Below are 57,671 nucleotides of genomic sequence, written 5' to 3'. Positions count from 1 at the left end.
TCCATATGAGAGGCAGGCAAAAACAGCTGGCGCTTGCTGTATTAAAATCAGCATTGAACAGCCGTATTGGCGAACCGTGGGATACCATCAAAAAAATGACGGAGTTTTATCCTGACGACAATGGCCTGTTTACCCCACTTTTACTCAATGTCATTAAACTTGAACCCCACCAGGCGATGTTTTTATGCGCCCGTACACCTCACGCTTATCTGGAAGGTGTTGCCCTTGAGGTTATGGCAAATTCAGATAATGTCCTGCGCGCGGGTTTGACCAATAAACATATGGATATTCCTGAGTTAATGGCAAACCTTGATTTTGTATCAAAACCAATAAACACATTATTAACCCTACCAAAACAGCAAAAAACAGTGCAAAACTTCCCGGTTCCTATCGATGATTTCGCATTTTCTATTTATTCTTTATCGGAACAGCCAATTATTCTTGAAAATGATTCAGCATCGATTGTTTTTTGTATTGAAGGTCAAACAGTTATACAATCTGGAAAACAACAATTAAACATTTTCCCAGGTGAGTCAGTATTTATCTCTGCGGCAGAAAAAACGGTGATTATTCACGGTGATGGTTTTACCGCCCGAGTTTTTAATCAATAATGCAGCTCTGGGTTTAAAGCTTAATTCATAGGCGGTTAAACGCGACGTAAATTCCAAGCGGTGTTAACGGCCATTTTTATACGAAGAAAGTGCATATTTACCTGCTAAATATGTACTAAGAGGATAGATTTACATTATGAAAAAATCGTTAGTGGCAGTAGGCGTTATTGTTGCCTTGGGTGCAGCCTGGACTGGGGCTTCATGGTATACAGGTAAACAAATCGAACAACGTATCGGCCAATCCGTTTCCCAAGCAAATGCTGAATTAGAAAAAGCATTCCCTAAAACGGGTCTGGTACTACAGAGTAAAGATTTCCATCGTGGAATGTTCAGTTCTGATGTGCAGCTTGTCCTGACGGTTAAAGATGGCGTTAAAAACGCAGAAATCAAGCCGGGTGAAGGGATTGCAATTAAGTCTGTGATTGATCACGGCCCTTTCCCGCTGGCACAAGTGAAGAAATTCACACTTATTCCTAGCCTGGCTTCCGTTCATTCCGAACTGGAAAATAACAAAGCGCTAAAACCACTATTCGAAGTGACTAAGGGAAAATCCCTGTTCACTGCTGACTCCCGTGTTAGTTATAGCGGTTCTGTTATTTCCGATATGGATATCATCCCCGTCGATTTTGAACAAAATGGTGCTAAATTCAATTTTTCTGGCGCCAAACTGACCTCAGATCTCAGCCGTGATCTGAAAGAGGTATCACTGGCAATAAAGAGTGACCAGCTGACCATCAATAAAAACAACGAAAATTTCGTTGTTAAAGGGATTGATTTAGACCTGTCCAACAAAAAAGGCAAATTTGATATCTATGTTGGTGATCAAAACATCAACATTCAGGAAATCAGCCTGAAAGGGATCGGCAATGAAGATATGGTTCTTTCCGGTGTTAAGATAAATTCAAACATCGGTGAAGACGAAACTAATCTGAAAGGGAAAGTCACTTATAGCTTAGATAGCCTCAAACTGAAAAATACCGATTTTGGTTCAGGGAAATTTGCTATTACCGCGGATCGTCTGGATGGTGAATCTGTCCGTAAGTTTACCCAAGCATACAATGATGCCACAGCTAAATCCCTCGCATCTGGCGATCTCTCTCCCGATGCGGCAAACGCGGCCATTATTGACGCCGTCTTTTCTAACTTTCCTATTCTGCTGAAAAACAACCCGCAATTTGGTATCGAACCACTGACCTGGAAAAATACCAAAGGTGAAAGCAGCATCAATTACAAAGTAAGCCTGAAAAACTTACCAAAAGATAAAAGCAATCTGTCTGCAATGAAAACCGAAGACGCTATCCGTACTTTAATTCAGGATATGTCTTTGAATGTCACCTTACCAAAACCCATGATGACTGAGTTCGCAACCCAGGCAAAGATGATGAATGGTATGGATAAAGCGAAAGCTGAGGGTGATGCGGCAAAACAGATAGAACAGTTTGAACAATTCGGCCAACTGTTTAAAATCACCACTGTTGATAAAGATGCCATCAGCATTAAGTTTAACTATGCAGACGGTAATGTCGAAATGAACGGTAAGAAAATGCCCTTACATCAGTTCATGTCTGAATACAATTTAGCCGATCCTTCTGATGATGAGGCAACGCCAGAGCAAATAATGCCAGAAAGCGACACACACAACAGTAAAAAGGTACAAGTAGAAGGTACTGTGAAGCCTGCGCAATAAAACGGCTATAAACGCTTTTGTTAAATTGCCAGTCAACCAATTTGACTGGCTTTTTTATATAAAAAAGGACCTGGAATATGATTGACATACAGCTCCCGCTGACAGATTTACACCGCCATCTTGATGGAAATATCCGGCCAGCGACCATTTTAGATCTCGCCCGCCAGCATAATATCCAACTTCCGGCTAATAACCTAGAATCACTGCTTCCCCACGTGCAAATTATTGGCCATGAACCCGATCTCGTCAGCTTTTTGCAAAAATTGGATTGGGGAGTGGCGGTGCTGGCTGATTTGGATGCCTGTCGTCGTGTTGCCATCGAGAATGTTGAAGATGCTGTCAATGCCGGGTTGGATTATGCCGAGTTACGTTTCTCCCCCTACTACATGGCAATGAAGCATCAATTGCCGGTTGAAGGCGTTGTTGAAGCCGTTATCGATGGTATCCATTCTGCCTGTCAAAATAACGATATTGATATTCGTCTTATCGGTATTCTGAGCAGAACGTTTGGTGAACAAGCCTGTACTCAGGAACTGGCTGGTCTGCTGGCTCACCACCAGCATATTACCGCATTGGATCTGGCGGGTGATGAATTAGGTTTCCCCGGCCATCTTTTCCAGTCTCATTTTACCAAAGCTCGTGATGTCGGCTGGCAAATAACCGTCCATGCCGGCGAAGCGGCTGGCGCTGAAAGTATTTGGCACGCTATTCGTGAATTAGGTGCAACTCGTATTGGTCATGGTGTAAAAGCGATTACCGATCCGGCACTAATGGATTATTTGGCTGAAAACCGTATCGGTATTGAATCCTGTTTAACATCCAACCTTCAGACCAGCACCGTTAATTCTTTATTGAACCATCCCCTGAAACAATTCCTGGAAAAAGGTATTCTTGCTTCCATTAATACAGATGATCCAGCCGTTGAAGATATCGAAATTCGCCATGAATATGAGGTTGCCGCCCCCGCCGCAGGTTTATCTGCCGCTCAAATCCGCCAAGCTCAAATTAATGGGCTGGAAATGGCTTTTATCAGTGATGCAGAAAAACAAGCATTACGAATGAAAGCAGCAAATCGTTAAATATAAACTTCTTTCTCAGGAATGGGAAACCCATTCCTGATTATAGTTTTCACTTGAAATATAATCGTTCTAATAGAGTCTATTCTGATTTTTTGGATAATTTCTTGCATTAATTACCATTCATCACTCACAGCTGAGAATTTTCATTCACAATTATTTTATTTAAAAACAATTCATAATAATGGATCGCTTCGCACAACACCTTATGTAGCAAGGCTTTTTAGTAGAATCATGAACTAATGCGACCTCTAAGCATTAAATTTGACTTGTACGTTTATCAATCAAAATGTCAGGCTGTATCACTATTATGAAAGCTTATTTAGAACTATTATTTTCCTATCAACATAACTGATTTTTTACGTTTGTTTAAGGAGATGAATATGCCAGCAGCACAAGCTTACGCTCCACCTGGTTTTTGGGGACCTTGGGTTGATTTACAAGGATGGGCGGGTACTACTTATAATATTAGATATACTTTTGTAACAGAATCACAGATGCCATCCCCTTTTTCTGTTGAGATACAATATGTAGATCAGTCGGGGCTAAAAACTACACACGCTACAGGCCCAGGTGATTGCATGATCCATGGAGGAGGAGCGGGAATAGACAAAATAAGATGTAAAAGCTTTTCTACAGGACAAAATGTTATTGTTACTTGGGATTAGTAAGAATATACTATTAATAGCCCTACTTAATTTTTAAGTGGGGCTATATATGGTTTTTAAATATGACAGGTTCGAAATTATGAAAAATCTATTTGTTATTATGATGTTCCTCTCCGCAATAGCCGGATGTTCCGATAAAAACAATCGAAATAGGCTAATTCAAACGAAAGAAGGGTTAAAATTTGAATTTTTATCCGGTGACAAATTTATCTTAACTCAAGCGTGTACAGATCAAATTGATTATTTAGGATCACATGATGGAATGAATGATGAGTTATCAGTCGTAGTGAAAAAAGATAAACCATGTTTTCCTCAATTTAATGCTCTAATCAATAAAAACATTGGAACCCAAATGACAGTATCATTCAACGGTATTCCTATGTTCACAACAACTATTCAAACCTCTTTATCTCCTTCATTTAGAATGGGGGCAAATGATAAAAAGCAAGCCATTAGTATTGTGAACACATTAAAAAATTAGATAGGTTGCCCTAAGTAGTTTTCAAAATAGCCCTGTCATATCAACACAGATTTGTCTAGGTTTAACTCAGCAATACTCTCTAATCACACCCTGCCAGCGTTCTCTTCACCGGGTGATGGTGAATCTCATTTACTATCGTGTTGCATTTGTGTCCTTACGGTCTTATTCTTACTTTAGAGGTAATCAATCGACTGTCTTATGTTTTAGAGGATGAAATAATGACTTCACTTGCAATGAATACACTTACAGCAGTTAAAGCACTCAAAGCATCGGGTTTTAACGACGAGCAGTCTGAAAAAATCGTTGAAGTTATTGCAGAACGGCAAAACACAAGCGCCGCCACCAAAGCAGATCTGACAGCTGCTAGCGAAAGCATTAAAACCGATATTAACACTATAAAAACAGATTTAGATTGGATGAAAAAACTGATATTAGCCGTTGGTATTGCTGTTGTCATCGCGGCATTGAAATATATCTTTATCGGTTAAAGATGGCAAGAGTATGCGAATAGTGTAGTAATAGAAAAATTTCAGCACAACGACTATTTTAGTGCTCATTATGTAGAATCAGTCGGGGCTAAAAACTACATTTCTAGCTCTGCCTACTACGCCAATCGATTCTCCATTTTTTATCAAAGGCGTGACATTCGCCATAAATGGTTGAATAATTTTTTCCCTACCACCATACATAAATGTAATCAAAATAGGAATGACTTTTTTTCCTCCATCACTCTACGGTCATTAGATTGAATGATATTAGCAACCTCAGACCAATAAACCGGACACTCACTATCCAGTTTACCTTCAACATTAAACCCTTTGGGTAGTCCGCTATGATGAAGTCCATAATCATTCATATAGATAAATCTCGACTCCTTATCTTTTATATACCAAAATTCATTACAGTTCTCCATGTATGATATAAAGGCATCAAAACTTTTTGAATGAACATCCAGATCTTTATTTACCGAGAAACTCATATTTTTATCTTTCATAATTTCACCCATCATAATTAAACCGTAAAACTGGAATAACTTCCATGCAAGGCTATCACTTTTACGACACAATAAGTAATTATGTTTATGGCACAGATCCTGTAAACATCATCAATATTCATATATTTTACATGGTGTAAAATTTTTCTTATTAATTATATTTTTAATAAAATATTACAATCGGGTAGTTATTTATTCTCTTACCTTTGGAAATGTACCGATATGAAGAACCGATTTCTTCTTCATTTGTTGAATCCACGATCAATGAAGTCTGAGCATTGGTATCCGGGGATAAAATTAAGTAAAGAAATGGGTAACTATTTTACAAAAGCTGTTGCTGCATAAGTGCCCCACGCTTTTTTATGCTCTCCACACCAAAAATAATCAAGTTTTTTAAGTTAATTCAAGCTGATATGTCACCCTTATAGGTTTGCTCCCAAGATATATGGAGCAAACCTACGCAACAAAGCTTAAAGACCGAATTTTTCTTTAAGTTTATCAAGCTGCTGTTGTTGAAATAGCTCAAACTCAGCTCTTGGCTGCTGCAAGCGTATAAAATCTAACATTGGATCTTTGACTTCAGTACGAATGCCACTCATCTGTTCAAGTACAGCCAATCCACAGAATGGTACATAAGACTCCGCATATCCACCTTCATGAACAACGACTAGTTTCCCGTCGCATAAACTATCTGCTGTCTGTTGCACTAGCTGGGTCATCTCCCGAAAACTTTCACTATGGAGCTGCATCCTTGCCAAAGGATCCACCGCATTCGCATCATAGCCACAGGCAACAATAATCAGTTCCGGTTTAAAACGTTCAAGCGCAGGAAGTACTATCTGTGTCATTGCATAGATATAGCTATTATGTCCAGCTCCAGCAAGTAATGGGATATTCAGGTTATAACCTGTCCCTTCACCTTCCCCGATATCATCTTCACCGCTGTATCCTGGAGGGAAACAACCATCCTGATGTATCGAGATGGTCAAAACATCAGAACGATCCCAATAAATATGCTGAGTACCATTGCCGTGATGAACATCCCAATCAATGACCGCAACTCGTTTTAAATCAAAACGTGCTTTTGCCTGTTCAATTGCCAATGGGATATTTGCTAGAAAACAAAATCCCATGGACTTATCAGGCAAACAGTGATGACCTGGTGGTCGAGAAAGGCTGTAAGCATTATCAAGCTCACTGTTAAGCACTGCTTCCACCGCAGCACAAGCAAGACTGGCTGAAAGCTTAGCAATTTCATAGCTTCCCGGTCCCAGAGAGGCTTCTATACCAAGCATTCCTCCACCATTATCACTGACTTGCTTAAACCGCTTCAGATACTCTTCCGAATGAATTTTACATAATGTTTGCTCATCAATAGGCGATGCCGAAGAAAGATGCAAAAAGTGGCTCAAGCCTGATACATCCATCAAATTTTTTAACCGCCTTTTTGTTTCCGGCGATTCAGCATGTGCAGTTCCAGAAGCAGGCTGAACCCAACCACCGACAGGCAGAGTTGTTATATGCATGCCAGTACTATGCCAAAAACAATGTTCATCAAAGAAAAATCCCGTTTTTCGTCTCATCACCCCTTCCTTACTGTATTAAATTAATTTATATATTATTAACACAATCAACACGCAAAAACAGATTAATAACGGGTTATGCCGAAGATCCCCCAAAATTGACGATGCTAAAAAAGGCTATCACCTTCTTCGATTTTCATGCACAGTAAATTCAGTCCGTCACGGTTTGCATGACTTCCAGATTCTTTATCAGTAAATATTCGGTTCGCTCTGACTCCCGCTTCCTTCATAGCTTTTATCTGGACGCCAAGTGATTGTTGGCTGGTCGATACCCGAACACAACCAAAAAGCCACATTAAATCGATTGCCGGACAGCTTGTGCCTATTATGTCAAAAATTCGATTTAATTTTCAAAGAGAACCGATTTTTCGTCAGTGACAGAACAAGAAATAAGATTCGTCATAAATACACTGAATAACCGTCCACGTAAGACATTGGGATAAGAAATACTTAATGAGTCATTTTAAAATAAAAAAATTTATTTTATAGTACAGATAAAGTCATTTTCATTGATTATTCGAACAATCATATATATCATACAATCATCTTTAACTGTGAAATATATCACATAACCTCAAGCAATACATTATATATTTAAAAAAATAGCTATACTTACTACAACATTTCTCCTCATTAACACTGGGTTTAGGAGATTTATATGGGACAAACTAACTCAATTGACGACTGTACTGTTCAAATCCTCATTTATATAGACGAAAATATTGCTCGTGTTGATCAACAATTAAATACAAAAGGTATTTACCTTATCGATAATCAGCTGGGTACAAAAAATGCCCATCCTGCACTTCCTATAACTCCTGGTTATGTAACGACCGTAGCAAGGAACGATAAAATTTATTGGCGAATATTCTTGGTAGACCCAAATTCAAAAGGATCTGTAGAAATTACGTCAATAGGTAATTGTAAAGCATGGGGATTTAACGGACAACCAGAAAAAGCTTATGATAGTTTAACTGCATACAGTGGGAGGGCCGAGGAACCAGGGAATCATACCTATAATATATCAATTAACCTTATCACCAATGATGGAAATGGGATGACTCTAGACTTTAATCACTCATTGCATGTTCTTAATTCATGATAAGTGCAACTATAAATGAACGAGAAAAAGACAATGAATAATAAAAACACACAAGAAGATATAGAAAAGAATATAAAACCGGAGTTAATCCAGCTCGAAAATCAGAATGCGAATAAACCACAAACTATCATACGAATTTTTGTAGATACTGCCAGTGTATCCGCTTATGCAAGGAATGGTATTATAAATAAAGGAGTGTATATCATAGATAACAGGGCAAACATTGGTAGCACCTCACAGGGTACTATGACAGCAAATACTTTTGTACGTCTACGAGACTATATTGGTTTTTATATCATGCCAATAGATCCAACATTAAACGATACTGTTTCTATTGAAGGGTTTCAAATAATAACAGGTAATGTATTTGGCACTGACGGGTATCCAGAATTTATTAGCAATACAAAAGAATATCCAGAAGGGTCATTCTGGATTGGTCGAGCGGAGAGTGCTCCCACCCCAAATATAGCAACAACATATAAGATAAAATGCAAGTTAAAAACCGGCGGTCTAAAAGCTCGTACCATTTATTTCGAATGGGACCAGAACACAAGCATCACTGTAGCTGGGTAAAAGAATTAGAATAACACTGTATTTATCTGTTAATTATTAAGAAGAGTAAAAATCATCACCAATAATAAAGGAGTAGATATAACATGACCACAAATCATCTTGCTTTTCCCCAGAGTTATCCAAGAACCTATGAAATTCCTGGGTTCCGGGAATCCTTTCAAAAACAGCAGAAAAGCAACTGGTGTTGGATAGCAACTACAGCCGCTGTAACTAACTATTACACGACCACTATGGGACTAAAGGATAAAATCTATTGGAAGCAGTGCGAGCTGTACGATCAATGTGTTAGCAACAGCTATAATAATAGTTCTTGCTATTCTCTTGAGGATAACTCAATCCATAATCGTACAGGGAATCCAGCAGTAGCAATGAGCCATACCTTTATATTTAGGGAAAAATTCCGATATATTGCAACTGGTCCTGTATTAGATGCGGTGGATAGAAACACTCCGCCAATTGTTGGCTTTAATTTTTACCCAACAGATTCTACGAGAGTAATTGGTAAGCATGTAGTAACAATCTTTGGATATCAAGAGGATGGCAAATGGCTTATAGCCGACCCTAATCTAGATGAGGTTCAGTTCTTCACTCCTGAGCAATTACAAAAAATGGGGATTTTTCTTGCAGAAGTTTTCTACTCAATGCCTCCACCCTTTCAATAAGGGAAAAAACCATCTAAATCAGCAGCTGATACAAAGCTGCTGATCTGCAACAGATGAAACAACTGTTCGTTTCAGCCCATTGAGGGCGGCGGTTGAGTGCCATATAAATTTTTAGTGACAATAAAAGATGGCGGGAGTATGCGAAGGGCCAATATTACATTATTGTAAATATATTAATTGCAATTAATATATTTACATATCTACTTCTGCCTTAACCTACGAGCATAACGTTGCGCTAATACCGCACACACCATCAACTGAATCTGATGAAAAATCATCAATGGCAGCAACATCACACCAACCGTAGCAGCCGGGAACAAAACATTTGCCATTGGCACACCATTAGCCAAGCTCTTTTTCGAACCACAAAAGACAATGGTAATTTCGTCTTCTTTATTAAAACCTAACCAACGGGCAGTATAAGTATTAATAACCAACACAACCGCCAGCACAATACAACAAACAACCCCAATCATTAGGAGTGAATAACCATCAATCTTATGCCAGATGCCTTCTACCACAGCTTCACTAAAAGCCACATAAACCACCAGAAGAATTGATGACCGGTCTGTTATATTAACCAGTTTTTTATGTCTCTCCACCCAACGTGCAATCAATGGCCGTGACAAATGCCCGATAATAAAGGGAACCATCAATTGAAGCACAATGGATTTTATTGCTTCTAGCGTATTAGGGCTGCCTTCACCTTGTGTGTGGATCATCAACCCAACTAATATTGGCGATAAGAACACGCCCAATATACTGGATGCCGAAGCGCTGCAAATAGCAGCGGCAACATTACCACCCGCAACAGAAGTAAAAGCAATGGCTGATTGAACCGTGGCTGGTAATGCACAAAGGTAAAGAAATCCCCAATAAACTGCCGATGTCATGATCTCAGGGACCAGCAGATTCAATCCCAATCCTATAATCGGGAATAAGACAAAGGTACTGAGAAAGACCACTAAATGAAGCCGCCAATGCCCCATGCCGGCAATAATGGCTTGGCGGGATAATTTAGCGCCATGCATAAAGAACAGCAAAGTAATAGCCGCCGTCGTTAGCCGTTGAAACCAGACTTTTATTTCCCCCTCACAAGGCAAGAATGTCGCAATAACAACTACCGTCACTAATATCATCAAAAAAGGATCTATTCTTAACTTTTGCCACCAAGTCATCAGTTATTTTCCTTGCTTTGCAAATAGTTAGCCCGGCAAGCCGGACTAATCAATAAAAGTCACAATTAAACTGCCACCGTTCGTTGTTGTTTTGCAGACTCGATACCGGCTTCAATTAATTTCATGATTTGAATGGCTTCACTTGCCGTTACCGGATTAGGTTTGCCTATCGTAATCGCATCACGGATAGCAGCATAATAAGCAGAATAATTACCGGGTAACGTCGGGATATATTCAGTCACCAATTCATCTTCACGTGACAACGTCATAATTCCATCACGGATATCATATCCCCAATCGGCATGTGGCGGCCTTTCCCCAACTTTCAATCGTTCTTCCTGAGGATCAAGCCCATATTTCACATAGCTGCCTTCCATTCCATGCAGCGTATAAACCGCAGACTCAGCTGCCGCCAGTGTTGTTGCGTGAAGAACCACTTTGATACCCGGGTAATTCAACAATACATGAAAATAATCCACCGCTTCGGCCTGTGGACGGATCATCCCTAAATCAGCGGTAATGGATTGCGGTTTACCAAACAGTTGAACTGCCTGATCAAGTAAATGGGGACCTAAATCATACCAAATGCCGCTTCCCTCTCCTGCCGCCTCACGCCATCTTTGACGAATAACCGGACGATAGCGATCAAAATGGGATTCGAAATATCTCAATCTGCCCAATCGATTTTCTTTAATCACAGATTTTATCGTCAGAAAACCAGAATCCCAACGGCGGTTATGGAATACGGAAAGTAATAATCCCGCCTGTTCTGCTTGTTGCTTTAAAGATTCGGCCTGTTCAACCGTGATGGTAAAAGGTTTATCCACTACAACATGTTTACCGGCTGCCAGCGCCTTCTGCGCCAAAGGATAATGGGTGTCATTAGGAGTAGGAATAACGATCAAATCAATTTCAGGATCATTGAAAAGATCCTCAGGCTGGGATACGACCGCAATATTTGGCCAGTCTGATCTCACTTTTTCAGCGTTACTACTGGAAATGGCAACCAATCTAGCACCGGCCGTCCCAGCAATTAATGGTGCATGGAAAGTTTTGCTGGCATAACCATAACCCACCAACCCAACCTTTAACAGATCACTCATAATAGGCCCTCAAATTTATTATTAATACTCAGTAAAAAATATCATCGGTGATTACCGTTTCGCAAATTATCTCTGAACTAATCTATTCACTAACCAGACAGAATCGCCTACTATTTCTTTTTCACATAGCTTGAGTGAGAATAGCTTATGTATAAAACTAATGATTACCACAGAATTAATGGCTGGGTTCTGGCGCCGGCCGCTTATCTGATCATGACCTTTCTCAGTGCCAGTGTCATGCTCGCTTTATATATTATGACTTTTTTCAGTCAAAACCTTTCGTTAAGTAGCGGGAATAATCACTTTACTTTAATGTGGTTTCTTTCTGTTGCCATTACGGCAATAATGTGGTGTTTCACCCTGTGGGTATTGAAACTGCTTTTCAACCGGTCAAAAAGATTCCCTCGAATTTTTATTATCTGGCTTATTGTTACCGTATTAATCGCATTGAAAACGTTCACCTTCTCCCCCATTCCTGATCAAATTGCTTTACGGGCATTGGCATGGCCACTATTAGCCGCCGCTATTTTTGTTCCCTACATTAAGCGTTCTCACCGGGTCAAAATGACTTTCACACAAGATCGATAACCGCAATTTTCTTCGGTTGTTATCATAACAATAGATGGCCCCACAGTAAGGTGCGGGCATTTTTATAATCTTATAAAAAGTAAACGACTTTATTTCAGGCACAGCAATGACTGACTACTTTCTTTTATTTGTCGGAACCGTATTGGTTAACAATTTCGTCCTGGTGAAATTTCTTGGCTTATGCCCTTTTATGGGCGTCTCTAAAAAGCTGGAAACCGCCATCGGGATGGGATTTGCGACCACATTCGTTATGACATTGGCTTCGGTATGTTCATGGCTGGTGAATACCTTTATTTTGCTACCCCTGGATTTAATCTATCTGCGTACCCTGAGTTTCATTCTTGTCATTGCCGTTGTGGTGCAATTCACAGAACTTGTTGTACGTAAAACCAGCCCGACACTATACCGGCTACTGGGTATTTTCCTGCCGTTGATTACCACTAACTGTGCCGTACTGGGTGTGGCGCTGCTGAACATTAATCAATCACACGATTTTCTGCAATCCGCTATTTATGGTTTCGGGGCCGCTGCCGGTTTCTCTCTGGTGATGGTCCTGTTTGCCGCTATTCGTGAACGCCTGGCTGTTGCCGATGTACCCGCCCCTTTCAAAGGTTCATCTATCGGTCTGATTACCGCAGGATTAATGTCCCTGGCTTTTATGGGTTTTAGTGGTTTGGTGAAGTTCTGATGATATCGTTATGGATTGCTATTGGTGCGCTAAGTGCACTAGGGTTAATTTTTGGGTTAATCCTGGGTTTTGCTGCCCGTCGTTTTCAGGTGGAAGAAGATCCTATCGTTGAAAACATTGATGATATTTTGCCTCAAAGCCAGTGTGGACAATGTGGTTATCCTGGCTGCCGTCCTTATGCCGAAGCAGTGGCGAATAATGGTGAAATGATTAACAAATGCGCACCTGGTGGTGAACAAGTCATGTTGAAAATCTCAGAACTGCTTGGTGTCGATCCACAACCACTGGATGGTGATGAAAGCATAAAAAATCCGATCCGCAAAGTCGCATTTGTTGATGAAGAGAATTGCATTGGCTGCACTAAATGTATTCAGGCATGTCCTGTAGACGCTATCGTCGGAGCAACCCGCGCCATGCATACCGTTGTTGAAGATTTATGTACCGGATGCGACCTGTGCGTTGCTCCTTGCCCGACAGACTGTATTACGATGATCCCTGTGGCAACGACCACAGCAAACTGGAAGTGGGATTTAAAAACCATTCCGGTTAAAAATATTGAGGTTGAACACCATGCTTAATTTGTTCAATTTACTCAACAAAAACAAAATCTGGGATTTTAAAGGTGGTATTCACCCACCTGAAATGAAGCTGCAATCCAGCCAGACACCATTGCGCATTGCGCCACTGCCGGAAGAGCTAATCATCCCGTTGCAACAACATTTGGGTACCGAAGGCGAATTGCTGGTTAAAGCCGGTGATAAAGTGCTTAAAGGCCAGCCTCTGACGTTTGGCACTGGCCGTACCGTCCCGGTTCACGCATCAACTTCCGGCACTATCATTGCCATCGAACCGTGCATAACAGCGCATCCATCCGGGTTGAAAGAGTTGTGTGTCCGTTTGCTCCCTGATGGTACAGATCAATGGTGTGAACGCGTTCAGGCACCTGATTATCAATCACTTGATACAGACACGATCCTCAACCGCATCCATCAGGCAGGTATCGCCGGTTTAGGTGGCGCTGGCTTTCCTACCGCCTCCAAACTGCAAAGTGGTCGGCATGGTATTAAGACGTTGATCATCAATGCCGCAGAATGCGAGCCTTATATTACCGCTGATGACCGCCTGATGCAGGAACATGCGGACGAACTCATTGAAGGAATTCGTATTCTGGAACATCTGCTTAAACCGGAGCAGATCCTGATTGGTATCGAAGATAATAAACCAGAAGCAATAAAAGCACTGAAAACCGCTTTAAACGGCGATAAATCTATTATCGTCCGGGTTATTCCGACCAAATACCCTTCCGGTGGCGCGAAACAGCTGACCAAGATTTTGACCGGTAAAGAAGTGCCTTCCGGCGGCCGTTCCTCTGCTATTGGTGTTCTGATGCAAAACGTCGGGACTGTGGTTGCGATCAAACGTGCCATTATTGATGACGAACCTTTGATTGAACGTGTCGTCACCCTTACTGGCGAAGCAGTGGCCTCACCGGGGAACTTCTGGACGCGACTCGGTACGCCGGTACAATTTCTTCTCCAATTAGCCGGTTTTGAACCACAATCAGAACAGATGGTGATTATGGGTGGCCCTCTCATGGGATTCACTCTGCCTGACTTAAATGTCCCTGTGGTTAAAATCAGTAACTGCATTCTGGCACCATCACATCAGGAAATGGATTCAAATACAGCGGAAGAGGCTTGTATCCGTTGTGGATTATGTGTGGAAGCCTGCCCTGCCAATTTATTGCCGCAACAGCTCTATTGGTTCAGCCGTGGACAAGAGCATGAGAAAGCCAGAGATCACAACCTGTTCGATTGTATTGAATGTGGCGCCTGTGCTTATGTCTGCCCGAGTAATATTCCTCTGGTGCAATATTACCGCCAGGAGAAAGCTGAAATTCAGGCTTTGGATCAGGAAAACCTCCGTTCAGCGGAAGCTAAAATTCGTTTCGAAGCTAAACAAGCTCGTATGGAACGGGAGAAACTGGCTCGCGAGGAACGACATAAAAAAGCCGCTGTCCAGATCGATAATACAGATAAAAATGCTGTGCAAGCCGCGCTCTCCCGTGTGAAGGAAAAACAGGCTGACGCTGGCAAAGTTGTTTCTATAGAACCGGGACAAGCACCAGACAATTCAGCAGTCATCGCCGCCCGGCAGGCAAGAAAAGAGCAGCTTCGTACTCGTCAGGCAGAAAAACAGGCTACTGAAAATATCAATACTGTTACACCTGAACCAACAGGTTCAGAAGATCCTCGCAAAGCCGCATTGGCAGCCGCAATTGCCAGGGCTAAAGCGAAGAAAACCGCCCAAAGTCATGAAGTGACACCGTCACTGGAAACAATAGAACCAGAATCTACCGCTGATGAAAAGCAAGATCCGCGTAAAGATGCAGTCGCGGCTGCCATTGCCCGAGTTAAAGCTAAAAAGGCTCAGATACAGCAAGTAGCTGAAACTCAGGCAGAAGCACCACCAGCAGAAGAATCAGATCCACGCAAAGCTGCCGTTGCCGCCGCTATTGCTCGTGCCAAAGCCAAGAAAGCTCAGACACAGCAAGTAACTGAAACTCAGGCAGAAACACCGCCAGCAGAAGATACTGATCCGCGCAAAGCTGCCGTTGCTGCCGCTATTGCTCGTGCCAAAGCCAAGAAAGCTCAAACACAGCAAGCAACCGACATTCAGGCAGAAACACCGCCAGCAGAAGAAACTGATCCGCGCAAAGCTGCCGTCGCTGCCGCTATTGCCAGAGTTAAGGCAAAAAAAGCCGCTCAGGAACAACAGAAAATTTCAACAGAATAGTGATTGTTATCAATGAAATTCAGGCCCGTTCAAACTGACAATAAAAAGCTAAAAGTCGCAAGTTCGCCTTTTACACACAATCAACAAAGCACCAGCCGCATTATGCTGTGGGTTGTGCTGGCAGCGATACCCGGTATTGCGGTACAAACTTACTTTTTTAGCTACGGTACATTGTTCCAAATCCTGCTTGCAGTTATTACTGCCCTGCTGGCGGAATCATTTGCTCTGTCTCTGCGTAAACAGACGATTATGACTCGTTTGCAGGATAATTCCGCGTTGTTGACAGGCTTACTTTTAGGGATCAGTCTTCCACCACTGGCTCCCTGGTGGCTGATTGTACTAGGAACCGCTTTTGCCGTGATCATTGCCAAACACCTGTATGGTGGTCTTGGTCAAAACCCGTTCAACCCGGCAATGGTTGGTTATGTCGTGTTGCTAATATCATTCCCGGTGCAAATGACCAGTTGGTTGCCGCCTATGGATTTGATGGTAGCACAAATCACACCGCTGGACAGTCTGATGGTGATCTTCACCGGACGTACTCCCGATGGAGCAACATTACAACAGTTGCAGCAAAGTTTCGACGGAATAAGTCAGGCAACACCACTGGATAGTTTTAAAACTGGTTTACTGACTCACAATATTGATGATGTTCTGCGTCAGCCAATATTACAGGGATCTCTGGCAGGCATTGGCTGGCAATGGGTCAATATTGCCTATCTTGTTGGCGGGCTTATTATGCTCAACAGAAAGGTTATAAGCTGGCAAATTCCTGTGGCATTCATCATGGTTTTAGGTCTGTGTGCACTGGCAAGCTGGCTGATTGATCCAAACCGTTATTCCCCACCATTATTACAACTATTTTCTGGTGCAACCATGCTGGGCGCATTTTTTATTGCAACCGATCCAGTCAGTGCATCCACAACCCCCAAAGGCCGTTTAGCTTTTGGCGCAATAATTGGCTTGCTAGTCTGGGTCATCCGTGTTTATGGTGGTTATCCTGATGCGATAGCATTTGCCGTCTTATTGGCGAACATCACCGTGCCTCTGATTGACCATTACACTCAACCCCGCGCTTACGGGCACAAATAAGGAGCCGTTATGTTAGAAACAATGCGACGTCACGGCATCACACTGGCTATTTTCGCTGCAATCACCACCGGACTGACGGCTGTCGTGAATTCACTGACTAAAAGCACCATTGCAGAACAGGCCGCGTTACAGCACAAATCATTACTTGATCAGGTTGTTCCACCCGCTTTGTATGACAACGATATGCAAAACGAATGTTACCTGGTCAGTGCTGATGCTTTGGGAAACAAACAGCCTCATCGTCTCTATCTGGCCCGTAAAAATGGTCAGCCGGTGGCGGCAGCGTTGGAAAGTACAGCACCAGATGGCTATTCAGGCGCTATTCAGTTACTGGTCGGTGCCGATTTTTCAGGAAAAGTATTCGGTGTGCGAGTGACAGAACATCATGAAACCCCTGGCTTGGGCGATAAAATCGAAACCCGGATTTCAGACTGGATCAATGTATTCTCAGGGAAAACCGTAAAATCAGATAATAACCGGCACTGGGCGGTGAAAAAAGATGGTGGTGAGTTTGATCAATTTACCGGCGCCACGATTACCCCACGCGCTGTGGTAAACTCGGTCAAATGGACCACTCTCTATTTACAAACCGTACCTGAACGTCTCTCTTCTCTGGAACCCTGTGGAGAAAAATCATGAGTGAAACCAAAAACTTATTTACCCAAGGACTGTGGAAAAATAACTCCGCTTTAGTGCAGCTGCTGGGATTATGTCCACTGCTGGCGGTGTCTTCCACTGCAACCAATGCGCTTGGTTTAGGGCTGGCAACCACACTGGTTCTGGTCTGTACCAACATTGCTGTATCCAGCCTGCGTCGTTGGGTTCCCAATGAAATCCGCATCCCAATTTATGTCATGATCATCGCTTCGGTTGTCAGTACCGTACAAATGCTGATTAACGCCTACGCTTTTGGCCTGTATGAATCACTGGGGATTTTCATTCCGCTGATTGTCACTAATTGTATTGTTATTGGTCGTGCTGAAGCCTATGCTGCCAAAAATCCGGTCATGCCTTCTGCCATTGATGGTTTAGCCATGGGATTAGGCGCCACTTTTGCGCTGTTTATTCTTGGTGCTATGAGAGAAATTCTCGGTAATGGAACCCTGTTTGATGGCGCTGATTTACTTCTGGGCAATTGGGCTAAAGTGTTACGGATAGAAATCGTTCATATGGATTCCCCTTTCCTGCTGGCTATCTTGCCACCGGGCGCTTTTATTGGCTTGGGATTAATGCTGGCAGCGAAATACCTGATTGATGAAAAAATGAAAACCAGAGCAATAAAAGAAAAAAGCAATGCAGTAGCAATGTCACCAGGACCAGAGAGCTCTATTTAATATGAACAAACAAAAACGGATCGAGATTTTAACGCGCTTACGCGATAACAACCCAAAACCAACGACTGAGTTGGTTTTCACCACACCCTTTGAGCTGCTTATTTCAGTATTGCTTTCAGCTCAGGCGACAGATGTCAGTGTTAATAAAGCGACAGCGAAACTCTATCCGGTTGCCAACACACCTCAGGCAATTCTCAACCTTGGCGTTGATGGGTTGAAAGAGTATATAAAAACCATCGGCCTGTATAACACCAAAGCGGAAAACACCATTAAAACCTGCCGGATCTTACTGGAAAAACATGGTGGTGAAGTTCCTGAGGATCGTGCGGCATTAGAAGCGCTGCCAGGCGTTGGCCGCAAGACCGCCAATGTGGTATTAAACACCGCATTTGGCTGGCCAACCATTGCTGTAGATACACATATTTTTCGGGTGTGTAACCGTACTCATTTTGCTCCCGGCAAAAACGTCAATGAAGTCGAAAACAAATTACTGCAAGTCGTTCCGGCTGAATTTAAAGTCGATTGCCATCACTGGCTTATTTTACATGGACGTTATACCTGCATAGCCCGTAAACCTCGCTGTGGCTCTTGCATTATTGAAGATTTATGCGAGTACGATTGTAAACAAGAGCTGTAAAGGTTAGAGCTTCTTCAAGGCCTTTAACTTTAGGCAAATTAAAACAAAAATCCATTTTTACAAATTTGACAAAAGTTATAACTAAAAGGCTAAGGGTTGTTGCGGTGAGACGAATAATGGAAATTCCTCTAAATACCAGATTGTAAAGATTTTGGGCTATTAAGTGATTTATTTTACAAATGCGATTTTCAACTTTCACCATGTTATATTGCTTTTAAGCCTAAAGAAAAAGTTTACCCTGAGTAATTATTGTAATTTTCATTGCAAAATCCATACTGTTTTATGCTATTTTGAAGATGTTGCTTGCTCGACACCGCTGATTCGCGTAAAAATGTTATTCCAAAACTATCTGATAATAACCCTCAACTTTCTCCGGATATTATGTTTCAAAACAATCCGCTGCTTGCACAGCTAAAACAGCAACTTCATTCCCAGACACTCCGCGTAGAGGGCCTAGTAAAAGGCACAGAAAAAGGTTTCGGATTTCTGGAAGTCGATGGGCAAAAAAGCTATTTCATTCCGCCTCCACAAATGAAAAAAGTGATGCATGGCGATCGAGTGACCGCCGCTATTCATACTGATAAAGAAAGAGAAATCGCCGAACCAGAAACATTAGTCGAGCCATTTCTAAATCGCTTCGTTGGCCGTATCCAGAAAAAAGAAAATGACAATCGTCTATGGATCGTTCCTGATCACCCTCTGCTAAAAGACGCTATCCCTTGCCGCCCGGCCAATCAAGTCACTCATCCGTTTCAGAACGGTGACTGGGCCGTCGCTGAAATGCGCCATCATCCTCTGAAAGGAAGCCGTGGCTTTCATGCAGAAATTACCGGCTATATCACCGAAGGCGACAATCACTATGCGCCTTGGTGGGTAACACTGACCCGCCATAATCTGGAACGTAATGCGCCAGAGATGACTGCCGATTGCCAGCTGAATGATGGCGATCTTGAGCGTATAGACTTAACTTCTCTGGATTTTGTCACTATCGACAGTGCGACCACAGAAGATATGGATGACGCTTTACATGTTGCAAAACAAGATGACGGCAGCCTGAAACTCAGCATAGCCATTGCTGATCCAACAGCTTATATCGCGGCTGACAGCGAACTGGACAAGATTGCTCATCAACGTGCTTTTACTAACTACCTGCCGGGTTTCAACATCCCCATGTTGCCACGCGATCTGTCAGAAAACTTGTGTTCTCTGCGTCCTAATGAACGCCGTCCCGCATTAGTTTGTCAGGTGTCTATTTTTGAAGATGGTCAGCTTGGTGACGATATCGCGTTTTTCTCTACCTGGGTTGAATCAAAAGCGAAGCTGGTTTACGACGAAGTTTCTGACTGGCTGGAAGGAAAAGGTAGCTGGAAACCTGCTTCTGAATCCATTGCGACGCAAATCAATCTCTTGAAAGAAATGAGTGAACGCCGTAACCAATGGCGTCATCAACATGCCCTTATTTTCAAAGATCGCCCTGATTACCGCTTTATTCTTGATGAAAATGGTTATGTGCTGGATATCGTCGTAGAACAACGCCGTGCATCAAACCGTATTGTCGAAGAGGCCATGATCACTTCTAACCTGTGCGCGGCAAAAATACTGCGCGATAAATTAGGCTTTGGTGTCTACAATGTCCATACTGGTTTTGAGCCACTCCAGATTGATCAAGTGGTTGAATTACTGAAAGAAAATGGTATCGAAGAAAATGCAGAAGAGTTGCTGACACTGGATGGCTTCTGCAAATTACGCCGTGAATTGGATAAACAGCCAACCCAATTCCTTGATAGCCGTATTCGCCGTTTCCAGACTTTTGCAGAAATCAAACCTGAACCTGGTCCTCATTTTGGCCTCGGTTTTGATGCTTACGCCACCTGGACATCACCCATCCGTAAATACAGCGATATGGTTAACCATCGCTTACTGAAAGCAATTATTCAAAAAACGGATGCAGAAAAACCAGCAGAAGAAACCTGCCTGCAACTGGCTGAACGTCGCCGCCTGAACCGTATGGCTGAACGCGATGTGGGTGATTGGCTGTATGCGCGTTTCCTGCAACCACACGCAGGAACCGAGCAACAATTTACCGCAGAAATCATTGATATTACTCGCGGTGGTTTGCGTGTCCGTCTGGTAGATAATGGCGCGGTCGCCTTTATACCCGCACCATTTCTGCATGCTGTGCGTGATGAACTACAATGTAGTCAAGAGACTGGCACAGTGATTATCAAAGGTGAAGCCGCTTACCAATTGAATGACATTATCAACGTCCGTATTGAAGAAGTAAGAATGGAAACGCGTAATATCGTCGCGCGTCCCGCTGTCTGACTTTCCTCATAAAACTATATTAAATCAAACTACAGCGTAACCGCTGTAGTTTGTATTTAAAAATCAGCAGCCAGATGTCAGGAATGACGTCGTATCATAATATTATGGTGGCACTCGGTTTCAGTGAAAAAACAAAGGCAGTCTTTACATCTCCTAATCTATTATCGACCAAACAGGTAAGACGCTACTAGCGCGAAGAGGTGAAATGAATACCGCCGTCAGTAGCGTATATACACTGGAAGTGTCAATGTTTCACAAAAAATGATTGATATACTCTGCCAGACTGAAATACATAAATCTCTGCTTGAAACAAGTGGAAGCTATGCCTGTATTTACGGGCCAGACGGTAAACAACTCACTAAGCCGCTATCTCCTCCCGAATAGTTTGACAGCGAAGTTTGCACTGAAAAGGAAACGATCAATAAACATTCAGAAGAAAGATTTGATGACATCAATACAAATACCAAACAGAAATAAATAAAATAATTTTATAAATTTATTTTCAGCCACACAGTAGTCATTCAGTTGAACCAATCCCTGAATATGCGGCTGAAATGCGTTGGATCATGCCACATCAGACATCTTTTTTCTTAATACTGTTTTCTTTGACGACTGTTTCCCCCACCCTTGCCTCTCCCCATCGGTATCTGATTAATTATAAAGGTTTTATTAACCTATCCTATCATTTTAGTCATCAACTAAATCGCTACAACCAACCTATGTCTTCTTTGTAGTTCACATGATACGGAGGCCTCATTAAGAGGCTTATCATAAAAAATAATAAATAAATACTTATATATAATTAAATAAATTAATAATTTCCACTTACATTAATTAGTATTTTACATTAATTCATATTGATTATAATTGACCTACTTGATTAATGTGATTTTAAGGTTATGGATAATATTTAATTATCAATAGTAACCAATATAAATCAGATCAATGTAGTAGTTATTCAGTTAATGCTAATGATCATCCCCATTCATTCTTTCATTAATTAGGTAAATTCAGTGAAAAAAATTGTAAAAAAATATGACAACATTGAAGTTCTTATTTTTCATCTATAAATATAATCAACCAGGAGAATTATATGTCACATTCCGATTATGATATTGAAAATACTAATAATAATGCACCCTATGCAGAAGGAGAAAATAACAACATTTTATCTCCAACAGCAAAATCTTCATCCTGGAGTCAACATTATCCTGATCAAGAAGAGAATGAATATACTGTAGTCAAAGGAAAATATTGGGAATACCAACATGAAGATTGCAAAGATAATAAATGTAATAAGAATAGTGATAAGGTATTTATCTCTCTATTGAGGGGCAATCAGAATTACCCAACTTGGATCACATCCGATATTAAATCAACGAGCTTATATATAGTTGAAAATTTATTTTCTTATCGTCAATATTCACCTGAATTCCAAAATTCTTTAAAAGAAAAATTAAGCATAGTTTTTGAAAACCATTCCGAAATTAAATATTCCGATTTACTGCATACAATAAATGACATCCTCAACCTTATTTTTATAAAAGATTATAAGAAGACAGATAGCGATGCAGCAATAAATACTTTACTGGCAAAGATAGAGATTTTTAACAAACTAGAAAATCTGCATAAAAATGATGTTGCCACAAATAAAATCAAAATAGATATATGGAATGAATTTGGTATCAATGCCGAAGAGCCTTTATTGAAAATATATCGCGAGGCATTTTCTACAGGAGATATTGATGACGAGGTCTATTCAGATGCACTGCTAACTTTTATGTCAGATGGCAATATAGAGTTAAGCGATAAAGAAAAATTAGATTATAATCAACGAATTAAGGATAAAGAAGATCTTTTCAAATCGTATAAACAAGGAATTGAAAAGGTAGCGAAGCTAATTACCTCAACTAATATTAATCCAGGTATACCCATTACTCATCCAGAAATAAATCAAAGTATTAACATTGGCGATGACATACTATTAGCCCAATTGGCCAAAGAAGAGATAGCACTAAAAAACCAACATCGTACCGAATATAGCCAGAAAGATATTTTTGAACTGCAAACACTACAAGCAGCTAAATATCATTTATTAGTTTTATCTTCGTTAGGTGCCCTACTTTATCAAATTGCACCTACAGTAGGAAAAATGACTAAAGGTCATGGTGATTATCGCGATGTTATTTTCGCCCAAGATCAGGCTGAGTTATTATTTAAAAAACATAATATTCACTATGATACCGATCATATTCTTACCCAGGAATCAAAACATATTGACATGGAAGGCTGTATTATTTTAACAGCTGCGATCATTTATCGAATGAGAAAAGAAAATGCTAATGTGCAACAGGCAATTAATTACTCTACATTAGAAACAATAAAATTATTTGAAAATGATAAGAGAAAACTTAACCCTTTCAATAAAAACAATGTAAAACCAGCAGGATATTTTTCTTTTATCGATTTTAAAAAGAGAGATAAATTTGATTCACAATACAATTTTAATGAGCAATTTAATGTCTATAAAAACCGATACAGTCATTATGAATCTATTTCACTCAGTAAACTAATACTCTCATCTCCAACTGCGCAATTAACTGTCGAAGAAATTATTAACCCACCAGAAGAAGCCTTTCTCTATTCAGTCGAACAAGGTATGGGAAATGTCGCCATGATAAAAATGTATCAAGGTAATTGGTTGGTTATCTCAACGATACAAGGAGGAGTGAAAGCAAGAAAATATTCGCAACAGCAGGTTGATAGCCATCCCACTTTACGTGCTATGTCCAAACCCAATGCACTATTTTTAATTGAGCGAAAAATGGAGATAGGCATCGGTATATTAATGCCAAATATGATGGTCAATACCGGAAGAAGACTTTTTCCGATTGGCTATGAACGAGCCAAAACACTGAGTGGCTTTTCAGAAACACACAGATATAAATATTCTTACGACGCATTTTGGAATGATTATTATGGTATAACCTCAGGAATGAGTGTAGGAATTAGCTTCACAGGTTCACCTAAATTTAATTTTTATAAAGAAGAGAACCTACTTTCTGTTACCACAATGGTAATACAGCAAGGTTTAAACGATATTGCAATAAAAAGTAAACAAGCGCTAGATATTACCTCTGGATGGCATATAGCAGCAACTATTCTTATTCCTTTCTATAATGTTATCTATAAAGCAACAACTGATAGTGAATATAAATTAACTGGAGAAGACATTGGTTCAATTGTCTTTGATACAGCAAATGTGCTTTTAGTTGTTGCTACCCTAGGTATGTCATTAACTGAATCAATGGCCGCAAAAGTAACACAAACTACACTGCGCCTCAGACAAGCCGGTCTGACCGGAAGAGCTTTAATTACAGCGGTTGTCAGGACATTACCAGAGCATGGCATAACAACCTTACGTCAATCTTCTCGCATTCTGCTCGGTGGATTAATTGATTTAATCGAGCCTTTACCTATCAGATCGACACTAACCTTAACTTACCGGGGAGCCATAAACGCAGTCGGAGCAATAAGAAATAGCATTAAACTTGAGAAAAGTTTCGCGGATATTTTTGGCAAAAGCACCAGGGGGCTTGGCAAACTTAAAAATGAATGGCAAGTCAGTCATCTTCCACTCGACGGAATAGTACCTCATTCAAATGAAGGAATATATAAAGGGATTTATTCAATACGTCCTGCTAATGCAGAAACAGCCGTTAAACAGAACTATTATATAAAGGAATCCGGCGCTAACTATCAAGTCAAATGGGATGAAACAAATCACACCTGGCGCGTCGTCAACCCAGCTTACTCTGAGCAATTTAGTTACTGGCCTGCGGTTAAATTAGATAAAAATGGGCATTGGATGACTCATGCCGATGTATCTAATAAATTTCTTATCCTGGAGCAAAGCAAAAGAATAGATCAGGAACTTGAAGCAGCACACAGTAACATTAATAACGATAAGATATTGGATGCATTTATTCATATCAATACCGCATTCAAAAATTGTGAAAGATATGATATCGATAAATTATCAGATATTACTGACATATTGACCCATTTTTTCGAAAAATCGCTCAAAATTGGAGATAAAACAGCGCTACTCAGCACAAAGATAATCGATATCCAGCAGGCTTGGATCCGTGAAGTCATCTTACCATTACAAAATAATCCGAGTATTTCGGTTGAAAAGATTAACGCTATCAAAACCGAACTTCCTTATTTACTGAAAGAAATTGATCTCTTTGAAAATCAATTACCCAACCAATCAGTGGTTAATAAAATTACTCTTGCTATTGAGGAAATACCAACCACACCAATACCAAAATATACCTCAGGTAATATCTCAAAAACGGTGCAGTATACATCGATAGAGAGTAACCATATCAATATTCCTTCTGCCGGGATCACAATAACAGGTAATGAGCTATTTATTAATCAAGTCACTCATGCATTAAACGAGATAGATCAGATACCATCCGGAAATGTCGTTATTCAGGAACTTGAAAAACAGGGTTTGAATATACAACCTCCGTCGATGAGTGCCATTGTACGTGAAAAAGATGGGCAATTTTATGCCAGAAACAGCGCCGATAGCAGTATCGCCTTTGATCCGGAGAATCACCTGATTGGCATGGAAGAAAAAATTGCCGAAGAGCCTTGGCGTTCTCGTGAGCCCACTATTGCCTTATATCATGAGATGCTACATATCTATTATAATCGTTACCCAACGTGGTTTACTTCTATCGATAATAAAATAATTGATAAGAAAGTCAGTGGTGGTTTTTCCTCACTGGAAGAATCACGTATTGTGGGAACAAAATATTACGTCAACGATGAAAATACGTTATTTGATTTTAATAATTCTGATTATTTATTGGAAAATAATTCAGCCCTGTTAACGGAAAATCGATTTAGAGCAGAATATGCCATATTTAAAGGTAAAAGTGAGTATATTATTCGACCTTATTCTGGCAAGGGCGATAGTCAAATTCCACTGACAAACATCAAAATAAATATCAATGAATCACACCGAAATGTCATGGGCGTGGGTGATGGAAAGCCTGAAAAAATGCCAGATGAATCGGCAACTGATTACCGAAACAGAGTGAGAGAATGGAGGAAAGCCAATAAGAAACCAGAAACAGATATTGGAACTGGTGATATTAGAAAAACAAAAGCGGAAACCAGAATTAAACATTTACAAGAAAGCTATCCTCAAATAGAGCCGCAGAAAATTGAGTTAGGTGGTGCATTCCAATTATGGACGGTACCGAATAAACCGACGAATAAACTAATGCTAAGTTCACACGGATATTTCTTCTCTGATAGTGCAACTACACAAGTCCCTGCAGGGAAAACGATCCAGTTTCTTGGTCCCCACGGTAAGACATTATTAGAAGCACCAGAAAACCCATTGAACTCTCCCTTTGATGTCACATTGAGTAATAGTGGTTTGACTATACAACCTTACGCAACAATTAAAGCAGGCAACATAGCAAATCTGGCTAATGTAAAAATAGGTGATAAAACTTTTACCGTAAACGATATTCAAAATATGACTGCCAATGATGTTGAAAATTATCTGCTTGCTACCGGTGTGGAAGCTAATAAATCAAATCATGGCAGGGTAAGAAATTATGGTATCAAATATTACGAAAGAATGCCTGATGAAGAAGTTAAGGCGGCAATATGGAAAAACAGAGCAGACGATACGACAATCAATAAATATGATGCACTCGTGGTTAGCCCTGAAGCAGGAAACCGTAAAAAACTGTCTGATATTTTTGCCCTGATGAAAACAGACGAAAGGATGGCAAAATATGACGAAATAACCTTTGTCGCCTGTCGTGAAGAGCTTAATAGGATGAACATGAAATCAGTACATGATACCGGCCTTGGTGGTGGCTATGAACCCAAGCTGGAACCAACAGTTATTTCTTCACGCCGGCGACGGGAGGCGGCATTCACTCCTGATGGCGCAATAATCTATTCTGTGATTACGGTAAATTTGCACCATAATCTCACAACAGAAAAAATCGTCGGTATAGTACCTTTCTTATTTATAGATAATTAAAACGTATCTTTGCATCATCTGAAATACCAAAATAAGGTGGGGAGCCCCTCCCCGCCTTATTTATACCAGATAGACAATATTACCGGTTTACCTACCAGCAGACTGATATGTCACTGACATCTCTTTTATAAAAGACTCATATACAACCCTAAAGAACCTTAAACTCCCTAACGATGAGTGGGTAGGGTACGGATATCACCCGCACCATGTTACTAAAAGTTGCCAACGATGCGGGTATCACGCAGGTCAGAATGAACAATTTTATTGATGAAGTAGCGGATGTCGTCGCCGGCCTCGCTCATACTGCACGGGATGTGAAAGGTATGTTTGCCGAGATCGATACCGATAAGTGCCATGTTATTCATGGCGATGGCCTCATGTAAAAGAAATCACCTTGTCAAAATACGCCTACAGGGTGAGGGGGACCATCCCATTAAACATGAGGCAATCATTTAACAGCATAAACACCAATGTGGTGCCCCACACAATTTCATGCTCTCATTGACAACCCCTATTTCGCCCAGTTCCTCCATCGTTTCGTGAATTGCAGCAAACGCATTACTACGATACTTTTTAATCATATTCAATCCCTCCGAAAAATGACCTGCAAGATATGGGAGGAAAATTCAATGGATATTCTTAATGGCCTCTATGTGCTCAACTTATGAAAAGCAGAAGAATATCCCAGAATGAATGTTAAATGCCTGCGATAATTTTTATCTCGACTTTGTATTTTGGGTTCATTAAGTTAGTTGCAACTGTGCAACGTACAGGTGCACTTCCTGCCACAACCCATGCATCCCAGGTGGCGTTCATGCCGGCAAATTCGTCTCCGTTAGCCAGAAAAATAGTGGCATCGATAATTTTGCTTTTATCAGAACCGAGGCGTTGTAGCATGATATCAATGGCGGCCAGTGTATCTGCCGTCTGCTCAATAATATCACCATCCAGATTTTCTGGTACGCTAGTGTAATAAATTGTCTGGTTGTAAACCACAGCTTCGGACCAGCGATCCTGTGGATCAATACGTTCAATTGTCATAGATACTCCTTTAAGTTAGCCTCCATCTGCCTGATTTTTGGTGGTGCTCAGAACACAGTATTGGCATAATCCCTATCCATTCTATTGAAAGAGACAGTTTGTGTCAGACGATTTTGCGAAAAACGGTGCCCTTGCCAAAGCAATAAAAGGTTTCAAACCCCGTGATGCTCAAAAAGAAATGGCGGCTGCTATTGAGTGTGCGATTAAAAACCATCAACAATTGGTTGTAGAAGCAGGCACAGGGACCGGTAAGACATTTGCTTATCTGGCGCCTGCATTGCGCTCTGGGCAAAAAGTGATTATTTCTACAGGTTCTAAGGCATTGCAGGATCAGCTTTATAATCGCGATTTGCCGACTGTCGCTGAAGCAATGAATTTTTCTGGTAAGTTGGTGCTGTTAAAAGGTCGTTCGAATTATCTTTGCCTGGAAAGGCTGGAACAGCACTCTTTTGGTGGGGGGCATCTGGAAGCAGGCATTCTGTCAGATATCGTCCGGTTGAGAAGCTGGTCTTCACAAACTGAGGAGGGTGATATCAGCACCTGTCATCAGATAGCGGAAGACAGCCAGGTTTGGCCGTTGGTCACCAGCACTAACGATAATTGCCTTGGCAGTGATTGTCCGCGTTATCAAGAGTGCTTTGTTTTGAAAGCGCGTCGCCGGGCAATGGATGCGGATGTTATTGTCGTCAACCATCATCTGTTTATGGCGGATATGGTCGTGAAAGAAACCGGATTTGGTGAGTTGATCCCACAAGTAGAAGTGAAGATATTTGATGAAGCGCACCAGATTCCCGATATTGCCAGCCAGTATTTTGGTCAGCAATTAAGTAGCCGCCAACTGATGGATCTCGCCAGAGACATTATTATGGTGTACCGCACCGAAGTGCGGGATCAGGCTCAGTTACAGAAGAGCGCGGATCGCCTGAGTCAAAGTACACAGGATTTCCGGCTAGCATTGGGGGAGAATGGTTTTCGGGGGAATTTGCGGGAGTTGTTGCAGAATCCGCAGGTGCAGCGGGCGTTAGTATTGCTTGATGACGCACTTGAGCTTTGTTATGACGTGATGAAGTTGTCGCTGGGGCGTTCAGTTATACTGGATGCGGCTTTTGAAAGGGCGACAATTTACCGTAACCGTCTTAAGCGCCTGAAAGAGGTAACTATTCCCGGTTACAGTTACTGGTTTGAAAGTTATGGTCGCCATTTTCTTCTGGCATTGACACCTTTGTCTGTCTCCGACAAATTCAGTGAAATTATTAATGAACAATCAGGTTGCTGGGTTTTCACGTCAGCCACATTATCCGTTAACGAACAGCTTTCACACTTCACCGAACGGCTTGGGTTAAAAAAAGCGAAAACTTTACTGTTGCCAAGTCCATTTGATTATCAAAGTCAGACGCTGCTTTGTGTTCCTCGTCATTTGCCGTCACCGAATCAGCCTGGTGGGGCAAAATGGTTGGCAAGAATGCTTAAGCCGCTGATTGAAGCCAATAAAGGCCGCTGTTTCTTTTTATGTACGTCACACCAGATGATGCGCAGTTTGGCAGAAGAGTTCCGGGCCAGCATGACGTTACCCGTTTTGGTGCAGGGTGAAACCAGTAAAGGTCAGTTACTTTCTCAGTTTATTTCTGCCGGGAACGCATTATTGGTAGCAACCAACAGTTTTTGGGAAGGGGTGGATGTGCGGGGTGATGCGCTTTCCTGTGTCATTATCGATAAGCTGCCTTTTACGGCGCCGGATGATCCGTTGTTAAAAGCCCGTATTGAAGATTGCCAGCTTAAAGGTGGTGATGCATTCAATGAAGTTCAGTTGCCAGATGCGATTATCAGCCTGAAACAGGGTGTCGGACGACTTATTCGTGATGTCGATGATTATGGTGTGGTCGTGATTTGTGATAACCGTCTGGTGATGCGTCCTTATGGTGAAGTGTTTCTTAACAGTTTGCCGCCTTCACCACGCACCCGCGATTTAGCAAAAGCTGTTGCCTTTCTGCAAGCCCGGCAATCTCTGAAGAGCTCCAATAGGAAAGATTAATTATAAGCGAACAATTATGAAACTATGATTCTAGGGTTGTCAAACTAGGCAGAAAACAACGTCGGTGGTCAGAAAAGAATTTGGCGGAACGTGCGGGTATATCCAGAACTACAACAACGCATTCAAGAAGAAAAGAGAGTGGTATACGATGACTTCTAACAACAAAGAAGTTTATGTTTGGATACGATTACCAGAGCAAACTGAGCCAGTAGTGGCTGGCCGCCTAGAAGAATTTTAGGGTCTTGAGAGCATCCAAGGAGTTACCAAGATACGAAAAAGCTTCAGCTAACCCGAAAGAATCAAATATTACCTGAAGCTATCATTTTATGATCATTAACCACTTAAAATCTAAGCCAGCTTAATCATCACCATCCCAAGCAACAACAAAACAATACCGCCCCAACCCTTACAATTCAGACGTTGATTAAACATAACCCAACCGGCAGCAATCGTTGCGATAATGCCGAAAGCCCCCCATAAAGCATAAGCGATGGAAAGTTCGATTCCCTTCACTGCCTGGGCAAGCGCACTGAACGCCCCAAGAACAGCAACCAGTGAGAAAACCCCCATCCAATGGCGTCTGAAACCATCAGACAGTTTTAATAAAATATTCGCTAAAATTTCCAATACGACAGCAAGAAACAGGAACGCAGCATGCCACCATTCAAATTGTTGCAACATGTTATGCCTCCTTAATTTTACTGTTTTGAGTCACGGCGGCATTGACAGCTTTGTCTGCCATTTTTTTCACTGCCTCAGCCGATTTTTTGACTACCGTTTTTTTAGTCCCGGATTTAATCAGCATAATCCCGGTCACCAACAGAGCCAACCCCCCTACTTTCATCAAAGACAGTGATTCATCAAACCACATCACACTAAAAACAGTAATAAACAGAATGCCTATCCCTTCCCACAACGCATATGCAACACCCAGCGCAACTTTCTTCACAGCCATTGCCAGCAAAATATAGGATGTAGCGATCATGACATACATCACTGTCATGCCCCCCATCCCACCTGAAACGCTGGCATGTTTCATCGACAAAGTACCGATAACTTCGGTGACAATTGCCATTGCAAGGAATATCCAATAAATCATTTTCTTTCTCCTGAACACGCAAATACGCACGTCAAGACGCAAGCCAGTAAAAACACTGAACTCATCAGCAAATGAGATGAGAAATAAATAACCTGACGTTTTGACGAAATAGAAATGCCGGTTGAAAACCGGTTAGCAGGAGTAAGACGCTATAACGCACCGCACCAGTAGTGCTCACTGGATAAAATGGCAGAAAGGAAAAGCATGTGGGTGGATCTTTGAAACCGGACGCTTTTGGCGCTGTTCATGATATCTCATTCTTTCATCGCACTGATATTCCGCACGATATACTAAGAATCCTCATAGTTTAGTTTTAATTGGCCTATTACTTCTACCATATAGAATAATAGAAAGCAATTGCTTAATTTTATTCTTTAATCTTGACTGAAAACACAAATGAGCAAAAAAACCGCGATATCCGATATCTTGATGACACTAGCCCAAGCCGCTCACAGCACAACTTGGGCCTCAATATAAGGACTTACAATTCCGCGCTCATTACCCGTTATTCAAACTCATTCCACGAGCGGCCATCACGGGTGATCATGGCAACAGAAGCAACCGGCCCCCATGTTCCGGCCTGATAAGGCTTAGGCGCATCATTATCCGCAGCCCATGCGTCCATAATGGAATCAACCCACTTCCAAGCTTCCTCCACTTCATCTCGACGAACAAACAGCGCCTGAATACCGCGCATTGCTTCCAGCAACAATCTCTCATAAGCATCCGCTAACGGAATATGGTTGAACGTTTCTGAGAAACTCAGATCCAGCTTGGTTGTTTGCAAACGATGTTTATGCTCAAGCCCCGGCGCTTTGTTCAGCACTTCAATATCAATACCTTCATCCGGTTGCAAACGAATCGTCAGTTTGTTCTGTGGCAGTTGCTGATAGGATTCAGAAAACAAGTTCAACGCTGGTTTCTTAAAATAAACCACCACCTCAGAACATTTAGTTGGCAAACGTTTGCCGGTTCTCAGATAGAAAGGAACCCCAGCCCAGCGCCAGTCATCAATATCAACCCGAATAGAGACAAAAGTTTCTGTCCTGCTGGATTGGTTCGCCCCCTCTTCCTCCAGATAACCGGGAACCTTATTCCCCTGAACAAAACCGGCAGTATATTGACCACGTACTGTTTTCTCCCGTACGTTGGTGTGATCAATACGGCGCAAAGAACGCAATACTTTCACTTTTTCATCACGGATATGGTCCGTTGTCAGATCTGCCGGAGGAGACATAGCAATCATCGTCAGGATTTGCAACAGATGATTCTGAATCATATCGCGCATCTGCCCGGCTTGGTCAAAATAACCCCAACGGCCTTCAATACCGACTTCTTCCGCTACCGTAATTTGCACATGATCAATAGTCCGGTTATCCCAATTATTCACAAACAATGAATTGGCAAAACGCAGCGCCAACAAATTCAATACGGTTTCTTTACCCAGATAATGGTCAATACGATAGACTTGACACTCATTAAAATACTTGGCAACTTCATCATTGATGGCCCTGGATGATTCAAGATCGGTACCTAAAGGCTTTTCCATGACAACCCGGTTTGGCTCTTTATTCAGACCCGCCAGCCCCAATCCGTGGCAGACAGAACCAAAAGTACTGGGTGGCATGGCAAAATAGTGGATTGCAGGCCGGTTATCTTGCTTAAGAATTTTTTTCAGCCCGGTGAAATCTTCCTTTTGGTTAACATCCAGATTGCAGAAATTCAGACGCGCGCTCAATGCCTTCCATAATTCTGGATCTAATTTTTCCGGCAAGAATGTATTCAGAGCTTCTTCAACAACCTGGGTATAAGCTTTTTTATCCCAATCAGCCCGGCCAACACCGATAATCCGGGTTTCTGGGTGGATATAACCCGCTTTCTCAAGTTGATAAAGAGAAGGTAATAATTTCCGGCGAGCCAAATCCCCTTTAGCGCCAAAAATAACTAAATCACAAGCCTGAGCCGTAGATGTAACCGCCATATGTATCTCCTCATTGCGGGATATTGTAATTTTGTTACAGCCTTAACCAATAATGTACCCTTTTGGCTATAGCGCGTAAACAGCTATAGCAAATAACCCCAACCCTCTGTTAGCGACAAGTAGCACCATTGCTAAGATAATGATAGTCTTATGTCATTTTCCAACTTTTATGAAATATAATTACCGATATGAAAGTTAGACACTTGTCATACTTTTATGAAAAATATTAGATTATTGTGACTTCCCGCTGCCAGCTTCAATATATTACTAGTAATATATTTTCATAAAACTTACATAGATTTCTCCTCTGAATGAAATCGCTAAAACCACAGGTCACTGCGTTTTATGAATACACTGGAACGAGTCCAAAACAGCATTGAATACTTGAGTAAGTCAGAAAAAAAAGTGGCGCAGATAATCCTGGCTTCACCACAAACTGCCATTCATTCCAGTATCGCAACGCTGGCAAAAATGGCGGAAGTCAGTGAACCCACCGTTAACCGTTTTTGCCGTCGTCTGGATACCAAAGGTTTTCCTGACTTCAAACTCCATCTGGCCCAAAGCCTTGCCAATGGCACGCCTTATGTAAACCGTAATGTTGAAGAGAGCGATACAGTTAGTGCCTATACCAATAAGATCTTTGAATCGGTCATGGCGACGCTGGATACGGTAAAAAACAATTTGGATATTGCAGCCATTAACCGGGCTGTCGATTTACTGACTCAGGCGCGGAAAATTTCATTTTTTGGTTTAGGGGCTTCTGCCGCCGTTGCTCATGACGCGATGAATAAATTCTTCCGGTTCAACATTCCGGTAATCTATTTTGATGATATCGTGATGCAGCGAATGAGCTGTATTAACAGCGCCGAAGGTGATGTGGTCGTGCTGATATCCCATACAGGCAGAACCAAAAGCCTGGTTGAAGCGGCACAGCTTGCACGTGAAAATGACGCAACAGTTATCGCCATTACCTCTCATGATTCCCCTCTTGCCCGCGAAGCAACCCTGGCAATACTTCTGAATGTACCAGAAGATACGGATATTTACATGCCAATGGTATCAAGAATTGCTCAATTAACCATCATAGATGTTCTGGCTACCGGATTTACTTTGCGTCGTGGCGCAAAATTCAGAGATAACTTGAAAAGAGTTAAAGAAGCACTGCGAAATTCACGTTTTAATAAAATTGACTTTCCCCCGATCTGAAAGTCCTATAACTGTTGGGCTGATTCTCAACGCACTCGGTTTTTGATTGCATAGCCAGTAGCTGCTTATTGTTCATTATGTGTTTGTAAATAAATCGTTGCCCTGCTGGCTCATCCAACTTTATCGTTTATTTCAGGGTATAACTCAGCCCTTTTGGTGATCTGTTTTAACTTGACAATTAAGCCGATAGTAACAATCAGACTGAGTTCACTTTAAGTAATTTGCTATTTTGAAATTTTATTTAATACGATTACCTAAAAGAAAAATTATAAAGTTACGAAGGGGAAATTTATATCACCGAGTTAATTTAATAAAATAATTTAGGTTCAACAAATAATAACCAACCCCATATAATTAATTATAAAAATAAGAACCAGATGGTATTTTTACATCATTTATTTTAATTAATAAAATAATAATCACCCTAAAAAATCGCTAAAATGGATAGCAGCCGTTACCTCTTCGACGTAGGGTTGAAGTTGGGTATCACCTAGCGGAGTACCACAGACGACTACGTCGCCAATTTCTTCGTACCCGTTTCTAAAAATGACGTAGGCGTTTCCCTGTCGCTTAACAGAAACACCTGGCGGTAATTGCAATTTACTGCGGCTTGTTGCTTGAGTCATTTACAGTTTTCCCGCAGTGACCAGAGCTGTATGTATTGTTTTGAATGGTAACAGCAAATAATCACCTCCGGCGCGCATTCATAAGCAATGGAGGCGGGGCTTAGACTGTAGTAGCCCAATATCTTTTCATTGTTCTCGCTCACAGCAAGGTAGGTTTTTGCCCCGCCTTTCTCATGGCTCTACCTTGCATGACGGTGTAAAAACTGATTCAACGCCTCATCACCACAGTCAAAAGCACTGCGATCATGATGTTTGCCAATAGGTTCTTCGTGCCAGATCGGTAGCATTATGATTGTTTCGGCAAGGCGAATGCTGCGGCCAACAATTTATCATTGGGTGTCGGTGGGTTATCTAAAAGATCAAGAACATGCAAACTATCTCTTTCGGTCAGCTCCAACCGCTCGCTCTCGTCGATAATCTTCCGTGCCACTGACATCACATTGCGGATCACGAACTCAGTCAATTTGGTATGCTGTAAAGCGGCTGCACGCATCAACAGCGACTTTTCTTCTGAGGCAATACGTAGTGACATACGGTCGTTAGTTTCTACTGGGATCTGAGGCATGGTTAAGCCCTCCTGTTTGTACACATTAAAATTGTACACCAAGCCATGTTTATCAACAAGATGTACACAATGAAAGTGTACAAGTACCCGTATCAAATAGGGGTTTTCTGACCATAGTCCCCATTTGTTCCCTCACTCCCTCTCAACCCTTGCTACGACAAGTTTTCAAGGTAAATATCGTTTTCTGCACTCATCAATAGTAATTCAATAACTTTTTGAATATTAATGCTTTTGTCTTTGTTGCAAAATTCATATTTTCCTAAGAAGCTTAAATGGCGCCAAGCAATGGGGGACATTTGAGCTATCGCTTTCGCTTTTTGTTGATCTTTCTTTAAAAAATACTCATAGAGTCGACATAGCAACTGTGCATTGTAAAAAATAACTATTGTTGCAATAAGGCGAATGGATTCTGCATTGATACCCAAGTCTATTTCATCTTTTCCATTTAAGACCTTACCGCCACTAATCTTTGCTATTGCTGATGTTAATTGATGGTAAGATTCGCCACGACAAAGGCTGGACTGCACAATTTCACGTATTTCCTTCGAATCTATGTAGTCTAATATATAATCACTCATGATGATCCGATCAAATTCTATCAGTGCTTTCAATGTAGGATTCTTTTTATAAACCGATAATTTACGAACAACTTGGCTTTGTGTTGTTTGTTTTAATGCTAAAGAGGCTAAGATCCTTAAAACATTATCCCATTCATTAATAATCAACCCAATATCTGCTTTATCACTCGGTTTTATCACATATTTAGCGTATTTTTTGGGCTCCTGAAATCCCACTAAGTTATTATTGGCTTTATTGTTTAGCTGTTTAAATCTCGGCATAAAACGGTATCCAAATAAATGGAGTAATGCAAAGTTCACCCGATTAATGCTGTGCATATCACCGGAAATGGAAGCTATTTCAACGTCGGACTGATTACTTTCAATGATATCTAAAAGATAATGTGATTCATGTTCATTAGCTCCAATCACTTTAAGACAGAGAGGCAGATGATTTGCATTAAGCGAATATAAAACGACCCCTTTTAATAATCCAAAATACTTTTTTGAATACCGAGATTTTATTGTACTGTATTTTGTACCGAATTTTTGTCCATCAACACTGGCATGAACTCCATAGTCTGCAAGATTATATTCACTGAAAATAGGGAGTTTTTTCATTTCGTTAATAATCAGATCACTTGCGTGGCTGAGTGTTTGCTTTCGGATAAAATTGTTCTGCATATTTTCGAAATTGTTAGCTTCAACATCGCTGATTTCTTGCATTTTAGCCGGTTCTATACCTGTAGCACTTGCAACTATGACCGCATGAAGCGCCTCTTGGTTTGGTTCTGTTTTTGTGTGACGAGGCTGAATATGAGTAAAAGATTTGATATAACGTGTTTCTTCGGCAACAAAACGCATAAGATCACTAATGCTGGATACGGGTAATTTCTTAAATAAGCGGTTATTTACATCATTATCTGTCTTAATATAAGGGATATTCCACTTAATTAATTCTCCATTCTTTTTGTATTTGGCTTTAAAGCCAGTATTTTCACCTTTAAGGATACGGGTATTCACGGCATGGTATTTATTTTCTAAGGATATTTCTACTATCTCCAATAAATTAGCGATATCGTGTTTTAACAATGGCATATTTAATTGTGAAAGAATTTTTTCTTTATCTCTTTTCCATACATCAACATTAATTAACTCATCTTCCAGTGACCTAAAATTATTGCTATCTAGAATAAATACAGTACCATTTTCAATGCCTTTCATCAGGTAAAAATACAGTATAAATTCGTAACGGCCTGAATCAATTGATTTGATTTGTTTACCATCTATTGATTTTAACTTATAAAATAGGAGATAACGTTTAAAAAATGTCACCGCACTTCGTAATTCAATATTTGTACAGGTGAATTCTAATACTTTGAATATTGGTCGAAGATTTCTTTTGATAACAAGAGATTGCTGTCCATACCATTCCCAGCGATAGAAATCACGGTTTAAAATAGTATAAAATTCAGCCAAATTAGCGTAATAAATCACATTTTGTTCAGAGATATTAAGGCGAGAAATGAGCTTTTTTGATTCATAAAAAAGAGGATAGATCATTTGTTGCTTTTTAACTGTATTGATTATCTCCGTTGTGGTGAAATCTTTCTGATCCTTTTTTATCAGCGTTAATTTATAAAATAAATCATCCATATTCAAAAGGTTATCTAATTGGCTTCGAATCGTCGGTTCGATTTTGACATAAAACTTATTATTTAATCTCTGTTGTTCTTGGCGAAGTGCGCAAGAAACAATGTTCTGCATTGTTGAGTAAGCTGGACGTAATAGATTGTTATTTAAACAGCAATCTAATAGCTCTTGAAGGATAAATTTAGGTAAAGCGTGGCGTTTGACTAGTGATTTGGCTTCTTTCTCTAATTGACTAATAATCACGTTATTTATGTCAATTACGCCATATTTGTTTATCACAAAACGTCGATTGTTATAGTGATATTTTCTCGCTATTTGCTTTTTAGGGAAAGTTTCATCAGGAAAATAACGCTTTAAGATAAAAAGGACATCAGACTTTCTTTTTTGGAAACTAAATTGAAAAAAGTAATTGGTCGCTTTGTAGTATCCTAATTGAAGTATGTAATTAATTTTCTGAGATATACTTTTTAATTGAGTCAAGGTATTTTATGTCTTCAGCGTCTAATTCAAACAAAAATTCTCTTTCTTCGTCGGTAAGAATGGATAAACGCGAAGACGCCATCTGAGAGTTCCATATCAGTGAAAATTAGACTTAAAAACTGTCGGAAAACAGTTGTTTCATGCAAACGCAGGGCCTGAGCGATCATGACAGAACTCCAGCCCTCAGAGGCCAGCAGAACCGCTTTGATGCGATCACATTCCCTCTTATCACGGCAGGTGTGATGAAGGTGTTCGAGTTCGGCTTTCTGTTCATCGGTAATGAATATTTTCATGACGGATACCATGAGCCTTAGTTTGGGGAAAATCAAGCAGTTTCAATAATCACGGGTATAAATACTCTTCGAATAGTAATAATTCCATATTTATTAATCTCGATTTCGATATCGGGCATGAAGTTAACATGAAATCATCATTGTTAAATATGGCGGAGCTTTTTATGGAGGAGAAAAATAAAAAATATTTTATAGATTACCTGTCGCTGACCCCAGACGTCAATGAGAGTATTGCGGCGGAAGTGATAGAACTGTTACATCAACAGCGCTCTTACTATTTATCCTACGGAGCCACATCCCTGAAAGAGACCTCATTTATTTATGATTTAATTAATCTTCATGTTAATGGTCTCTGAATACTCTATAGTGTAATTTTTTTGGTATAATCATAGTGGTTTATATTTAAAGAGAGTTGCTATGAAAGAGAGAATTATTGAAGTTGTGCAATACAATCCGTTATGGCCTCTGTTATTTGAAGAGGAAGTCAGGTCGTTAAGTGCTCTCCCCGGCTTTGATTCCTGTACATTTCATCATATTGGTAGTACCAGCATAGAAGGGCTTGCTGCCAAACCAATAATAGACATCCTAGTGGAAGTTGGTGATTTAAATAAATTTGACGAATATTCGGAACTACTCTCAACTAAAGGGTATAAAGCAAAAGGTGAATTTGGTATTCTAGGGAGACGTTATTTTCAAAAAGGTGGTGACAATCGCACTCATCAGATACACGTTTTTGAAAAAGGTAGCCATCATATCACAGAGCATTTAGCATTCAGAAACTATTTAAGAAGACCTATGGCGATTTAAAAACAGAAATTGTCAAAACATGCAACAATGATATAAAGAAATATTCAGCGGATAAACATGATTTTATTACTCATCATTTGGCATGAGCCAGGCATAAAAGGCTTCGACCAGTGCATCTTGTTCTATCATTTTGATAATATTCGCAATACAGTGGCGGCGAGGAATACCGTGAGTAAAGTTGGTATATTGTTTAAGCCACTCGAATTGTATCTCACCAAATTCCTGGATTGATTTCCAGCCAGAAGCCCCACATAACACAGCGGAAAAAGCTAAAAAAATCACATCCATTAATTCATGTTTTTTATTGATGTCAGAACGTGGGTCATCTATTTTGCTGATAAAGTTGAAAATACTCATTATTAAGATCACGCTTTTATAGAATAGAGAGATCTTAACGTTTTAATGAGAAAAGTGGCTATAAAAAGTTATATTTTGGTCTTTATTTAACCCAAATAACCTTGTTAAAATTGTGAGATCTTGCCCTGATATAAAAAACTACCGGAACAGGTCTGTATTTATAGCGTGAATGGTATATTTACTTCCTTACCATTCGGCAGAGCATGAACTCCCTGATTATCTGGTCCGATTGTTGATGCAACTACACGCCCATTATCACTATATTGTTGAACAAATAGTCGAGTTAGAAGCTGAATTAAAACACACGATCACAACGGATGACACAGCCCTGCGTCTTATGGTCATCCCCGGTGTTGGTTTAATCACAGCTAGTTGACTTTCTTCACCGTTGGGAGATGGTCAACAATATGCCAAAAGTCGTGATTTTGCCGCATCAACGGGATTAGTTCCCAGGCAACATAGCACATCACGACACAGCACACGGTATTTGACGCCTGATTCTGCGTTATTATTAATCAATTTAAACGTTACTCCACTGGTTTTGCGAAGACTGATAATTGATGACATGATCGGCCTATCGGCCTGATGAGAAACCTAAAGGTTAAGATGGCTTATGAAAGCCGAGTGGTTTTTTAGGAACATCAGGCGCGGAACTCATCGAGGCGCGGGCATCCTTGCCTATAGTGACGCCGGATAGATTTAAGCAAGCCAAAAATTCATCAAAATGAGTGTTGCAAAAACGAGGGTGACCATAGATTTAACCTTGATTCGGTAAATCTGACGGAAGCACAAATACCAGCGCATAATCATACATTTTTTGGGACAACGAGCACATTTGATTATGGCACCAAAACCACCAGTATCGCCGGAGATCACTATCATGATAGCGGTTGAGGTGAAATTATAGTGGAATTTATCTTTCACCATTGAAAATACCGCCTGCTGCTTTTCAATACCAAAACCCTCTAGGACCATTAGATTATTGATAAATCGGGAACAAATCATGATAGGATAGAAACATGGCAATGAATATCCACCATAAAGGGTTAGCTGATTCGCCAGGGCATAGTGATTGTGTAAAAACGTTCTCCTGTAGTTCCCCTACAGAGACAACTGTCAGGCACAAGCACTACAGCGAAAAGTATCGGTATGCGCTGATACGGGTCACAAGAAGCCCTACGATAGTCGCTTGCGACTTTGCAGTGGGCATACTAACAGGTCAACGGAGTAATGCATGTCTAGACGGCTCAGAAGAACTAAGATCGTTACTACACTTGGTCCGGCTACCGACCGCGATAATAACCTTGAAAAGATTATTACTGCGGGTGCAAATGTAGTCCGCCTCAACTTTTCCCACGGCACCGCAGAAGATCACATCCAGCGTGCCAATAAAGTCCGCGAGATCGCCGCCCGCCTGGGGTGCCATGTCGCTATTCTTGGCGATCTTCAGGGACCTAAAATCCGCGTATCAACGTTTAAAGAGGGCAAAATTTTCCTGAATATCGGAGATAAATTTCTGCTTGATGCCAACCTTGGCAAAGGCGAAGGCGATAAGGAGAAAGTAGGTATTGATTACAAAGGCTTACCTGCTGATGTTGTCCCGGGTGATATTCTACTGCTGGATGATGGCCGTGTTCAATTGAAAGTATTAGAAGTTCAGGGAATGAAAGTATTCACAGAAGTGACAGTGGGTGGCCCGCTATCCAACAATAAGGGTATCAACAAACTGGGCGGGGGTTTATCTGCTGAAGCCCTGACCGAAAAAGATAAAGAAGACATTATCACCGCCGCCAGAATCGGTGTTGATTACCTCGCCGTCTCTTTTCCCCGCACCGGTGAAGATCTCAATTATGCCCGCCGTTTGGCGCGGGATGCCGGTTGCGAAACGCAGATCGTGGCAAAAGTTGAACGTGCAGAAGCCGTTAGCAGTGATGAAATCATTGATGAAATCATTCTGGCCTCCGATGTTGTGATGGTTGCCCGTGGTGACCTCGGCGTAGAAATCGGTGATCCAGAGTTGGTTGGTGTGCAGAAAAAACTGATCCGCCGCGCCCGCCAGTTGAATCGTGTAGTGATTACCGCGACACAGATGATGGAATCCATGATCACCAACCCAATGCCGACCCGTGCAGAAGTTATGGATGTGGCAAACGCAGTTCTTGACGGTACTGACGCGGTGATGCTCTCCGCTGAAACCGCAGCGGGCCAATACCCTGCCGAAACTGTTGCCGCCATGGCGCGGGTCTGTCTGGGAGCGGAAAAAATGCCAGGGCTCAGCGTATCCAAACATCGGCTAGACACTATTTTCGACAGTACCGAAGAAGCAATTGCCATGTCCACCATGTACGCGGCAAACCATCTAAACGGTGTTAAAGCGATTATCGCAATGACCGAATCAGGCCGCACTACACGAATAATGTCCCGCATCAGTTCTGGTCTACCCATTTTCTCTATGTCCCGTCATGAGAAAACTCTGAACCAAACGGCACTTTACCGTGGTGTTACACCGGTTTATTGCAGCAGTCATACTGACGGCATCACAGCAGCCAATGAAGCCGTTAACCGCCTGCGCGATAAAGGTTATCTGATATCCGGCGACCTTGTTCTGGTGACTCAGGGCGACCAAATGGGAACCATTGGCAGTACCAACACCTGCCGTATTCTTGAAGTGGAATAAAAACTCGCTACATTAGCGTCAGGTTTCCTGGAAGAGATAGATTAAATCGAGAAGAGTAACGCACTTCACTTATCCAACACGACCGACGGTAAAAAAGGTTTTTACCGTCTCTCACGGTTCGTCTTAACAAACTGGTGTTTTAGCTGGGCCGAATGCTCTGTAAACAATTCTGAGCTGTTTTTAAAATCACAGATCTTCCCTATTATACGGCTCAATATCCCCTTCTTTGCGGGTCTTAAGCAATTTAAGGATCCATGTATATTGCTCAGGATTTGGCCGAACTAATTGTTCCAACTCTTCATTCATCCGGCGGGCAATAAAAGTATCATCTTTGCCTTCAATATCCTCCATTGGAGGACGAATATAAATATCAAGCTGATGAGTACGGTAATTATAAACCGGAAACAGTGGCACAATCGCCGCACGGCAAATCTTCATCAACCTCCCAATGGCCGGTAATGTCGCCTTATACGTTGCGAAAAAATCAACAAATTCACTGTGTTCCTCTCCATGATCTTGATCAGGCAGGTAATATCCCCAGTAACCCTGGCGAACCGTAGCAATAAAAGGTTTAATGCCTGCATCACGGGAATGTAAGCGACCACCAAAACGACCCCGGACTTTATTCCACAGATAATCTGCTACAGGGTTCTTCTGATGATGAAACATCGCCGCTGCTTTTTGTCCATTAGCTGTCAGTAATATCGCCGGAATATCCACAGCCCAGCCATGAGGAACCATGAAAATAATGTTTTTCCCCTGCGCTTTCAGGTGACGGGTAATCTCTTCACCATGCCAATGCGTCCGGCTTAACGCTGATTTTGTACCACGCAAACAAATCTCAGCCAGCATAACAAAAGGTTGAGGCGCAGTAGAAAACATTTCATCAATCAACGCCTCGCGCTGCTGCTCTGTCAATTCCGGCATACAGTAGCACAGATTGATCCTCGCTCTGCGGCGCGCCCCTTTTGCCAGCCTGCCAGCCAGCCAGCCTATTTTAGCCAACAAAGGATCACGCATTTTAACCGGGAAGTAAGTCAGCCCAGCCAATACACCTACTCCCAACCATAATCCCCAATAACGAGGATGCAGGTAGGATTTATGAAATGTCGGCACATAACCCACTTTACTGTCTGTATCTGTCTCTTTATGCATGAGCTAACTCTTTAGAACAAAACGATGTCTGCCATTTTAGTACAGAAATTTATATCAGTGGATATCAACCCATCTTTTTCTGGCATAGACAAAACAACGGCGGATGATATCAATCATCCACCTTAAAGTCTGTCATTAATGTGTAATTAAGCTAATCCAGCAAAAGCTGAGGTGTTACCTCTTTTACCGTTGCCAGGAATTCTGTGCGATCTTTACCACTCAGACCACCAGAACGCGGCAATTTCGCCGTTAATGGATTTACCGCCTGCTGATTGATCCAGAATTCATAGTGCAAATGAGGCCCCGTGGAACGACCGGTACTACCGGACAACGCGATACGATCACCACGTTTTACCTTCTGCCCTGGTTTCACCAACAGTTTTCTCAGGTGCATATAACGGGTGGTATATTGGCGGCCATGACGAATAGCGATGAAGTTCCCTGCCGCCCCATTATATTTGGAGACAATAACCTCACCGTCACCTACCGCCAAAACCGGGCTTCCCACCGGCATAGCAAAATCCACCCCTTTGTGTGGTGCGACACGCCCTGTTACCGGATTCACACGCCGGGGATTAAAGTGAGAAGATACACGGAATTGTTTCGTTGTTGGAAAACGTAAAAAGCCGCGTTCAAGACCGGAACCTTCACGATCATAAAAACGCCCATCTTCCGCACGGATAGCATAATAATCTTTACCGCTACTGTTCAGGCGAACACCCAGTAATTGGCTCTGTTCACTGTGACCATCCAGCATTTCACGGGAAAGTAATACAGAGAAGCGATCACCTTTATGTAATTTGCGCAAATCAATTTGCCATTGCAGTGCCTTGGTGACTTCACGTGCTTCACTGCTGGTTAATCCCGCGTTTAAAGCACTGCTGGTAAAGTTACTATCAACCACACCTATAATCGCGCTGTTTTTCCACTCACCTTTCTGAAATGATTTCGTTTCTTTAAAGACATCACCTTCACGGGTATAAATACGGCTTTCACGACGGGAAACACCCCAAGTCAGACTTTGCAGATCACCCGCTTCATTTACCGTCCATGATAATGGCTGACCAATGTTCAGCCCCCGTAACACTTTATGCTGACTTGCCAGTAACGCCACGTCAGAAGCATCAATACCAAATTGCGTCAAAATGCTACTGAGGGTATCACCGTCAGAGACAATATATTCATGCGGAGTTTGAGCCGTCGCTTCCGAATTCGTCTCTTCATCGGGAATGCCCTCATCCGGTAATTGCTCACTACTATCCGCAATAATCTCATCAGTATTTGCCGGGGCACTGATAGCAATACTGCCGGTACTTATTTCTTCCTGTTCATGATGATAAGCAATTGGCTGCCACATCGTGACAACCAATGTCGCCAAAGTCAGCGAACCCAGCATAATCTTATGCGGTCGCGGTAACTCCCTATACACCAGAACGATAGTTTTAACTATCTGCTGCACTAATCGAATTCCTTATTACTTTAATTCAGGCAACTCGCGTATTGTTCCGACAACTGAGTTATAAATTTCATATAGCTGTCCTTATCCAATACGATGCGGCCTCCTAACGGGTCTAAAGTGCCCATACGCACCCCCGTATTCTTCGCTACCGCATTAATAACGGTCGGCCTGAATTGCGGTTCAGCAAAAATGCAGGTTGCCTTCTGCTCAACCAATTGTGTTCGTATATGATGTAATTTTTGCGCGCCGGGCTGTATTTCAGGGTTAATCGTAAAATGCCCTAACGGGGTCAAGCCATAATGCTGTTCGAAATAGCCATAGGCGTCGTGAAAAACAAAATACCCCCTACCGCGCGCCAGCTGAAGAATATTAGCAATATTTTTGTCAGTTTGCGCAAGATGAACGTTGAATTTACGTAGGTTTACGTCCAGTGCCGCTTTTTTCTGCGGATAACGCGCTAATAATTGGTCATGGATCCCCTGAGCAGCCTGTTTCGCTATTTCTGGCGACAACCAAATGTGCATATTATATTCACCATGAGAATGATGTTCATGGTTCTCTTCATGGTTATGATGATTCGATTCCTGTAAATCTTCATCATTCTTTAGCAATAGTGGTTTAATCGCCGGCAATTGCGCTAATACCAGCTGTTTATCTTGTGGCACTTTGGTTAACGGTTTAGACAAAAAGATTTCCATATCAGGACCAACCCACACAAATAAATCTGCCTGATTAATCTTCTTAAGATCAGACGGTTTCAATGCATAATCATGTGGTGAAGCGCCATCAGGCAACAATACCTGCGTATCAGTAACACCCTCAGTTATTGCCGCAGCAATAAAACCCAACGGACGAATTGATGTCACCACATCAGCATTAGCCGATGGTATTGTTCCTGACATAAAAACAGTGGCAATTGCAGCTTTGCAGAAAAATTTCTGCGCCAATTTATATGATTTGTGCAACATAATGTAAATATCTCGTGGACAGAAGCAAGAATTGTTATATTATAACATCTCAATGTTCACGCAAGATATATTTAGCATGTCGACACTCATCACTTTAAAAAATGTTGCAGTTACCTTCGGCAACCGTCAGGTATTAAACAATATTTCTCTTAGCTTGCAACAAGGGAATATCCTGACGTTGCTGGGTCCCAATGGTGCCGGTAAGTCAACATTAGTCCGTGTTGTTTTGGGGCTTATTGAGCCGTCATCCGGCACGATTGAGCATACCGATGGACTGAGAATCGGCTATGTTCCACAGAAGTTGCATCTTGATCCTACCCTGCCACTGACAGTCAAACGCTTTATGATGCTGAAACCTGGCGTAAAATCCGCCGATATATTGCCGACGCTTGAACGGGTTAACGCGGCTCACCTCTTGCAGCAACCGATGCAAAAATTATCCGGCGGAGAAAACCAACGGGTTTTATTAGCCAGAGCGCTATTAAATCAACCCCAATTGCTGGTGCTTGATGAACCGACACAAGGCGTTGATGTTAATGGTCAGTTAGCACTGTATGATTTAATTAATCAAATCAGAACTGAATTACATTGTGCTGTACTGATGGTATCCCATGATTTGCATTTGGTGATGGCGAAAACAGACGAAGTTTTATGCCTTAATCAACATATTTGCTGTTCGGGTACACCGGAAGTTGTTTCAACTCACCCTGAATTTATCGCTATGTTTGGTCATCATGGCACCGGGCAATTAGCAATATATCGGCATCAACATAATCACCATCATGATCTGAAAGGAAAAATTATCTTGAAAAATAACAGGGAATGCCAGTGATGATTGAATTATTACTCCCCGGTTGGTTGGTTGGCATATTATTGGCGATTGCTGCCGGACCATTAGGATCATTTGTTGTCTGGCGCAGAATGTCCTATTTTGGCGATACTCTGGCTCATGCGTCATTATTGGGCGTCGCTTTCGGATTATTACTCAATATCAGCCCTTTTTACGCGGTTATCGCGGTCACGTTGATATTGGCAATCATGCTGGTCTGGCTGGAAAAACGACCGCAACTGGCCATTGATACTTTATTGGGGATTATGGCTCACAGCGCCTTATCATTAGGCTTGGTGGTTGTCAGTTTAATGTCCAATGTGCGGGTTGATTTAATGGCTTATCTGTTTGGTGACTTACTGTCAGTCACTTATGAAGATATCTGGCTGATTGCAATCGGTGTCGCTATTGTTACTACACTGCTGTTCCGGCAATGGAACGCCCTGCTTTCTATGACAGTCAGCCAAGAAATGGCGTTTGTGGATGGCATTAAAATCCAGCGGTTGAGAGTGCTGTTAATGCTGGTAACAGCCTTGACAATTGGCCTGGCAATGAAGTTTGTCGGCGCTCTGATTATCACTTCTCTGCTGATTATTCCCGCTGCCACCGCTCGCCGTTTTGCCCGTACACCGGAACAAATGGCCGGTATTGCCATTATCGTTGGTATGCTCGCTGTCACCGGCGGATTAGCTTTTTCCGCCTTTTATGACACGCCAGCCGGGCCTTCTGTTGTTCTGTGCGCTGCGGTGCTATTTATTATCAGCCTACTCAGTAAGGCAAGAAGTTGATTCACTGAGTTGCTACGCTCAATTACCAATGAAGAAAACCCGGGATAGGGTTCCCTTGACGGAGCCCCATCCCAATTAGCTCACACTGCAAACTGATTGTGCCTAATCTCTGACCATACCAAAATGGCGATAAGCATGATCGGTGGCGATTCGTCCACGGGAAGTCCGTTGAATAAAACCTTGCTGGATCAGGAATGGCTCCAGCACATCCTCAATCGTTTCCCGCTCCTCACCGATGGCGGCGGCAAGGTTATCCACCCCCACAGGCCCGCCCATAAATTTATCAATGATGGCAATCAATAACTTACGATCCAGATAATCAAAACCGGCAGAATCCACACTCAGCATATCCAGCGCCTTGGTAGCAATTTCACTATCAATCCCACCATTCCCTTTCACCTGAGCAAAATCACGCACCCGACGCAGTAAACGGTTGGTAATACGCGGCGTTCCACGGGAACGCATGGCAATCTGCCGCGCACCATCATTAGTAATATCCACCCCCATATAACGGGCGCTGCGGGAGACGATACTTTGCAAATCATCCACATTATAAAATTCAAGGCGCTGCACAATACCGAAACGATCACGCAGTGGAGAAGTCAGGGAGCCTGCACGCGTGGTAGCGCCAATCAGGGTAAAAGGCGGCAAATCAATTTTGATCGAACGGGCTGCCGGCCCCTCGCCAATCATAATATCCAGCTGATAGTCTTCCATTGCCGGATAGAGAATCTCTTCCACCACCGGCGATAAACGGTGAATTTCGTCGATAAACAAAACATCGTGCGGTTCAAGATTTGTCAGCATTGCCGCCAAATCCCCCGCCTTTTCCAAGACCGGGCCAGACGTTGTGCGAAGATTTACCCCCATCTCATTGGCAACAATATTCGCCAGGGTTGTTTTCCCCAACCCGGGCGGGCCAAAAATCAGCAGATGGTCAAGGGCATCACCACGCTGTCTGGCCGCCTGAATAAAAATCTCCATCTGCTCACAGACCTGCGGCTGCCCGACATATTCAGACAGTAATTTGGGTCTGATTGCGCGGTCAATGGCTTCATCATCTTGTAAAACTTCCGCGGAAACCAGACGGTCAGCTTCAATCATGGTATACCCCTGTGATTAAAGAGCGGCACGAAGTGCTTCGCGGATAAGTGTTTCACAATCAGCTCCCGGTTTAGCGACTTTACTGATCATTCGGCTGGCCTCTTGCAGCTTATAACCCAGAGAGACTAACGCGGCGGCGGCTTCCGCTTCGATATCAGCATCAGAAGTTGTCTGTTTGGCGGTTGCCGGCAGATTAATATCACTGCTCTGATTAAACAGATCGCCATTAAGCCCTTTAAAACGATCTTTCATTTCAACCACCAGCCGTTCAGCCGTTTTTTTACCCACACCCGGCAATTTAACCAGAGAAGCAATCGCCTCTTTCTCAATCGCAGAAACAAATTGCTGCGCAGACATACCCGAAAGAATAGCCAGCGCTAGTTTAGGGCCGACGCCATTCACTTTAATCAGTTCACGGAACAGCGCCCGCTCCTGTTTATCATTAAAACCATAAAGTAATTGCGCATCTTCACGCACCACAAAGTGAGTAAACAGAACAGTTTCCTGTCCGGTCTCAGGCAATTCATAAAAACAGGTCATTGGCATATAAACTTCATAACCCACGCCATTCGTTTCCAGCAAAACCAACGGTGGTTGTTTTTCCAGCACAATTCCTCTGAGACGCCCTATCACTTGTTTACCCCCTGCAAATAAAACTGATTATTCTGCTAATGCTTATAACATAAAAAAAGCTGGATGCATATCCAGCCGTTATTTTAAACGTCCTCGCGCCAGCATTAATCTGGGATCACCGACACGCAAAAGATTCTGATTAAAGTGGCAATGGGTTATCGCAATTGCCAACGCATCTGCCGCATCAGATTGCGGATTAGCAGACAATTTCAGCATAGAACGCACCATATGCTGAACCTGACTTTTTTCAGCCGCCCCAGTGCCGACAACTGTCTGTTTAACCTGCCGGGCAGCATATTCAAAAACCGGTACAGATTGATTTACCGCAGCCAGAATAGCAACGCCACGCGCTTGCCCTAATTTCAGCGCTGAATCCGGGTTTTTCGCCATAAACACCTGCTCAATAGCAAAAGCATCCGGTTGGAATTGCGTAATAATTTCAAGGATACCGGCATAAATGCGCTGTAACCGGTTAGGCAGATCATCAACTTTTGTCCGGATACAGCCACTGCCAAGGTAGATCAAATGGCGCCCCTGCTGGCGGATCACACCATAGCCAGTGACACGGGAGCCTGGGTCGATACCTAAGATAATCGCCATATCTGTTTATTCGCCTTTATGATCATCTTTCAATAAGGGGGAATAAAAACGTTAGAGAAAGTGCCCTGAACCCCCAGTGCACTTTCTCTACGCTATACAACCCGATTGAAATTACAGCAGAGCTGCAACTTCATCAGAGATTTCACCGTTATGGTAAACCTCTTGTACGTCGTCTGAATCTTCCAGCATATCGATAAGACGCAGTAACTTAGGCGCGGTTTCCGCATCCAATTCAGCTTTAGTGGAAGGGATCATCGAAACTTCTGCTGATTCGGCAACAAAACCGGCAGCATCCAATGCATCTTTCACGTCACCAAACGTTTCTGGTGAGGTGTAGACATCAATAGCGCCATCATCATAGGTTTCCACATCATCAGCCCCTGCTTCCAACGCCGCTTCCATAACAGCATCTTCATCCAATCCCGGCGCATAAGAAATTACGCCTTTCTTGGTGAACAGATAAGCAACAGAGCCATCCGTACCCAGATTACCGCCGGTTTTAGTGAAAGCATGACGAACATCAGAAACCGTACGGTTACGGTTATCACTCAGACATTCAACCATTACCGCGGTACCCCCCGGACCATAACCTTCATAAATGATGGTTTCCATGTTGTCAGCATCATCGTTGCCAACACCACGGGCAATAGCCCGGTTCAAGGTATCGCGGGTCATGTTGTTGGACAGCGCTTTATCAACCGCCGCCCGCAGACGTGGGTTAGCTGCCGGATCACCACCACCCAAACGGGCAGCCGTTACCAGCTCCCGAATAATTTTGGTGAAAATTTTACCGCGTTTCGCATCCTGTGCCGCTTTGCGGTGCTTGGTATTGGCCCATTTACTATGACCTGCCATAAGGTTCTCCGATAAAACATCTAATTAACTTAATTAATCACAAATTCTTCAATTGCCTGCCGATTACTCCATGACTTAGTGAGCTTTGCCGCTTTATCCGCATCCAGCCACTGGTAAGCCTGGTGTTCAGTCAACAGGAGTTCTCGCTCTTGAGGCAATGCCAGACAGAACCAGTACTCTTTATTACGGGTTACTCCCGGAGCATAACGATGACGCAAATGGGTAAAAATCTCATAATAAAGCGAGCGCCGGCAATTTATCAGTTCAAGATTTTCACCGATGATATCAATACCGACTTCTTCTTGCACTTCACGCAATGCTGTCTCACGCGGCGTTTCGTCCCCGTCAAGGCTACCCGTCACAGATTGCCAAAAATCAGGATCATCCCGCCGCTGTAGCATCAGCACCCGTCTGCTGGAAAACGCATAAATAACAACCAGAACAGATTCAGGGCGCTTATAAGCCATTATTCACTCTCTTTCCGGGCCACAACCGAAATTGACAGATCTTCAAGCGCGGCCAGATTTGCATAACTTGGCGCTTCGGTCATCAGACAAGCAGCAGCGGTGGTTTTAGGGAACGCGATAACATCACGGATGTTATCGGTCCCTGTCAGCAACATCACCAGACGGTCAAGACCGAATGCCAGGCCTGCATGGGGTGGCGTCCCAAACTTCAGCGCATCCAGCAAGAAACCAAATTTTTCCTGCTGCTCCTGCTCATTAATTCCCAAAATGCGGAACACCGCTTGTTGCATGTCGTTACGGTGAATACGCACTGATCCCCCACCCACTTCATAGCCATTAATCACCATATCGTAAGCATTGGCAATGGCTGAAAGCGGATTTTGCGCCAACGCTTCCGCTGACATATCACGCGGTGAAGTAAACGGATGGTGCATTGCACTCAAACCGCCTTCATCATCATTTTCGAACATTGGGAAATCGATAACCCACAGCGGTTGCCAGCTATTCAGTTGCGTCAGGTTCAAATCGCGACCTAATTTCAGACGAAGTGCTCCCAAGGCATCAGTGACCACTTTGATACTGCCGGCACCGAAGAACAGAATATCGCCATCCTGCGCACCGGTACGGGAAAGCAGACCTTCAATCACTTCTGCATTCAGGAACTTCGCCACCGGGCTTTGTACCCCTTCCAGACCCGCACCACGATTATTGACTTTTATCCACGCCAACCCTTTGGCGCCGTAAATCCCAACAAATTTGCCATATTCATCAATTTGTTTACGGCTCAGTTCAGCCCCACCCGGAACGCGGATAACCGCTACGCGGCCTTTACTGTCATTCGCCGGTTCAGCAAAAACACTGAACTCCACATTCTTGACCAGATCAGCGACATCGACCAGTTCCAGTGGGTTACGTAAATCAGGTTTATCAGAACCGAAACGGCGCATGGCCTCAGCAAAAGTCATGACCGGGAAATGCCCGAGATCAACACCTTTAATTTCCAGCCACAATTCGCGGATCATCGTTTCCATCATTCCCCTTACCTGCTCGGCAGTCATAAAGGACGTTTCCACGTCGATCTGAGTGAATTCTGGCTGGCGGTCCGCACGCAAATCTTCATCACGAAAGCATTTCACAATCTGATAATAACGATCAAAACCGGACATCATCAGCAATTGCTTAAATAACTGCGGGGATTGAGGCAATGCATAAAATTTGCCTTTATGAACGCGGCTCGGCACTAAATAATCACGGGCACCTTCTGGTGTGGCTTTAGTCAGCATCGGCGTTTCAATATCCAGGAAATCCTCACCATCCATAAAACGGCGGACAAAGCTGGTAATTTTAGCGCGTGTTTTCAGGCGATTTGCCATTTCAGGACGGCGCAGATCAATATAGCGATATTTCAGACGCTGCTCTTCACTGTTCGTCTGGTTGCTATCCAAAGGCAAAGATTCAGAGCGGTTGATAATATTCAGACTTTCCGCAAAAACCTCGATTTCACCGGTAGCCATATCTTTATTGATTTGACTGTCAGGACGCGCGCGTACAGTACCGGTGATTTGAATACAGAATTCATTACGCAGCTCAGAAGCCAAAGAAAACGCTGCTTGCTGATCCGGATCAAAAAATACCTGAACGATACCTTCACGATCACGCATATCAATAAAAATCAGGCCACCCAGATCACGGCGGCGGTTTACCCAACCACAAAGAGTCACTTTCTGGCCTTCATGGGTCAGATTCAACTGCCCACAATAATCAGTACGCATACAATATCCTTTTACTCGGCTGTTGTGCTTTCGCTGCGGAAATTTTGGCATCGTTCTTGAACTTTTTTAAATACGAAAAGTTCAGAACTGTCAAAAAAGGCCACCATTATAATAGAAATTCTGCTCAGAGATAAGGGTAGGCAATATCCTGGATAATACAATTGCCTTGATGTCTGATAATCAGACAATTTATTTTCAATTCCTGTTTTTTATAGCGACAGTTTTATTTTTGAGGTTTATCATAACCTAATTGGCCAATTTCGGTTAGGCAATGGAGTTAAAAATGGTTAGCTCGCTTTATGTTGTGTTGGGCGCACTATTATTGATTAAGCTGTCTTTTGATGTGGTTAAACTAAGAACGCAATATCGGGTTTCATATGGAGATGGTGGTTTTTACGAATTGCAAACCGCTATCCGTATTCACGGCAATGCTGTGGAATATATTCCCATCTCTATGTTATTACTGGTGATGATGGAGATGAACGGCTCGAATGTCTGGATGATACATGTCTGTGGTTTGATCCTGCTCACTGGCAGGTTGTTACATTATTATGGCCTGTACCACCGTGAGTTCCGCTGGCGACGTTCAGGCATGGTAGCAACCTATCTCTCCATGGTATTGATGGTGATTGCCAATATTTACTACCTGCCCTGGGAACAGATATTTTCTCTTTATGTCTGATATTGCCGCCACTGAAACAAACAGGCAGCGAGTTCCGCTGCCTATTAATTCCAACCGTAGCTGTTCCATCCCCTGCAAATATGTCCCCATTGGGTTACGTTTCAAATCGGTAATATTTGCTACTACATTTGTTAAGATCTGATATGCCATACACCACCTCATTCTTTTATGTAAGCAAACAATAGGTCATTTAAAGGTGCTTTTTAATACAGAGAAAATTGGTTCAAGGTCAAGCTTTACATCTGTTAGAATGTCGCCTTCTATTTTTTCTAATAATCAATGCTGTTATGTCAAATCAAGATCCTCACAATCAAAGGGATAGCCTGTTTGCCGCTCCCATTGCCAATCTAGGTGACTGGCGTTTCGATGAACGGGTTGCAGAAGTTTTCCCTGATATGATCCAACGCTCTGTGCCAGGTTATTCAAATATTGTTTCCATGATTGGTATGCTGGTCAGTCGTTTCGTGACATCAAACAGTCAAATTTATGACCTGGGTTGTTCTCTTGGCGCATCAACCCTGGCGATGCGCCGCAATATTATGGCTGAAAATTGCAAGATCATCGCCGTTGATAATTCTCCGGCCATGGTAGAACGCTGTCGTCGCCATATTGATGCATTCCGGGCGCACACACCGGTTGACGTTATTGAAGCTGATATTCTCGACATTGACATTCAGAATGCCTCAATGGTTGTGCTGAATTTCACCTTACAATTTCTCAACCCGCAAGATAGGCAAGGTTTACTTAACCGGATTTATCAGGGATTACGTCCAGGTGGTGTGTTAGTTTTATCCGAGAAATTCAGTTTTGAAGATCAACAGATTGGTGAGTTGCTGTTTAATATGCACCATGATTTTAAGCGTGCTAACGGCTACAGCGAACTGGAAATCAGCCAGAAACGCAGCATGCTTGAAAATGTGATGCTGACGGATTCCATCGAAACACATAAATCCCGCCTCCATCAGTCTGGTTTTGAACATGTTGAAGTCTGGTTTCAGTGTTTCAATTTCGGCTCATTATTGGCGATAAAAGGAGCTGATAAATGATCGATTTCGGTAATTTTTATCAGCTTATCGCCAGGAGCAACCTCCAACACTGGCTTCATTGTCTTCCGGTTCAACTGGATGAATGGCAAAAAGCCGCCCTGCATGGCAATTTTAAATCGTGGATCAAGACTCTGGAAAACCTACCCAAAATTTCGCCGACCAAATTAGATCTGAAAAATGGTGTGATTGCAGAACGGGATCCACCGCTATCCACGGGTGAAAAAGTCTGTATTACCAATATATTGAGAGTATTTATGCCATGGCGCAAAGGGCCATTCTCTCTTTATAATGTGAATATCGATACTGAATGGCGTTCAGATTGGAAATGGGATCGGGTACTGCCCCATATTTCTCCCTTAGCGGGCCGGACAATTCTTGATGTTGGCTGTGGCAGCGGCTATCACCTGTGGCGGATGGTCGGTGAAGGGGCTGAACTTGCGGTTGGTATCGATCCGACTCAGCTTTTTCTTTGCCAGTTTGAAGCCGTCAGAAAGTTGCTTGGCAGCGATCAACGTGCTCATCTTTTACCTCTGGGAATCGAACAATTACCGGCACTGGCCGCTTTTGATACCGTTTTTTCAATGGGCGTCCTCTATCACCGTCGTTCCCCACTCGACCATCTTTGGCAGTTAAAAAACCAACTGGTATCCGATGGCGAATTGGTGCTGGAAAGTTTGGTTACTGAGGGTGATGAACACACTTGCCTAATCCCTGGCGAGCGCTATGCCCAGATGCGTAATGTTTATTTCATCCCATCAGCGAAAATGCTAAAAGTCTGGCTGGAAAAGTGCGGTTTTGTTGATGTCAGGATTGTCGATCATGCCATAACTACCACGGAAGAACAGCGCCGTACAGACTGGATGAAAACAGAATCGTTATCTGATTTTCTCGATCCTGAGGATAGTGGTAAAACCATCGAGGGCTATCCAGCCCCGCTGCGTGCCGTACTGATTGCCCGTAAGCCCTGATAATTTGAAATCTGGCCCAGCAGGGCCAGTTCGAAATTGGCTTAACAACAGAATTTATTCAAACAAGGTCAGACTCAGGATCCCTTTCATGACCTCTACCACACCACCATCAACGCAGTAATGTGAAAACTCATCCACTTCATTGTCAGAACTCATTGTCACCCCCGCTTTGCGGTAGGTCATGGTGGAAGGCATCACCCGACTGGCAGAACTGTGAACTTCCGTTAGCCCTATATCAATAAATTTATGAATATTACTCAGACGGACACCCGCGCCCGCCATAATAATTGGCCCCTGACTGGCCTGATGAAGTTCTTTCAATAAGGGCAATCCCAATTCAGCATTCTGTTGCTGACCGGAAGTCAATATTCGCTTAACACCAAGCTGAGTCAGTTGATCCAATGCCACATTAGGATTAAAACACATATCAAACGCGCGGTGAAACGTGACCGCCATATCGCCGGACAACGCCATCAATTGTTGCATCCGCGGCAAATCAATATGTCCTTCTTCATCCAACACACCAAAAACGATGCCCATAAATCCCATATCACGGATCTGAGCAACATCATTTTTCATCACCTCAAAATCTGAATAGCTGTAACAAAAATCACCGCCTCTTGGACGTACAATTGGATGTACAGGAATCGTTAATTGCTCAATAGCCTGCTTCAATGTACCAAAACTCGGTGTTAATCCTCCTTCCGTCGGACTGGCGCACAACTCTATCCGGTCAGCCCCAGCCTGTTGTGCGATTAATGCGCAACCTACGCTAAAACAACAAATTTCTAACTTTGTCATCAGAAGTTCCTTGAACACCCAGTCAATAACGAGCAATTAATGAACCTAAACGATTCAGTAACTCAACTCACTAACTATGACATTTAATTATTCCCAATGATTTGTAGGAAATCACAAGGTCAGAATTTTTATCTGGATCACAAGGATGGAAAAGTTAATTTTGCTGACTGGTGCTCACTTTTAACAATATCACGCAATGTAAATGGGTGAAATTTGACTGTGATCTCACCATCAGTGATTGCTAAGGTAGGATTAGGCAGCCGCTCCTGCTCCCCTTTGGGCTGACTCTCTTTAACAGAAAAACCGGTCGGCAAAGGCTGCGGTAATAATGCCCTTGCTTCTGCCAACAACATTTCCGGCGCCACAGGCAGCACCAGCTCTACATGCTCCCATCCCTGATGTGCATAAGCTTTCTTACCGGGGTATGGCAATTCAACACAATCAATCTGCCAGTTAAGCACCGTTATTGGCTGTGCCAAATCAAACAGACAGATTGGACGCCCATTAATAATACTTTCCGACATCAAACTCCCACACTGTAAAAAACCTTTACGCCAACGCTCCGCTACGTCCATATCGTGACAGCGTAAAGAGATATGATCGGCCTGATATTTATCAAAATCCAAGTTAAGCCGCTGCCTGAATTGGGATAGTTTTTGTGTAAACATTGCCAGATCAGCAACTAAACCCTGTAATTCAGCAATATTCTGTAATTCAACAACAGAAGAAAAATGTGTCATATCATCCCGGTTAACATGCAATAAATTGGTACCTTTTCTTAGCGTGACTGCTCCCCGCCGTAAAGAGGGTGTCGCAAAAGGTCGGCATTGAAAATAACCCCACAGAAATTTATTGCCTGTTATTGGGACTGGCAACCCATGACAGGCTAAAAATAGCCCATAATATCAGG

53 protein-coding genes and 5 pseudogenes (1 of these 58 running past the window's edge) are annotated in these 57,671 nt (G+C 42.3%); 31 read left to right on the top strand and 27 right to left on the bottom strand.

Features of this window, described 5'->3' with window-relative positions; translation table 11 throughout:
• The 6 genes from manA to C5470_RS14160 form a co-directional block, all read left to right on the top strand.
• On the top strand, positions 1 to 611 hold the 3' portion of the coding sequence (gene manA / locus C5470_RS14185; RefSeq protein ID WP_166290154.1) for a mannose-6-phosphate isomerase. The gene continues 565 nt to the left of window position 1, outside the view; 611 of the gene's 1,176 nt are visible here — the last part of the coding sequence; its start codon lies beyond the left edge, outside the window; the stop codon is at positions 609 to 611.
• A 136-nt stretch (positions 612 to 747) separates the two neighbouring features.
• Positions 748 to 2,298 (top strand): YdgA family protein, encoded by a 1,551-nt coding sequence (locus tag C5470_RS14180; protein WP_166290152.1) that lies wholly within the window; start codon positions 748 to 750, stop codon positions 2,296 to 2,298.
• A gap of 77 nt (positions 2,299 to 2,375) precedes the next feature.
• Positions 2,376 to 3,377, top strand: a complete 1,002-nt coding sequence (add, locus tag C5470_RS14175) for an adenosine deaminase (protein WP_166290150.1) — start codon at positions 2,376 to 2,378, stop codon at positions 3,375 to 3,377.
• A gap of 380 nt (positions 3,378 to 3,757) precedes the next feature.
• A complete protein-coding gene (locus C5470_RS14170; protein ID WP_166290148.1) occupies positions 3,758 to 4,042 on the top strand; it encodes a colicin Z C-terminal domain-related protein in 285 nt (94 codons plus the stop codon).
• Positions 4,043 to 4,121: 79 nt separating this feature from the next.
• Complete coding sequence (locus C5470_RS14165) at positions 4,122 to 4,523, top strand: hypothetical protein (RefSeq protein WP_166290146.1); 402 nt, start codon at positions 4,122 to 4,124, stop codon at positions 4,521 to 4,523.
• Between the two features lie 218 nt (positions 4,524 to 4,741).
• Positions 4,742 to 5,011 carry a CCDC90 family protein gene (locus C5470_RS14160; protein WP_166290144.1) on the top strand — a complete coding sequence of 90 codons (270 nt, stop codon included), beginning with the start codon at positions 4,742 to 4,744 and terminating at the stop codon, positions 5,009 to 5,011.
• Between the two features lie 96 nt (positions 5,012 to 5,107).
• Here C5470_RS14160 and C5470_RS14155 read toward each other — a convergent pair.
• The 3 genes and pseudogenes from C5470_RS14155 to C5470_RS14145 form a co-directional block, all read right to left on the bottom strand.
• Positions 5,108 to 5,517 (bottom strand): annotated as a pseudogene (locus C5470_RS14155) (PAS domain-containing protein); the annotation flags it as partial.
• A gap of 470 nt (positions 5,518 to 5,987) precedes the next feature.
• Positions 5,988 to 7,100, bottom strand: coding sequence for a class II histone deacetylase (locus C5470_RS14150; RefSeq protein WP_166290142.1), 1,113 nt, complete (start codon positions 7,098 to 7,100; stop codon positions 5,988 to 5,990).
• 119 nt (positions 7,101 to 7,219) lie between these two features.
• A pseudogene (locus tag C5470_RS14145) lies at positions 7,220 to 7,396 on the bottom strand (recombinase family protein); the annotation flags it as partial.
• Between the two features lie 362 nt (positions 7,397 to 7,758).
• On the opposite strand from C5470_RS14145, the gene C5470_RS14140 reads away from it, so the two are divergent.
• The 3 genes from C5470_RS14140 (at position 7,759) to C5470_RS14130 (ending at position 9,437) form a co-directional block, all read left to right on the top strand.
• Entirely contained in the window at positions 7,759 to 8,202 is a 444-nt protein-coding gene (locus C5470_RS14140) for a hypothetical protein (protein WP_036847097.1), read from the top strand.
• 33 nt (positions 8,203 to 8,235) lie between these two features.
• The gene (locus C5470_RS14135) at positions 8,236 to 8,775 is read left to right on the top strand and encodes a hypothetical protein (RefSeq protein ID WP_166290138.1); all 540 of its coding nucleotides are present in this window, start codon (positions 8,236 to 8,238) and stop codon (positions 8,773 to 8,775) included.
• Positions 8,776 to 8,858: 83 nt separating this feature from the next.
• Positions 8,859 to 9,437 (top strand): C39 family peptidase, encoded by a 579-nt coding sequence (locus C5470_RS14130; RefSeq protein ID WP_036847095.1) that lies wholly within the window; start codon positions 8,859 to 8,861, stop codon positions 9,435 to 9,437.
• A gap of 200 nt (positions 9,438 to 9,637) precedes the next feature.
• Here the strand turns inward: C5470_RS14130 and C5470_RS14125 are convergent, their stop codons facing one another.
• On the bottom strand, positions 9,638 to 10,615 hold the full coding sequence (locus C5470_RS14125; protein ID WP_166290136.1) for a bile acid:sodium symporter family protein: 978 nt from the start codon (positions 10,613 to 10,615) through the stop codon (positions 9,638 to 9,640).
• A gap of 65 nt (positions 10,616 to 10,680) precedes the next feature.
• Positions 10,681 to 11,718: an oxidoreductase gene (locus C5470_RS14120; protein WP_166290134.1), complete on the bottom strand. Its 1,038-nt coding sequence runs from the start codon at positions 11,716 to 11,718 to the stop codon at positions 10,681 to 10,683.
• A gap of 147 nt (positions 11,719 to 11,865) precedes the next feature.
• Here C5470_RS14120 and C5470_RS14115 point away from each other — a divergent pair, with 147 nt between their 5' ends.
• The 11 genes from C5470_RS14115 to C5470_RS22495 all read left to right on the top strand — a co-directional run bounded on the left by C5470_RS14115 (position 11,866) and on the right by C5470_RS22495 (position 27,643).
• Positions 11,866 to 12,306 (top strand): DUF2569 domain-containing protein, encoded by a 441-nt coding sequence (locus C5470_RS14115; RefSeq protein ID WP_166290132.1) that lies wholly within the window; start codon positions 11,866 to 11,868, stop codon positions 12,304 to 12,306.
• Positions 12,307 to 12,412: 106 nt separating this feature from the next.
• Positions 12,413 to 12,994: an electron transport complex subunit RsxA gene (rsxA, locus tag C5470_RS14110; protein WP_011146612.1), complete on the top strand. Its 582-nt coding sequence runs from the start codon at positions 12,413 to 12,415 to the stop codon at positions 12,992 to 12,994.
• Positions 12,994 to 13,572, top strand: coding sequence for an electron transport complex subunit RsxB (rsxB, locus tag C5470_RS14105; RefSeq protein WP_166290130.1), 579 nt, complete (start codon positions 12,994 to 12,996; stop codon positions 13,570 to 13,572). Before rsxA ends, rsxB begins: the two co-directional genes overlap by 1 nt.
• On the top strand, positions 13,565 to 15,790 hold the full coding sequence (rsxC, locus tag C5470_RS14100) for an electron transport complex subunit RsxC (protein WP_166290129.1): 2,226 nt from the start codon (positions 13,565 to 13,567) through the stop codon (positions 15,788 to 15,790). The genes rsxB and rsxC overlap by 8 nt, the downstream gene beginning before the upstream one ends.
• Positions 15,791 to 15,802: 12 nt before the next feature.
• Positions 15,803 to 16,882, top strand: coding sequence for an electron transport complex subunit RsxD (gene rsxD, locus C5470_RS14095; protein ID WP_166290128.1), 1,080 nt, complete (start codon positions 15,803 to 15,805; stop codon positions 16,880 to 16,882).
• 9 nt (positions 16,883 to 16,891) lie between these two features.
• The gene (gene rsxG, locus C5470_RS14090; protein WP_166290127.1) at positions 16,892 to 17,521 is read left to right on the top strand and encodes an electron transport complex subunit RsxG; all 630 of its coding nucleotides are present in this window, start codon (positions 16,892 to 16,894) and stop codon (positions 17,519 to 17,521) included.
• Positions 17,518 to 18,216: an electron transport complex subunit E gene (locus C5470_RS14085; protein ID WP_166290126.1), complete on the top strand. Its 699-nt coding sequence runs from the start codon at positions 17,518 to 17,520 to the stop codon at positions 18,214 to 18,216. The genes rsxG and C5470_RS14085 overlap by 4 nt, the downstream gene beginning before the upstream one ends.
• Position 18,217: 1 nt before the next feature.
• Positions 18,218 to 18,853, top strand: coding sequence for an endonuclease III (gene nth / locus C5470_RS14080; RefSeq protein WP_166290125.1), 636 nt, complete (start codon positions 18,218 to 18,220; stop codon positions 18,851 to 18,853).
• Between the two features lie 381 nt (positions 18,854 to 19,234).
• Entirely contained in the window at positions 19,235 to 21,178 is a 1,944-nt protein-coding gene (locus tag C5470_RS14075) for an exoribonuclease II (RefSeq protein ID WP_166290124.1), read from the top strand.
• A 1,093-nt stretch (positions 21,179 to 22,271) separates the two neighbouring features.
• Positions 22,272 to 27,260 carry a putative adhesin gene (locus C5470_RS14070; RefSeq protein WP_166290123.1) on the top strand — a complete coding sequence of 1,663 codons (4,989 nt, stop codon included), beginning with the start codon at positions 22,272 to 22,274 and terminating at the stop codon, positions 27,258 to 27,260.
• A gap of 206 nt (positions 27,261 to 27,466) precedes the next feature.
• Entirely contained in the window at positions 27,467 to 27,643 is a 177-nt protein-coding gene (locus C5470_RS22495; protein ID WP_207626997.1) for a hypothetical protein, read from the top strand.
• A gap of 69 nt (positions 27,644 to 27,712) precedes the next feature.
• Here C5470_RS22495 and C5470_RS23270 read toward each other — a convergent pair whose 3' ends face one another.
• Entirely contained in the window at positions 27,713 to 27,841 is a 129-nt protein-coding gene (locus C5470_RS23270; RefSeq protein ID WP_278249191.1) for a hypothetical protein, read from the bottom strand.
• 115 nt (positions 27,842 to 27,956) lie between these two features.
• Complete coding sequence (locus C5470_RS14055; protein WP_166290122.1) at positions 27,957 to 28,301, bottom strand: RidA family protein; 345 nt, start codon at positions 28,299 to 28,301, stop codon at positions 27,957 to 27,959.
• Positions 28,302 to 28,401: 100 nt separating this feature from the next.
• On the opposite strand from C5470_RS14055, the gene yoaA reads away from it, so the two are divergent.
• Complete coding sequence (yoaA, locus tag C5470_RS14050; RefSeq protein ID WP_166290121.1) at positions 28,402 to 30,333, top strand: DNA repair helicase YoaA; 1,932 nt, start codon at positions 28,402 to 28,404, stop codon at positions 30,331 to 30,333.
• Positions 30,334 to 30,681: 348 nt separating this feature from the next.
• On the opposite strand, the gene mdtI is transcribed toward yoaA, so the two are convergent.
• From mdtI to zwf, 3 genes are all read right to left on the bottom strand, one after another.
• Positions 30,682 to 31,014 (bottom strand): multidrug/spermidine efflux SMR transporter subunit MdtI, encoded by a 333-nt coding sequence (gene mdtI, locus C5470_RS14045; protein ID WP_166290120.1) that lies wholly within the window; start codon positions 31,012 to 31,014, stop codon positions 30,682 to 30,684.
• Between the two features lies 1 nt (position 31,015).
• The gene (gene mdtJ, locus C5470_RS14040; RefSeq protein WP_166290119.1) at positions 31,016 to 31,432 is read right to left on the bottom strand and encodes a multidrug/spermidine efflux SMR transporter subunit MdtJ; all 417 of its coding nucleotides are present in this window, start codon (positions 31,430 to 31,432) and stop codon (positions 31,016 to 31,018) included.
• 505 nt (positions 31,433 to 31,937) lie between these two features.
• Positions 31,938 to 33,413 (bottom strand): glucose-6-phosphate dehydrogenase, encoded by a 1,476-nt coding sequence (gene zwf, locus C5470_RS14035; RefSeq protein WP_166290118.1) that lies wholly within the window; start codon positions 33,411 to 33,413, stop codon positions 31,938 to 31,940.
• A 345-nt stretch (positions 33,414 to 33,758) separates the two neighbouring features.
• Here zwf and C5470_RS14030 point away from each other — a divergent pair, with 345 nt between their 5' ends.
• Positions 33,759 to 34,619 carry a MurR/RpiR family transcriptional regulator gene (locus tag C5470_RS14030; protein ID WP_166290117.1) on the top strand — a complete coding sequence of 287 codons (861 nt, stop codon included), beginning with the start codon at positions 33,759 to 33,761 and terminating at the stop codon, positions 34,617 to 34,619.
• A gap of 419 nt (positions 34,620 to 35,038) precedes the next feature.
• Here C5470_RS14030 and C5470_RS14025 read toward each other — a convergent pair whose 3' ends face one another.
• From C5470_RS14025 to C5470_RS14005, 4 genes and pseudogenes are all read right to left on the bottom strand, one after another.
• On the bottom strand, positions 35,039 to 35,245 hold the full coding sequence (locus C5470_RS14025; RefSeq protein WP_166290116.1) for a hypothetical protein: 207 nt from the start codon (positions 35,243 to 35,245) through the stop codon (positions 35,039 to 35,041).
• 286 nt (positions 35,246 to 35,531) lie between these two features.
• Positions 35,532 to 35,810, bottom strand: coding sequence for a type II toxin-antitoxin system TacA family antitoxin (locus tag C5470_RS14015; RefSeq protein ID WP_166290115.1), 279 nt, complete (start codon positions 35,808 to 35,810; stop codon positions 35,532 to 35,534).
• Between the two features lie 152 nt (positions 35,811 to 35,962).
• Complete coding sequence (locus tag C5470_RS14010) at positions 35,963 to 38,500, bottom strand: Tn3 family transposase (protein WP_166290113.1); 2,538 nt, start codon at positions 38,498 to 38,500, stop codon at positions 35,963 to 35,965.
• 122 nt (positions 38,501 to 38,622) lie between these two features.
• Positions 38,623 to 38,793, bottom strand: a pseudogene (locus C5470_RS14005) (helix-turn-helix domain-containing protein); the annotation flags it as partial.
• A 128-nt stretch (positions 38,794 to 38,921) separates the two neighbouring features.
• Between C5470_RS14005 and C5470_RS14000 the strand changes: the two are divergent.
• Together C5470_RS14000 and C5470_RS13995 are read left to right on the top strand one after the other, a co-directional pair.
• The gene (locus C5470_RS14000) at positions 38,922 to 39,149 is read left to right on the top strand and encodes a hypothetical protein (protein ID WP_166290111.1); all 228 of its coding nucleotides are present in this window, start codon (positions 38,922 to 38,924) and stop codon (positions 39,147 to 39,149) included.
• A 61-nt stretch (positions 39,150 to 39,210) separates the two neighbouring features.
• Entirely contained in the window at positions 39,211 to 39,600 is a 390-nt protein-coding gene (locus C5470_RS13995) for a GrpB family protein (protein WP_207626996.1), read from the top strand.
• Positions 39,601 to 39,684: 84 nt separating this feature from the next.
• On the opposite strand, the pseudogene C5470_RS13990 reads toward C5470_RS13995, so the two are convergent.
• Positions 39,685 to 39,957, bottom strand: a pseudogene (locus C5470_RS13990) (transposase family protein); the annotation flags it as partial.
• Between the two features lie 196 nt (positions 39,958 to 40,153).
• Between C5470_RS13990 and C5470_RS13985 the strand changes: the two are divergent.
• Positions 40,154 to 40,438: pseudogene (locus C5470_RS13985) on the top strand (transposase); the annotation flags it as partial.
• A gap of 218 nt (positions 40,439 to 40,656) precedes the next feature.
• On the opposite strand, the gene C5470_RS13980 reads toward C5470_RS13985, so the two are convergent.
• A complete protein-coding gene (locus tag C5470_RS13980; RefSeq protein WP_166290109.1) occupies positions 40,657 to 40,884 on the bottom strand; it encodes a hypothetical protein in 228 nt (75 codons plus the stop codon).
• A 307-nt stretch (positions 40,885 to 41,191) separates the two neighbouring features.
• Between C5470_RS13980 and pyk the strand changes: the two genes are divergently transcribed.
• A complete protein-coding gene (pyk, locus tag C5470_RS13975; RefSeq protein WP_166290107.1) occupies positions 41,192 to 42,634 on the top strand; it encodes a pyruvate kinase in 1,443 nt (480 codons plus the stop codon).
• Between the two features lie 186 nt (positions 42,635 to 42,820).
• Here pyk and lpxM read toward each other — a convergent pair whose 3' ends face one another.
• From lpxM to znuA, 3 genes are all read right to left on the bottom strand, one after another.
• A complete protein-coding gene (gene lpxM, locus C5470_RS13970) occupies positions 42,821 to 43,789 on the bottom strand; it encodes a lauroyl-Kdo(2)-lipid IV(A) myristoyltransferase (RefSeq protein WP_166290105.1) in 969 nt (322 codons plus the stop codon).
• 151 nt (positions 43,790 to 43,940) lie between these two features.
• Positions 43,941 to 45,248 carry a murein DD-endopeptidase MepM gene (mepM, locus tag C5470_RS13965; protein ID WP_166290103.1) on the bottom strand — a complete coding sequence of 436 codons (1,308 nt, stop codon included), beginning with the start codon at positions 45,246 to 45,248 and terminating at the stop codon, positions 43,941 to 43,943.
• A 20-nt stretch (positions 45,249 to 45,268) separates the two neighbouring features.
• Positions 45,269 to 46,216 (bottom strand): zinc ABC transporter substrate-binding protein ZnuA, encoded by a 948-nt coding sequence (znuA, locus tag C5470_RS13960; RefSeq protein WP_166290101.1) that lies wholly within the window; start codon positions 46,214 to 46,216, stop codon positions 45,269 to 45,271.
• A gap of 76 nt (positions 46,217 to 46,292) precedes the next feature.
• Between znuA and znuC the strand changes: the two genes are divergently transcribed.
• Together znuC and znuB are read left to right on the top strand one after the other, a co-directional pair.
• Positions 46,293 to 47,048 carry a zinc ABC transporter ATP-binding protein ZnuC gene (gene znuC / locus C5470_RS13955; protein ID WP_166290099.1) on the top strand — a complete coding sequence of 252 codons (756 nt, stop codon included), beginning with the start codon at positions 46,293 to 46,295 and terminating at the stop codon, positions 47,046 to 47,048.
• Positions 47,048 to 47,833, top strand: a complete 786-nt coding sequence (gene znuB / locus C5470_RS13950; protein ID WP_166290196.1) for a zinc ABC transporter permease subunit ZnuB — start codon at positions 47,048 to 47,050, stop codon at positions 47,831 to 47,833. The genes znuC and znuB overlap by 1 nt, the downstream gene beginning before the upstream one ends.
• Before the next feature lie 102 nt (positions 47,834 to 47,935).
• Here znuB and ruvB read toward each other — a convergent pair whose 3' ends face one another.
• From ruvB to aspS, 6 genes are all read right to left on the bottom strand, one after another.
• Complete coding sequence (gene ruvB / locus C5470_RS13945; protein ID WP_152962150.1) at positions 47,936 to 48,937, bottom strand: Holliday junction branch migration DNA helicase RuvB; 1,002 nt, start codon at positions 48,935 to 48,937, stop codon at positions 47,936 to 47,938.
• Between the two features lie 15 nt (positions 48,938 to 48,952).
• Positions 48,953 to 49,570, bottom strand: a complete 618-nt coding sequence (ruvA, locus tag C5470_RS13940) for a Holliday junction branch migration protein RuvA (protein ID WP_036847524.1) — start codon at positions 49,568 to 49,570, stop codon at positions 48,953 to 48,955.
• A 78-nt stretch (positions 49,571 to 49,648) separates the two neighbouring features.
• Positions 49,649 to 50,170 (bottom strand): crossover junction endodeoxyribonuclease RuvC, encoded by a 522-nt coding sequence (gene ruvC / locus C5470_RS13935; RefSeq protein ID WP_132354909.1) that lies wholly within the window; start codon positions 50,168 to 50,170, stop codon positions 49,649 to 49,651.
• Between the two features lie 111 nt (positions 50,171 to 50,281).
• Positions 50,282 to 51,025 carry a YebC/PmpR family DNA-binding transcriptional regulator gene (locus C5470_RS13930; protein WP_036847529.1) on the bottom strand — a complete coding sequence of 248 codons (744 nt, stop codon included), beginning with the start codon at positions 51,023 to 51,025 and terminating at the stop codon, positions 50,282 to 50,284.
• 29 nt (positions 51,026 to 51,054) lie between these two features.
• Positions 51,055 to 51,492 carry a dihydroneopterin triphosphate diphosphatase gene (gene nudB, locus C5470_RS13925; protein ID WP_036847532.1) on the bottom strand — a complete coding sequence of 146 codons (438 nt, stop codon included), beginning with the start codon at positions 51,490 to 51,492 and terminating at the stop codon, positions 51,055 to 51,057.
• On the bottom strand, positions 51,492 to 53,264 hold the full coding sequence (gene aspS, locus C5470_RS13920) for an aspartate--tRNA ligase (protein WP_166290096.1): 1,773 nt from the start codon (positions 53,262 to 53,264) through the stop codon (positions 51,492 to 51,494). The genes nudB and aspS overlap by 1 nt, the downstream gene beginning before the upstream one ends.
• 283 nt (positions 53,265 to 53,547) lie before the next feature.
• Here aspS and C5470_RS13915 point away from each other — a divergent pair, with 283 nt between their 5' ends.
• From C5470_RS13915 to cmoB, 3 genes are all read left to right on the top strand, one after another.
• Complete coding sequence (locus tag C5470_RS13915) at positions 53,548 to 53,946, top strand: MAPEG family protein (RefSeq protein WP_036847536.1); 399 nt, start codon at positions 53,548 to 53,550, stop codon at positions 53,944 to 53,946.
• Positions 53,947 to 54,233: 287 nt separating this feature from the next.
• Complete coding sequence (gene cmoA / locus C5470_RS13910; RefSeq protein ID WP_166290093.1) at positions 54,234 to 54,992, top strand: carboxy-S-adenosyl-L-methionine synthase CmoA; 759 nt, start codon at positions 54,234 to 54,236, stop codon at positions 54,990 to 54,992.
• A complete protein-coding gene (gene cmoB, locus C5470_RS13905; RefSeq protein WP_166290090.1) occupies positions 54,989 to 55,960 on the top strand; it encodes a tRNA 5-methoxyuridine(34)/uridine 5-oxyacetic acid(34) synthase CmoB in 972 nt (323 codons plus the stop codon). Before cmoA ends, cmoB begins: the two co-directional genes overlap by 4 nt.
• Before the next feature lie 54 nt (positions 55,961 to 56,014).
• Here the strand turns inward: cmoB and cutC are convergent, their stop codons facing one another.
• Both cutC and C5470_RS13895 read right to left on the bottom strand, forming a co-directional pair.
• The gene (gene cutC / locus C5470_RS13900; protein ID WP_166290087.1) at positions 56,015 to 56,761 is read right to left on the bottom strand and encodes a copper homeostasis protein CutC; all 747 of its coding nucleotides are present in this window, start codon (positions 56,759 to 56,761) and stop codon (positions 56,015 to 56,017) included.
• A gap of 137 nt (positions 56,762 to 56,898) precedes the next feature.
• Positions 56,899 to 57,501 carry a VOC family protein gene (locus C5470_RS13895; protein ID WP_166290084.1) on the bottom strand — a complete coding sequence of 201 codons (603 nt, stop codon included), beginning with the start codon at positions 57,499 to 57,501 and terminating at the stop codon, positions 56,899 to 56,901.
• Between the last annotated feature and the right edge of the window lie 170 nt (positions 57,502 to 57,671).

It is taken from the genome of Photorhabdus stackebrandtii, from assembly GCF_011189495.1.
GTDB classification, from domain to species: domain Bacteria; phylum Pseudomonadota; class Gammaproteobacteria; order Enterobacterales; family Enterobacteriaceae; genus Photorhabdus; species Photorhabdus khanii.
The sequence above is the reverse complement of the archived record's forward strand: the minus strand, read 5'-3'. Positions and strand labels throughout refer to the sequence as shown.

What these genes read in the sequence shown, in the direction of transcription:
- C5470_RS14180 (WP_166290152.1), top strand. Translation starts at nt 748, where the DNA reads ATGAAAAAATCGTTAGTGGCAGTAGGCGTTATTGTTGCCTTGGGTGCA.
- add (WP_166290150.1), top strand. Translation starts at nt 2,376, where the DNA reads ATGATTGACATACAGCTCCCGCTGACAGATTTACACCGCCATCTTGAT.
- C5470_RS14170 (WP_166290148.1), top strand. Translation starts at nt 3,758, where the DNA reads ATGCCAGCAGCACAAGCTTACGCTCCACCTGGTTTTTGGGGACCTTGG.
- C5470_RS14165 (WP_166290146.1), top strand. Translation starts at nt 4,122, where the DNA reads ATGAAAAATCTATTTGTTATTATGATGTTCCTCTCCGCAATAGCCGGA.
- C5470_RS14160 (WP_166290144.1), top strand. Translation starts at nt 4,742, where the DNA reads ATGACTTCACTTGCAATGAATACACTTACAGCAGTTAAAGCACTCAAA.
- C5470_RS14150 (WP_166290142.1), bottom strand. Translation starts at nt 7,100, where the DNA reads ATGAGACGAAAAACGGGATTTTTCTTTGATGAACATTGTTTTTGGCAT.
- C5470_RS14140 (WP_036847097.1), top strand. Translation starts at nt 7,759, where the DNA reads ATGGGACAAACTAACTCAATTGACGACTGTACTGTTCAAATCCTCATT.
- C5470_RS14135 (WP_166290138.1), top strand. Translation starts at nt 8,236, where the DNA reads ATGAATAATAAAAACACACAAGAAGATATAGAAAAGAATATAAAACCG.
- C5470_RS14130 (WP_036847095.1), top strand. Translation starts at nt 8,859, where the DNA reads ATGACCACAAATCATCTTGCTTTTCCCCAGAGTTATCCAAGAACCTAT.
- C5470_RS14125 (WP_166290136.1), bottom strand. Translation starts at nt 10,615, where the DNA reads ATGACTTGGTGGCAAAAGTTAAGAATAGATCCTTTTTTGATGATATTA.
- C5470_RS14120 (WP_166290134.1), bottom strand. Translation starts at nt 11,718, where the DNA reads ATGAGTGATCTGTTAAAGGTTGGGTTGGTGGGTTATGGTTATGCCAGC.
- C5470_RS14115 (WP_166290132.1), top strand. Translation starts at nt 11,866, where the DNA reads ATGTATAAAACTAATGATTACCACAGAATTAATGGCTGGGTTCTGGCG.
- rsxA (WP_011146612.1), top strand. Translation starts at nt 12,413, where the DNA reads ATGACTGACTACTTTCTTTTATTTGTCGGAACCGTATTGGTTAACAAT.
- rsxB (WP_166290130.1), top strand. Translation starts at nt 12,994, where the DNA reads ATGATATCGTTATGGATTGCTATTGGTGCGCTAAGTGCACTAGGGTTA.
- rsxC (WP_166290129.1), top strand. Translation starts at nt 13,565, where the DNA reads ATGCTTAATTTGTTCAATTTACTCAACAAAAACAAAATCTGGGATTTT.
- rsxD (WP_166290128.1), top strand. Translation starts at nt 15,803, where the DNA reads ATGAAATTCAGGCCCGTTCAAACTGACAATAAAAAGCTAAAAGTCGCA.
- rsxG (WP_166290127.1), top strand. Translation starts at nt 16,892, where the DNA reads ATGTTAGAAACAATGCGACGTCACGGCATCACACTGGCTATTTTCGCT.
- C5470_RS14085 (WP_166290126.1), top strand. Translation starts at nt 17,518, where the DNA reads ATGAGTGAAACCAAAAACTTATTTACCCAAGGACTGTGGAAAAATAAC.
- nth (WP_166290125.1), top strand. Translation starts at nt 18,218, where the DNA reads ATGAACAAACAAAAACGGATCGAGATTTTAACGCGCTTACGCGATAAC.
- C5470_RS14075 (WP_166290124.1), top strand. Translation starts at nt 19,235, where the DNA reads ATGTTTCAAAACAATCCGCTGCTTGCACAGCTAAAACAGCAACTTCAT.
- C5470_RS14070 (WP_166290123.1), top strand. Translation starts at nt 22,272, where the DNA reads ATGTCACATTCCGATTATGATATTGAAAATACTAATAATAATGCACCC.
- C5470_RS22495 (WP_207626997.1), top strand. Translation starts at nt 27,467, where the DNA reads ATGTTACTAAAAGTTGCCAACGATGCGGGTATCACGCAGGTCAGAATG.
- C5470_RS23270 (WP_278249191.1), bottom strand. Translation starts at nt 27,841, where the DNA reads ATGATTAAAAAGTATCGTAGTAATGCGTTTGCTGCAATTCACGAAACG.
- C5470_RS14055 (WP_166290122.1), bottom strand. Translation starts at nt 28,301, where the DNA reads ATGACAATTGAACGTATTGATCCACAGGATCGCTGGTCCGAAGCTGTG.
- mdtI (WP_166290120.1), bottom strand. Translation starts at nt 31,014, where the DNA reads ATGTTGCAACAATTTGAATGGTGGCATGCTGCGTTCCTGTTTCTTGCT.
- mdtJ (WP_166290119.1), bottom strand. Translation starts at nt 31,432, where the DNA reads ATGATTTATTGGATATTCCTTGCAATGGCAATTGTCACCGAAGTTATC.
- zwf (WP_166290118.1), bottom strand. Translation starts at nt 33,413, where the DNA reads ATGGCGGTTACATCTACGGCTCAGGCTTGTGATTTAGTTATTTTTGGC.
- C5470_RS14030 (WP_166290117.1), top strand. Translation starts at nt 33,759, where the DNA reads ATGAATACACTGGAACGAGTCCAAAACAGCATTGAATACTTGAGTAAG.
- C5470_RS14025 (WP_166290116.1), bottom strand. Translation starts at nt 35,245, where the DNA reads ATGACTCAAGCAACAAGCCGCAGTAAATTGCAATTACCGCCAGGTGTT.
- C5470_RS14015 (WP_166290115.1), bottom strand. Translation starts at nt 35,810, where the DNA reads ATGCCTCAGATCCCAGTAGAAACTAACGACCGTATGTCACTACGTATT.
- C5470_RS14000 (WP_166290111.1), top strand. Translation starts at nt 38,922, where the DNA reads ATGAAATCATCATTGTTAAATATGGCGGAGCTTTTTATGGAGGAGAAA.
- C5470_RS13995 (WP_207626996.1), top strand. Translation starts at nt 39,211, where the DNA reads ATGAAAGAGAGAATTATTGAAGTTGTGCAATACAATCCGTTATGGCCT.
- C5470_RS13980 (WP_166290109.1), bottom strand. Translation starts at nt 40,884, where the DNA reads ATGGTGAAAGATAAATTCCACTATAATTTCACCTCAACCGCTATCATG.
- pyk (WP_166290107.1), top strand. Translation starts at nt 41,192, where the DNA reads ATGTCTAGACGGCTCAGAAGAACTAAGATCGTTACTACACTTGGTCCG.
- lpxM (WP_166290105.1), bottom strand. Translation starts at nt 43,789, where the DNA reads ATGCATAAAGAGACAGATACAGACAGTAAAGTGGGTTATGTGCCGACA.
- znuA (WP_166290101.1), bottom strand. Translation starts at nt 46,216, where the DNA reads ATGTTGCACAAATCATATAAATTGGCGCAGAAATTTTTCTGCAAAGCT.
- znuC (WP_166290099.1), top strand. Translation starts at nt 46,293, where the DNA reads ATGTCGACACTCATCACTTTAAAAAATGTTGCAGTTACCTTCGGCAAC.
- znuB (WP_166290196.1), top strand. Translation starts at nt 47,048, where the DNA reads ATGATTGAATTATTACTCCCCGGTTGGTTGGTTGGCATATTATTGGCG.
- ruvB (WP_152962150.1), bottom strand. Translation starts at nt 48,937, where the DNA reads ATGATTGAAGCTGACCGTCTGGTTTCCGCGGAAGTTTTACAAGATGAT.
- ruvC (WP_132354909.1), bottom strand. Translation starts at nt 50,170, where the DNA reads ATGGCGATTATCTTAGGTATCGACCCAGGCTCCCGTGTCACTGGCTAT.
- C5470_RS13930 (WP_036847529.1), bottom strand. Translation starts at nt 51,025, where the DNA reads ATGGCAGGTCATAGTAAATGGGCCAATACCAAGCACCGCAAAGCGGCA.
- nudB (WP_036847532.1), bottom strand. Translation starts at nt 51,492, where the DNA reads ATGGCTTATAAGCGCCCTGAATCTGTTCTGGTTGTTATTTATGCGTTT.
- aspS (WP_166290096.1), bottom strand. Translation starts at nt 53,264, where the DNA reads ATGCGTACTGATTATTGTGGGCAGTTGAATCTGACCCATGAAGGCCAG.
- C5470_RS13915 (WP_036847536.1), top strand. Translation starts at nt 53,548, where the DNA reads ATGGTTAGCTCGCTTTATGTTGTGTTGGGCGCACTATTATTGATTAAG.
- cmoA (WP_166290093.1), top strand. Translation starts at nt 54,234, where the DNA reads ATGTCAAATCAAGATCCTCACAATCAAAGGGATAGCCTGTTTGCCGCT.
- cmoB (WP_166290090.1), top strand. Translation starts at nt 54,989, where the DNA reads ATGATCGATTTCGGTAATTTTTATCAGCTTATCGCCAGGAGCAACCTC.
- cutC (WP_166290087.1), bottom strand. Translation starts at nt 56,761, where the DNA reads ATGACAAAGTTAGAAATTTGTTGTTTTAGCGTAGGTTGCGCATTAATC.
- C5470_RS13895 (WP_166290084.1), bottom strand. Translation starts at nt 57,501, where the DNA reads ATGACACATTTTTCTTCTGTTGTTGAATTACAGAATATTGCTGAATTA.